Genomic DNA, 57,671 nt, shown 5'->3' with positions numbered 1-57,671 from the left:
GCCTCAAGGGCAAGCGCGTGCTCTCACTGGACATGGCCGCCTTGCTGGCGGGGGCCAAGTTCCGGGGCGAGTTTGAAGAGCGCCTGAAAAGCGTGCTGAATGAGTTGGCCAAGGACGAAGGCCAGACCATTGTCTTCATCGACGAGTTGCACACCATGGTGGGCGCTGGCAAGGGCGAAGGCGCGATGGACGCGGGCAACATGCTCAAGCCCGCGCTGGCGCGCGGTGAGCTGCACTGCGTGGGCGCGACCACGCTCGACGAGTACCGCAAGTACATCGAAAAGGACGCAGCGCTGGAGCGGCGCTTTCAGAAGATTCTGGTGGGCGAGCCCACCGTGGAGGCCACCATCGCCATCCTGCGCGGCCTGCAGGAAAAGTACGAAGTGCACCATGGCGTGGACATCACCGACCCCGCCATCGTGGCCGCCGCCGAGCTGAGCCACCGCTACATCACCGACCGCTTTTTGCCCGACAAGGCGATTGACCTCATCGATGAGGCGGCGTCCAAGATCAAGATCGAGATGGACTCCAAGCCCGAGGTGATGGACAAGCTTGACCGCCGCCTGATCCAGCTGCAGATCGAGCGCGAGGCCGTGCGCCGCGAGAAGGACGAATCCTCGCAAAAGCGCTTTGCGCTCATCGAGGAAGAGATCACCAAGCTGCAAAAGGAAATTGCCGACTACGACGAAATCTGGCAGTCCGAAAAGGCCCAGGCGCAAGGCAGCGCGCATGTGCGCGAGGCCATCGACAAGCTCAAGTTCCAGATCGAAGAATTCACCCGCAAGGGCGACTTCAACAAGGTGGCCGAGCTGCAATACGGCAAGCTGCCGGACCTGGAAAAGCAACTCAAAGAAGCCCAGGCGCAAGAGGCTGGCAAGGACGGCGCACCCGCCACACGCCGCCTGCTGCGCACGCAGGTCGGTGCGGAAGAAATCGCCGAGGTAGTGAGCCGCGCCACGGGCATCCCTGTGGCCAAGATGATGCAGGGCGAAAAGGACAAACTGCTGCAGATGGAGACCAAGTTGCACGAGCGCGTGGTGGGCCAGCAAGAGGCGATTGCTGCGGTGGCCAATGCCATCCGCCGCTCGCGCTCGGGCCTGTCAGATCCCAATCGCCCCACCGGCTCGTTCTTGTTCCTCGGCCCCACGGGCGTTGGCAAAACCGAGTTGTGCAAGGCGTTGGCAGGCTTCCTGTTCGACAGCGAAGACCACCTGATCCGCATCGACATGAGCGAGTTCATGGAGAAGCACTCGGTGGCCCGCCTGATCGGTGCGCCTCCGGGCTATGTGGGCTACGAGGAGGGCGGCTACCTGACCGAAGCCGTGCGCCGCAAGCCCTACAGCGTGCTGCTGCTCGACGAGGTGGAAAAGGCCCACCCCGACGTGTTCAACGTGCTGCTGCAGGTGCTCGACGATGGCCGCCTGACCGATGGCCAGGGTCGCACCGTGGACTTCAAGAACACGGTGATCGTGATGACCAGCAACATCGGCTCGCACCTGATCCAGGCCATGGTGGGTGAGGACTCTGACGACATCAAGGAAGCGGTGTGGGGGGAGCTCAAGAACCACTTCCGACCCGAGTTCCTGAACCGCATTGACGAGACCGTGGTGTTCCACGCGCTGGATGCGCAGCACATCGCTTCGATCGCCAAAATTCAGCTGCAGCTGTTGCAATCCCGGCTGGCCAAGATGGATTTGGAGTTGCAGGTGTCGGACGCGGCCTTGGCAGAATTGGCCAAGGTGGGGTTCGATCCGGTGTTTGGTGCGCGGCCGCTCAAGCGGGCGATCCAGCAGCGGATTGAGAACCCGCTGTCCAAGCTGCTCTTGGAAGGGCAGTTCCCGCCCAAGAGCGTGATCGCGGTGAGCGTGAACCCGGTGCTGGAGCCGGGCGTGTTCCAGTTCAGCGCCGCGCCGCAGGGTTGACCTGCAAAGCGCTGGCGGGTGTGCAGGCTTGTGCAGAGGCCGGTGCTGCCCCCGCCCATGTTGTGAATGAGAGGTGTGAGTTGAACGAAATTGTTGCGGGCCTGTTGCGCCTGGTGCTGCGTGTGGTGGTGTTGGCCATGGGCGTGGTGCTTTTCTTGAGCCTGCTGGCCGCCGTGCTGGTGCTGGCGCTGGTGTGGGCCTTGCGCGCTGGCTGGGCGCGGCTGACGGGCAAGCCTGTGACGCCCTGGGTCATGCGCATGGACCCTCGCACGGGCTTCAGCACCGCCTTTCGTTCCACGCAGCGTTGGTCTGCGGGTGGCCACCGTGGTGTGCCTGGGGCTCCTGGAGCGGGTGATGGTGTGGTGGATGAGCCCGCCGCACAGCACCGTGGCGGCATCCTGCCCGGGGCAGCCCAGGTGACAGACGTGGAAGCACGTGAAGTCCGCTGAGGCTTAGAACCTGTTCAAAGTCTTTTTGGAGATTGCATTGGAGTGCAATCGCCCGATTTCACTCCAACCCTTTGGGCAAGTGGCTTGCCGGGCGGTCAGCTTCGTTGTACGCGCCTTGCAGCCCATCCCGATCCCCAGCGCACACCTACCGCTCGACCCGTGCAAAGGGGCCTTGGCACTTGCCAGGCTGCGCTGATGGCCTTGTGCTCCCTGTGTCGGGTGCATGACGCAGGGGCGCCAAGGGCGCGGTGCCCAGCCATCGCATGTGCCCTTTCGTGACACGCCCGCTGGCGGGGTCTCCTATGATCGTTGCATGACCCCTGCCGAAATACACGCCCAGTTCCAACTCCAGCACCAGGCCAGCCGCGCGCAAGTGGATGTGCCCCTGCTGGTGCGCCGCGAGCGGTTGCTGCGCTTGCAAAAATTGCTGGACGAGCACGCCCCCGTGCTGGCCGCCGCCGTGCAGGCCGACTTCGGCATGCGCTCGCCGCGCCTGACCGAGGTGGCAGACTTGTTTGTGCTGCGCAGTTTGCTGTCGCACACCCTGCGCCACCTGGGCCGCTGGATGAAGCCCCAGCGGGTGTTCACCCCCCTGTTTTTGCAGCCTGCCAGTGCCTGGATTGCCCGCCAGCCGCTGGGGGTGGTGGGGGTGATCGCGCCGTGGAACTACCCCATCCAGCTGGCGCTGGCCCCCGCCATCACCGCACTGGCGGCGGGCAACCGCGTCATGCTCAAGCCCAGCGAGCTCACGCCGCACACCTCGGCGCAACTGGCGGCGTTGGTGGCACAGTTTTTTTCGGCCGATGAGTTTTGTGTGGTGCAGGGCGATGCCAATTTGTCGGCCTTGTTTGCCTCGCTGCCGTTTGACCACCTGGTGTTCACCGGCTCCACCGCCGTGGGGCGCAAGGTGGCGCAGGCGGCGGCGCACAACCTCACCCCGACCACGCTGGAGTTGGGAGGCAAATCGCCTTGCATCATCGACGGCCACTGCGACCTGCAGGAGGCTGCCCTCAAGATCGCCCACGGCAAGTTGTTCAATGCCGGGCAAACCTGCGTGGCGCCTGACTACGTGCTGCTGCCCCGGGGTCGCGAGGCTGAGTTTGCCCAGGCCTATGGCGCTGCCGTGCTGCGCCTGTTCCCAAGCATTGAGGGCAATGGCGACTACGCGTCCATCATCACTGCGCGCCACTACGCACGGCTGCGCACCATGCTGCAGCAGGCGCAAACCCTGGGCGCTGAGGTGCAGACGATTGACCCGTCTGTGGGCAAGCCCGCTTCCAGCAAACCCGCAGTGCCCACGGCGGGCATGCTGGGCGATGGCGTCAGCCGCCAGATGCTGCCTACGCTGGTGTTTGGCGCCACTTCGGCCATGCAGCTCATGCAGGAAGAAATTTTTGGCCCCATCCTGCCCGTCATCTCTTACGAGCGGCTGGACGATGCCATTGCGCACATCAACGCCGGGCCGCGCCCGCTGGCGCTGTACTGGTTTGGGCAAAGTGAGGCGGTGCGCGACGACGTGCTGGCCCGCACCGTCAGCGGGGGCGTGACGGTGAATGACACGCTGATGCATGTGGCCAACGACAACCTGCCGTTTGGCGGCGTGGGCGACAGCGGTTGGGGCGCCTACCATGGGGAGCAGGGCTTTCTGCGGTTTAGCCACCAGAAGTCGGTGCTGGTGCAGTCGCGCTGGTCCCTGGGCGCGTTGCTTTACCCACCCTATGGCGCACGGTTTCAGCGTTTGATGGATTTGATGCGCCGCTTGTTTTGAGCCTGCTCGGGCGCTGCGGCTGCGTGGGCTCAGGTGGGGTCGGCAGCCGCTTCTTCGGCCTGCCAGGCGGCAGGCTGGGGTTGCTGCAGCAACAGCGAAATGGCGTCGCGCAGCTGGCCGGTGGACACGGGCTTGTGCAGCAGCAGGGCTGAGGTGGACTGCGCATCGCGCAGGCGCTGGGGAGAGGTGTCGCCCGTCATGATGATGGCGGGCACCATGGCGCCCAGCTGGGAGCGCAGCGCTTGCAGCACTTGCTTGCCCGTTTCCTCATGCCGCAGGCGGAAGTCGGTGATGATCAACTCGGGGGTCATGCGCTCCAGGCTTTGCATGGCATCGGCGCCGGATTCGGCCGTCAGGCATTCGCACCCCCAGCTTTGCAGCAGCGATTGCATGCCCATGCGCACGGCCTCGTCGTCGTCGATGGCCAGCACCTTCAGGCCTGCCAGGCTTTGCGGGTCCAGCACGGGCTGGGCTTCGTCCTCCAGGGCGCCTTGCCAGTTGTCCAGCCAGAGCCGGAAGACCGAGCCCTTGCCCAGGCGCGATCTCACCTCCACGTTGGTGCACATCTCGCGGGCCAGCCGCTGCACGATGGCCAGGCCCAGTCCCAGGCCCTTGCGCCGGTCGCGTTCGGGGTTGCCCAGTTGGTGGAACTCTTTGAAGATGTCCTCCCACTGGTGCTCGGGAATGCCATGGCCCGTGTCCCACACCTCCAGCGCCAGCCGGGCACCGCGCTGGCGGCAGGCAATCAGCACACCGCCCCGGCTGGTGTAGCGCAGGGCGTTGGAGATGAAGTTGTGCATGACCAGATCGACCAGCGAGCGGTCGGCAAAGGCCGCTGCAGAGGTCTCGCGCGTGCGGTAGATGAGGCCCGCAGCATCGGCCTGCACACCGAACTCTTGCTCTAGCGAGGTCAGCAGCGATTGCACCGAGAAAGCCGCAGGGCGCACCTTGACAACCCCGGCCTCCAGGCGCGAATAGTCGAGCAAGGTGGTGAGCATCTCTGCCGCAGCGCCAGAGGCCGCGTGTGCGTGCCCCAGCACGGTTTGCTGATACGCGTTGAGTGGGCTGCGTTGCAGCGTTTCCAGGAACAGCCCCATGGCGTGCAGGGGCTGGCGCAGGTCGTGGCTGGCAGCAGCCAGAAAGCGGGACTTGTCGCGGTCGGCTTGCTCCGCGGCTTCTTGCGCGGCCAATGCGCGGCGCGACTCGGCACGCAACTCGGTCACCAGCCGCTCGTTTTCGAGCTTAAGGACGATGGAGCGCAGCGTAGCCTGCTCGCCGGTGCGTGCGTGCATGGAGGTCAGTGCGTAGTACACGCACACCATCAGCAGGGCAGGCCACATCACCACGCCGCCCGCCATGGCCAGTGCCAGCAGCACCCCGCCAATGGCAAACGTGAGGTAGATGATGTAGCCCCACAGCAGCGGTGCCCCCAGCCCCAGAGCACCCGATGACACCGTGCTGATGATGCCGATGGCGTAGATCACGCTCTCACCACTGCCCCAGTACAGCACCACGTGGGCCAGGCTGCCCCAGCTGATGCCCATGGCGCTCATGCACACCATCAGCCGCCACACGGCGCGCTTGGGGTGGGCAGTGCCCTGGCGGTCAATGCCCAGCAGCACGGCGTACACACAGCTCACCACCAGGATGTGCGAGATCAGCCAGGCCAGCATGGCCTGCGGGTCGGCCACCGGGCGCATCACCCACAGCGTGCCAAAGGCTGTGGCCAGCGAGGCCAGCAAAGTCATCGGGAAGTTGTGGCGTAGCAGCGAGACCTGCTCGCGAAGGATTTCCTCGCGCTCCCACCGTGGCCAAGCCCAGCCCAGGCGGCTCATCAAGTGGGTGGGGGTGTGCAATGCCGATGGCGCTGCGGCAGCCTCGGCTGCTGCGGGCTCTGCATGGTGGGCGTCAGAGGGTGTCATGGCTGGGTGTGGCGACCAGGCCCATGCGCTGCGCTGTGAGCAGCGCCGCACTGCGGCTGTTGACCCCCAGTTGCCCAAAGATGGCTGCCACATGCACCCGCACGGTGTTCTCGCTCAGCCCCAGGTCGCGGGCAATCACCTTGTTGGGCTTGCCCGCGCACAGCAGGGCCAGCACATCCAGCTGCCGCGCCGTGAGGGCCGATGCACCGGCCCCGCGCACAGCGGGTGGGGCTTGGCCGCTGCCTGCCGGAAAGCAGGGCAGCCCTGCCAATGCGCAGGTGATGGCGTCCAGGATGTCTTCGCCGCTGGCCGATTTGGGTAGAAAACCGTCGGCTCCGCGCATGCGGGCCTCGTTCACTGCATCTGGGGCCACGCTGGCAGACACCAGCACGATGCGCGCCTTGGGGCAAGCCTGGCGGATGAGGCGCAGGCCGTCCAGGCCACTCATGCCTGGCAGCTGGATGTCCAGCAGCACCAGGTCTGCATCGGCCAGCTGTAGTGCGCAGGCTTCAGCCACAGAGCCCGCTTCTGCGATGGAGCCTACCGATGGGTGGTCCTGAACGATCAGGCGTAAGCCTGTGCGAAACAGGGTGTGGTCATCAACAAGCAGTAGACGGGCAGACATCCACCAAGTATTGCCCACAAACCACCCGTTTGGACTAGTCCATTTTTGTTAGTCCATTTGTGCGATGGACGCGCTGCAGTCCGTTTTCTAGACTTTCTCCCATGCATTGAACGGTGCCTTGCAGTGCAAATGTCAATGCGTACCGACCTTGCTCAGAACCATCGCATCCATTGCATTCAACATCCACAGAGGGGCTCAAAATGACCGCATTTGCCAACCGTTCTCCTGCCGCGTCTTCCACTGCGCAGCGCGCCGCTGCAGAGCGCCGCTCAGGCGCCGCCGCGTCGCCTGCGGCAGGTGGGGTGGGGGGTAACAGCGTGATCCAGATCCTGCAGGACAACTGCCCTGAGCTGGCGCTGCACGCGGGCATGGTGATCGAGCAGCTGGACGCCCAGGTGGGCACCTGGCAGTTCTCTACCGATGCCGGGCAAACCTGGCGCACGGTGCGCACCGATTTGATCAACCGCGCCGGAAGCCTGGGCTTGGCCCTGGACCGCGACGCCCGCGTGCGGGTACTGCCTTTTGGGGGTAGCCGCGTGGCGAGCGCGCGGGTGGCTTTTCATGCGGTGCGCCGCAGCCATGGGCAGGGCAATGGCAGTTACCGCGCCTATGCCATTGATGACCGTGAGGACGATTCGCGCACCGTGACACTGGTACTGAGCCTGGGGGCAATCAATGGCCAGCCACCCGCCGTGCATGCGCCCCGCCCGCGCAACAAGCGCGCCCTGGTGCAGCGTGCGGCGCAGGCCATGGCCGCGGGTGCCATGGGCAACGCCATGGCCATTGCCTGAGCGGCTTTGCACGGCGTTTTCGTGGCTTTTGAAGGAGGCAAAAAGCGCCTGAAAAAGGCACTTTGAACCCGCGCTGTAACCGAGCGCAAAGGGGTGGAAAACCGTTTGCGGCGACAATGCCGATCCTTTTTGTTTTTTACACCCTGTTTTCGTTCGGTTTGTCCATGTCCAGTATCCAGGTTCGTCCCGCCACGCTTCGCGATGCAAAAGCCATTGCCCAGATCCACACTGTCTCTGCTCAAGAGGCCTACAAAGGACTGGTGCCAGACGAGCAATTGAAATCCATGTCGGTCGAAAAGCGCCAGGCCTACTGGCGCGAGGCCATTGAATATTGCGAGCCACAGGTGCAAGTGGCCGTGGACGGCGAGAAGATCGTCGGCTTCGTCGGTTACGACCGCTCGCGCGATGAAAAATCCCGTCCCACGACCGGTGAAATCTGGGCCATTTACGCCGCCCCTACGCATTGGAACCAAGGCGTGGGCCTGGCCCTGTGGGATGCCGCCCGTGATGGCCTGCAAGAAGAGGGCTGCACCAATGTCACCGCCTGGGTGCCGCTGCGCAATGAGCGCGCGCTGCGCTTTCACGAGATGGCAGGTTTCAAGCGCGAGCTGTCCACGGCCAAAACGGCTGTGATCGGCGGCGTGAAGATCGAAGAAGTGCGCCTGAAGCGCCCTATCAACGGCTGATACCTCCCATGATCGAATGGAGCAGCCAGGGCCAGTCCCACACCGCCCACTGGCGCTCTGAGAGCGGCGCCCCGGCCCCTCGCCGGGTAGTGGCCGCAGACGACACGTTGCCCGCAGACACCGCATACCGCCTCGCCTGCGAAGGCACAGGCCTGCTGTGGACGGGCGATTTTCAAAACGCACGCATGCTGCTGCAGGCGCTGATGCGCCGCACCGACCGCAAGCCCGCCAAGGCTGCAGCCAAAGCCGCCAAAAAAGCGGCCGATGCCACACCGGCCCAGGCGTTTCACCTGCACCGGCAGGCCCAGGCGCAGCGGGCGCGGGTGCTGTCGTCGATATTGATCGTGCTCGAAGGCGATTACGCCATCGGGCTGCGCCGCGCGCCCGATTTGCGCCAGGCGTGCGCCGAGGCCTGGGGCCCTGCCGGCGGCCAGCGCGTGGTGGCATCGCTGCGCGAGCTGCTGGGCCTGGTGGGCGCGCACGAGTGGCGCAAGAAGGGCGTGGAAGTGCCCGCCTTGGGGGCTGCGCCGGGCAATCGCATTCACCCGCACTACGGCGTGTTCTCGCCCGTGCGGGGCGAGTATGTGGATTTGGTGGCGCAAACGCCGCTGCCATCCAAAGCGCTGGCCTTTGATGTGGGTGTTGGCTCTGGCGTGTTGTCTGCCCTGCTGGCACGCCGAGGTGTGCAGCGCGTGGTGGCCACCGACCAGGACCCGCGTGCCATCGCCTGTGCCCGCGAGAACCTGCAACGCTTGGGCGTGGCGGGCCGTGTGGAATTGCTGCAGACCGACCTGTTTCCCGAAGGGCGCGCGCCCTTGGTGGTGTGCAACCCGCCCTGGTTGCCTGCGCGGGCCAGCTCGCCCATCGAGCGTGCGGTGTACGACGAGGGCAGTGGCATGCTGCGCGGGTTTTTGGCAGGCCTGGCTGCACATCTGGAGCCTGGTGGCGAGGGCTGGCTGATCTTGTCGGACCTGGCTGAGCACCTGGAGCTGCGCCCCCGTGCCCAGCTGCTGGAGTGGATCGCGCAGGCAGGGCTGCAGGTGCTGGGCCGCCATGACGTGAAGCCGCACCACGCCAAGGCCACCGATGCCACCGATGCCCTGCACGCTGCGCGGGCTGCCGAGGTGACATCCTTGTGGCGCCTGGGCGCTGCCCAATAAGCAACGCTGCAACCTGGCTGGCCTGGCGTGCCAGGTCTTGAGGCTCCCATACCGTGATGATCGGTGGGGGTTGAGGCTGTGCTCTCAAGCCGGTGTGGCGCTGGCTTCGCGTGGCAGCAACTGGGTCATGCGCTCGCGGATGGTCTGGGCGCGTTCCGCGCCCCCGAGTTGCGCCACTTCTTCCAGCAAGGCTTCGCCCACGTCCAGCATGCTGTCGCGGTCGCGCGCGGCACGCAGGGCGCTGTGAAAATGCTGGGCCATGGCCGGGTCGCGCCGGGCAAACAGCCGCTCGCAAATGTCGAACAGGTACATCCGGGCACCGGCCAGCGAGCGCAGGGCGTCACTGGGCTCGGTGGGTTTGTCGGTAGGTTGGCTCGCCGTTGTGGTCGCCGGTGCTGCCTTGGGGGCGCTGGCAGGGCTTGGCGGGGTGTTGGGGTGGGTTGTGGAGGCTGCTGCGGGCGCGGTGGGCGCCATTGGCGCCAGGTAGCCCTGGTTCAACAGGTGCTCCACGATCTGGGCGCCACCGCCGTTGTACATGGCTTGCAGTTCGGCCTGGGGTTTGCCTTCTGCCAACAGCAGCAGCGAGCGCTCGCGCAGGCTCAGGGTGCGCATGCCGGGTGCCAGTTCTTGTCGGGCTTTGTCGGTTTTGATAAGCAGCATGGCGGGCGTTGGCAAAGGCGGGGGCGCAGGAGGCAGTGGCCGATATTGCAACAGCGGGCCGTGACATGGTGATGACTGAGCGAACACCTGGTGTCATCTGGTGGTGTGCAGGTTTTGCTATATATTTGATAGCTTGCAGCGCTTTATATGATTGCGTTGAAGGCATTTTTTATGTTTGATTTTGCGGGTGCCGCGCGCAAACGCATGGGACTGGGTGAGTTGGCATGACGTTGTTGCTGGCCCCGATGGAGGGGCTTCTGGATTTCGTGTTGCGTGACGTGCTTACCCGGGTGGGGGGTGTGGACCGGTGCGTGTCCGAGTTCATTCGCATCACGGGCACTTTGCTGCCCGACAAAGTGTTTTTGCGCTACGTGCCTGAGCTGTTGCACGGCAGCCGCACCCTGGCGGGTGTGCCGGTGCGCGCTCAGTTGCTGGGCTCAGACCCGGTGTGCATGGCCGAGAACGCCGCGCGGCTGGCGGCCTTGCAGCCGGAAGGCATTGACCTGAACTTTGGGTGCCCGGCCAAAGTGGTCAACCGCCACGGTGGTGGCGCGGCCCTGCTGCAAGAGCCCGAGCGCATTGCAGCCGTGGTGTCGGCTGTGCGCCGCGCCGTGCCAGCGCATTTGCCGGTGTCGGCCAAGATGCGCCTGGGCTTCAACGACACGTCGTTGATGCGCGAGTGCGCGCAGGCCATGCAAGACGGTGGGGCGGTGGAGCTGGTGGTGCACGCCCGCACCAAGTCCGACGGCTACCGCCCGCCCGCGTATTGGGAGCTGATCCCCGAAGTGCGTGCGGCCGTGCGCATCCCGGTGGTGGCCAATGGCGAAATCTGGACCGTGGAGGATGCCCAGCGCTGCCGTGCCGTGTCAGGCTGCGAGGCGCTGATGCTGGGGCGCGGCGCGGTGGCCGACCCTGGGCTGGCTCGCGCCATCCGGGCGGCCGATGCCGGGCATGCGGGCACGGACACGGTGGTGTGGGCCGATCTGCTCCCCCACCTGGCCGCCTTTTGGCAACTGGTGTGCGATGGGCTGGAGCCGCGCCAGCGCGCGGGCCGTCTCAAGCAGTGGCTGAATCTGCTGCGCAGGCGCTTTCCCGAGGCAGAGCAGGCTTTTGAGCATGTGCGCACCCTGACGGACCAGCGCGCCATCACGCTGTGGATTGCGTCCCTGCAGGCGCAGGCGGGCACGCGCTAGTGTCCCGAGGTGGAAGGTCGTTGATGAAATAAAGAGGTCGAAATCGTCGTTAGGCAAGGCGCAAACCACAGCGATAGCCGAAGCTATCGCGAGGATGTGCAACGCAGCATGGCGGCGATTTCGGCGTCTTTATGAGACGAGTCTCCAACTCGGGACACTGGGTTGCGTTAGCCAGGCGGCTACAGCAGATGGTCGGGCGCCAGTGGTCCGATCAGGTGCAGCAGCCAGCGCAGCGGGGCGCTGGCGTCAGGCTCGGTGGTGGCGTCTTGCAGGCTGCTGTGGGCAGGGGCCCGCCATACCAGTTGGCCCTGCGCATCCAGCACCACGTGCCAGGCGGCATCGGTCAGTGCGGCTTCGATCTGGCGCGTGGCCTGGGCGGCCAGGGGTCGGCTTTGGATCAGCAGGGCAATTTCGGTGTTTTGCAGCTGTGAGCGCAGGTCCAGGTTCATCGACCCCACCGCCAGCAGCCGCCCGTCCATCACCAGCAGTTTGGAGTGCAGCATGGACCGTGAGTTGCCCACACCCATAGATCCGGAAGCCCCCCCCGCTGCGCCACTGCTGCCTGTGCCCAGGAACACGCTGCGCAGCCCCGACAGCTCGCTGCGCATTTCATACAGCTGCACGCCTGCTTGCAGTAAGTCAGTCCGGTGCCTTGCGTAACCAGCATGGGCCAGAGGCGCATCGTTAGACGCCAGCGAATTGGTCAGCACCCGCACCCGCACGCCCCGGGCGATAGCGCTGGCAAATGCCTGCTTCATGTCGGCCCCAGGCACGAAGTAGGGCGAGACGATGAGCAGCTCTTGGCTGGCTTGCCCCATGAGCTGGAGCAAGCCGTCCACCACCGTTTCGGCGGGGGGCTCGGGTGGGGTGACCGCGTTGCTTGCGGGGGCTGTGGTCGGAGGGGTGATCGTGCCGATCGACTCCGTCGGCTGAGCGGGTGGTTGCGAAGGAGGGGGGCTCGCCTCTGTCCCGTCAGCGGGGATTTTGGCGGGCTGGTCTACCAGCACGGCGGCGGGGGCCCAGGTCCAACGCATCTGGCGCAGGTCCAGTGGGCGCTGGTTCCAGATGCGTGCACGTTGAGCGCTGGTGGGGCTGGGGCCATCGGCGCTAGTGGGCGGGGTGCTGGGGAGGGCGCTGCCTGCTTCTCCCTCGCGCAGCCTGCGTTGTATATCGGGCGATAGGGGGCCGTTGGGCGGGCTCAGGCGCTCGCGCATCCGCAGCAACTCTGGGCGCGAGATCAGCGACTGCACGGGGTAGGCGCGTGGGTTGTTCCAGTACGCGTCAAAGCTGCGCGACAGGGCCTGCACCACCGGTCCGGTGGCCAACACGTCCAGGTCTACAAAGTTGCCGGATTCGTCGTTGCCAAAGTAGGCGTTGCCCAGGTTGCGCCCCCCCGCAATGCCCATGGCGTTGTCGGCAATGAACAGCTTGTTGTGCATGCGCTGCTGCACGCGAGAAAAGTCGCCCAGCAGGCTGAACACGCGCCCCATCTGGGAGTTGCGGGCGCCCGTCAGTGGGTTGAACATGCGCATTTCGATGTTGGGCACAAACGCCAGCCGCATCACTTGGGCATCGCGCCCGGTGCTGTGAAAGTCGTCCAGCAGCACCCGCACCCTCACGCCCCGCTGGGCCGCAGCCACCACGGCCAGCAGCAGGCGCTCGGTGCTGGCATCCGCGTGGATGGCGTAGTACTGCAAGTCCAGCGTTTGTTGTGCGGCATCCACCAGCGCCAGGCGGCTGCCGTAGGCCGCTTGGGGACCGCTCAGCAGTACAAAGCCGGATGGGTGGCGTGCCTTGTCTGCGCTGCGTTGTGTCTGCGCCCACTGCGCCAAAGGGGTTGGGCTAGGGTCTGCCAGCGCTGTAGAGACAGGGCGGTCCACCTGTTCAGGCAAACCCGTGCAGCCTGTGAGCGCGGCGCCCAGCGCCGCGACAGTCAGTATCCAACCCACCCAAGACCAACCCGCCGGGCCAGGCAATGGCCTGCGGTGCTGGGAGCGAAGGCTTGGCGGGTGAGGGTGGGCGAGGTGCATGCAGGGGTGGGGTGGGTGGCGCAGTGCTGGCTGCGTCCCAATGTATACCCACCCACACGGGGCCTGGGTGTCAGACAACGCGCCTACCCGTGGCAGCGTTGTGCTGGGCCGCTGTGCACGCCAGTGGCTTACCAGCTCACCTCGCGGTCGGGGGTGGCGCTGATCTTGTGGATGGACAGGTCGGCGCCATCAAACTCTTCTTCTTGGCTCAGTCGCAGGCCCACGGTGGCTTTGAGCACGCCGTAGACCACCACACCGCCTATCAACGCCCATGCCACGCCCATCAGCGTGCCAATGAGCTGCCCAGCAAAGCTGATGCCGCCCAGCCCGCCCAGCGCCTTGCTGCCAAAAATGCCCGCAGCCAAACCGCCCCAGGTGCCGCACAGCCCGTGCAGTGGCCAAACGCCCAGCACGTCGTCGATCTTCCATTTGTTCTGTGTGAGGGTGAACATCGCCACAAAAATCGCGCCCGCCACTGCGCCCACCACCAGGGCGCCCAGTGGGTGCATCAGGTCAGACCCTGCGCACACGGCCACCAGGCCCGCCAAAGGGCCGTTGTGTACAAAGCCAGGGTCGTTTTTGCCCATCACCAGGGCTGCGAGTGTGCCGCCCACCATCGCCATCAGCGAGTTCACCGCCACCAGGCCCGAGAGCTTGTCTACCGTCTGTGCACTCATCACATTGAAGCCGAACCAGCCCACGATCAGGATCCAGGCACCCAGGGCCAAGAACGGAATGTTCGATGGCGGGTGGGCCGAGATCGCACCATCCTTGCGGTAGCGGTTGGCCCGCGAGCCCAGCAGCACCACGGCGGGCAAGGCAATCCAGCCGCCCATGGCGTGCACCACCACCGAGCCCGCAAAGTCATGGAACTCCTCCCCCGTCAGGGACTTGATCCAGGCCTGCACGCCAAAGTGCTGGTTCCAGGCGATGCCTTCAAAGAACGGGTACACAAACCCCACGATGACCGCCGTGGCCAGCAGCTGCGGCCAAAAACGTGCTCGCTCTGCAATGCCGCCCGAAATGATGGCCGGGATGGCTGCGGCAAACGTGAGCAGAAAGAAGAACTTCACCAGCCCATAGCCACTTTGCAGCACCAGCGTCTCTGCCCCCACAAAGAAATGTGTGCCGTAGGCGACGCCGTAGCCCACCATGAAGTACACGACGGTGGACACCGAGAAGTCCACCAGAATCTTGACCAGAGCGTTCACCTGGTTCTTTTTGCGCACAGTGCCCAGCTCCAGAAAGGCAAAGCCTGCGTGCATGGCCAGCACCATGATGGCGCCCAGCAAAATGAACAGAGCGTCCGTGCCCTGTTTGAGTGCTTCCATATCGTCCTCTTGCGTTTGATTGGGTTGTTTTGGTGCACATGGGGGTGCCGTGGACCAAATTTGCACCACGATAAAGCAAGAAATGCGCCTGGAATGTGCGCCATGGCAAGGTGTGGGGTGCAATGTGGTGCGCCCCATGGCCCATGGACTACCGCGTTCAGCGCCATGCCGCATGGGGCGTGCGTTGTCGCAAGATCGTGCCGATCAGGTTCTTGCGACGGATGGGCTCAGCCTCAGTCGCCAGTGGGCCCTCTCTTGGATGCCCTTGTCGATGAGGCAGTCTGCCCTACGTTAGGCTGTGAATTGAAGGAAAAATAGCTGCTAGTGCTTATTCAGTAAGCGCTGGCAGCTATTAATTTAATAGTAAATGAATGGCGCGGTTGGCACAGTCGTCACTGCGGGAGTGCCCTTTGCAAGCCCCGGCTAAGGCGGGGCAGGGCTGAGGGATGCCGCGTTGACTCGCCTTGGTGCGCTGGTCCGCGCACTGCCGTCACTGTGCGGCGGCTGGTGCCGCCAGCATGCGCTCCACGTACCGTGCGATCAAATCAATCTCCAGGTTCACGCGCGATCCCGTCTTCAAGCTCCCCAGCGCCGTGTTTTCGACCGTGTGCGGAATCAGGTTGATGCTGGCCTCGCATCCAGCTTCGCTATCGGTGATGCGATTGACCGTCAGACTCACCCCATTGATGGTGATCGAGCCCTTGTAGGCCAGATATTTGCCCAGATCGCGCGGCGCCAAGACCCGCAGCTCCCAGCTCTCGCCCACCTGGGCAAAGTGCGTCACTTGCCCCAGCCCATCGACATGGCCCGACACCAGGTGCCCCCCCAGCCGGTCGTGGGCGCGCAGCGCCTTTTCGAGGTTGATGGGCCCGGGGGTGTCCAGCCCCGTGGTCTTGAGCAGCGATTCGGCCGAGATATCCACGGTGAACTGCAGCGCTTGGGGCTCCAGCGTGGTCACCGTCATGCAGGCGCCGTTCAGGGCAATGCTGTCGCCCAAGCCTACGTCGTCCAGATACCCCTTTGGGGCTTGAATGACCAAGCGTTTGCCGTGGGCTTCTGTGGCACCCAGGGGGGCGACTTCTGCAATGCGGCCTTGGCCGGTGATGATTCCTGTGAACATGGCTGCGGTAGTGGTTGTAATGAGTGTGTGACTGTAGGCGACAAACGGTAAGTCTGGCTGTGCCGAAGGAGCTAGGCCCAGCGCGCCTTGTCTTTAATAATTAGCCCATGGAGAAATCTAACCAAATGTTGCCAGCCCGCTCGCCGTTGCCCACGGCCGAGGCCGGGTTCACCCTGATTGAGTTGATGGTCACTTTGGCTATCGCCGCTGTCCTTGCGATGCTTGCAGCACCTTCCATCCGTGATTTCATTGTGCGCAGTCAGATGACGAACTTGGGGAACGAGTTCAATGCCAGTATTTTGAAGGCCAGAAATGAAGCTGTGAATAGAAATACTTGTGTCACGGTCTGCATGAGCAGCAGCGCTGCCAATGCCTCTCCTGCATGCACCACGTCAGGTGACGATTGGCAAGCCGGCTGGATCGTATTCCTCAACCCTAGTTGCGATACCGGGCTCAATAAGCCCAGCGAAGACATCAATATGCTGCTGGCGCGCCCTGCAGGTGACTCAATCTATTTGTTGCAGACCCAAAACAATCGTAAAAAAATAACCTTTAATTCAAGAGGAGCACCAGGTCTTGGGAGTGCAGGAGAGTTTGATTTGATTTATGAATCAGTCGGAAATGCGATGACAATAAAGTACGGTTTCAATATCTGTCTCGACAGTTTGGGGCGTACGAGAACCATACCGCATGATAAGACATGTTCCAATTATCAATAATTGAAATCTGATGATTTTTTCATTTTATTTACCTAGGCGCGAAGTTGTGGCCGCAAGGCGTGATGTTCGTGGTGTGACATTGGTTGAAATGATGGTAGCCGTTTTGGTGCTGTCTATTGGCTTGCTTGGTATTGCGGGCCTGCAAGCGGCAACATCAAAGTACAAAATAAATACATGGGCTCGATCTTCTTCTTCAGCTCTTCTGTCTGATCTCTCGGAGCGCGTGCGTATTAATCCGGGGGTGGCCGGCACCAGCTTTGCATCCGCTGGTGTAGAGAGTGTCTCCGCCTACGTGCTGAATCAAACTTGGGCCACCCAGCAATCTGATGCGTTGACCATAGCTAAGAATTGTGAAACCACGGCATGCTCAACAACGGAGCGCGCAGCCTTTGATCTACTAACTTGGCGTCAGCTTTTGCGTATCAAAATGCCACAAGGCGCGGCGCATATCGATGGCAATTCTCGCAATGGCTTTCTTGTCACTATGATGTGGTTCGATAAGGAAAATGTTGACAAGGACGGCGTTCTTCAAGCAGCTCCCGTTTGTGCGGGCAATGAATCGGGCATGGCTCAGCAAAGCTGCTGTCCTAATGTTGCTTCTGCGCCTGCTGGTGTTCGTTGTGCTCGATTCTCGTTTGTGCCATGAAAAATACCACTCAAATATCCGTTCGCCAGAAGGGTTTGACCCTGATTGAGTTAATGGTAGCTATGGCCATTAGCTTGATCATCGTGGTTGCTGCTGCGTACGTATACTTGGCTTCTCGAGAGTCTCAGCGCTCTATTGACCGCAACAGCAGCAGCCAGGAAACGGGTGCCTTTGTTCTGCAGATGTTAGGGCGTGAAATCATGAATGCTGGATTTTATCCAGCCACTGTTGCGCCTATTCCGGTTGATCCAACTCAGCAAGGGATGTATGACACTTACCCCCCCTTGCCGTCGAATCCTCGTGTTATTACAGATTGGCAAAATCCGTTGACGGGTTGGCCTCCAACAGCTTTTCGTTCTTCAATTTTTGGCTGTGCTGGGGGCAAGTTTGATGTGGCGACTAGTACGTGCCCTGCGGTGGATGCAACAAAGCCAGATACTATAGTGATTAATGCATTCACGAGTGATACGGCTGCAATGGGTGGAACGACTGGGAGAAGAATGGACTGCACAGGTGCTGATGTTGCTCCGAATGTGGCAGGTGGCGACCCAAGTAACAACGAGCGCAAGAAGAATACAGGAGGAGCACCGCCGACAACGCCACACCCTGGAGTGGATACAGCGATTCCACCTCAGTTGCCGGTATTTGTTTCCAATCGATTTGCACTTAATGATACAACTGTTTCTGTGGAGAATCGGGATATTACGACTCGCAGCTTGGCTTGTAGTGGTAATGGGCGTAGCCCGCATGGTATGGCAGATGCAACCGCTTACGAACCTATTATGCAAGGGGTGGAGGATATGAGGTTCACCTATGGGGTGTACACGGGCGATGCTACCTTGACTCCTGCGCGATTCTATACAGCTTCGGAAGTGAATGGTTTATCGAATGAAGCTATTAATGGTGTCGTTTTGACCCCATGGCAGCGTGTGACGGCAGTGCGAGTGTGCGTACTGACGCGCACATTGGGGGGTAATACACGTATTGCTGACAAATCTGGATCGTCGCGTAGTTATGTGGATTGCAGTGGAACTACTAAGAACCAACCCACTGGTGACACTATCACCCGACATGTAGAGGTTTTTGGTCTGCGAAATGCCTTGAAACAATATTACTAGGATCTAGAGAATGCAATTCGCTTGCAACTCCTCAAGGCGAAATGCCGGAGTTAAACCCATGAAATTGCGTGTGCGCCAAGTTGGGCAGCAAGGCGTCGCCTTGGTGGTGGTTCTGCTTTTTTTGGTCGCAGTGACAGGCATAAGCGTGTGGACTGCACGCCAGTCTATGTTGGCAGAGTCCATGGCCAGAAACCAGATTGATCAGGAGGCGGCGCGCCAAGCTGCTGAGTCAGCTTTGCGTGATGCTGAACGTGATATTGACAACGCTGCCTTTGGTGTGAAGCTTGCGAACGCTTCGTGTGCACGAAATAGCAGCCCTGTTGACGATGAGGGTATCAACATAGCAGAGTTCACGGTTGGGTGTACGCGTGGTCTATGTTTGAAAGATGATGCGACCTACAAAGATGCAAACTGGAGCATGGCTTCTGCCAGTAACACCGGCGTGGCTGAGCCATGGTGGCCTGCTAGCAAAGGAGGGCTTTGGAATGACAATGAAGCTACCAAGCCTGGGCGGGAACCTGTAACGGCCAACAACTGTGATTCCTTCACAGGGGGGGTACCTCTGGGGACATTTACGGGGGTGCCTCCCATACGCGGCGTAGCGAAACAGCCCGAATATTTGGTTGAAGTGTTTCTTCGCAAGCACGTGCGTATGAATATAGATGAGACTCAGGTAACCTCAACGGGTGAAAGTGCTAACCAATGGTCCACTATGTACCGAGTTACAGCCCGTGGTTTTGGATATTCAACTAGAACCCAGGTTGTTCTTCAAACAGTGTTCTTCCCGTGAAGAATGCGAAATGCATTAATTATTGGACGCAGGTTTTTACATGTCAAAATACTTAAAATCAGGTGTGTTGGCGCTGGGGGCATTAACTGGAGTGCTAGTATTGGCTACTCCGATTGATGTTTCGACGCCCAAAGAAGCTATTCCGCCTAATATTATAACGACAGCTAATAAGCCGATGATAATGTTAACGGCTTCAAAAGATCATTTGCTGTTTGGTCCCGTGTTTACGGACTTTGAAGACTTGGATGGTGATGGGGTAATTGATACCACATTCAAACCTGATTTTAAATATTATGGATATTTTGATTCGACCAAATGTTACGACTATTCTAAGGCTGCGAATCAATTTAATCCGGCCGCTAAGGCAACGGCAACTACAATCACAGTGGGATCAGTGACCAGTACAAAGTACAGTTGTTCGTCTGCTAATAGGCATTGGAGTGGAAACTTCTTAAACTGGGCGAGTATGACTCGTTTGGATACCGTGCGCAAGATGCTCTACGGTGGTTATCGCTCGACTGATACAAATGGTTCGACTGTTCTGATGGGTAGTCGGCTTGTTCTTGATGCACATTCCTTTGTCAAATATTACAAAGGTGCAGATATTCGAGATTACACGCCATTTACGCAGGCAGATTTGACGAAAACAACGGGAGCCAATGCAAATCAGTATGCTGGTTTGAGTATATGTGTAACGGGTAATTCCGAAAATTATAAAACTTCTCAGCCTGTCATGCGTTTGGTCAAGGGTAATGTGCGGTTTTGGTCGACCGTCGAAGTTCAGTTGTGTCGCTGGCGTGATACTGATAATTATGCTTTGGGTACTTTTGGTCCTAAATTGGCTCGATTTTATAAAGATGCCGATAAAGGCAATGGTGGTGTAAATCACGAAGTGAGCATTCCACGGCAGGATACGGATGGTGCTACTTATTCTGGTATTGGTCCAGATTTGAATTTGAATGTGAAGGTGTGCGATCCTAATTGGTTGGGTGAGGAGCGCTGTCAGGCTTTTCCGCCAGGTTCAACCACTAATTTGAAGCCCTATGGACTTTTGCAGGAGTTTGGATATCCGCAAAATGCAGGCGATGCAGCTCGTGTGGAGTTTGGTCTGATTACTGGTAGTTACGATCAAAAGAATACTGCGGGCGCACTGCGGAAAAATATCCGCGATTTAGAGGATGAGATAAATCGTACAACAGGTGTTTTTTGTCATAGCGCTGGTGCTGGCTGTGCAGCTACTTTGACTGACGGTCGAACAACTGGTATTGGCGCTATCAAGGCTTTCGACTCTATTGTTTTATATGGACGCTCGTCAAAGACTTACGGAGGGGGGAATACTCCCAGTGCCTCTGGTGAAACTAATTTGCCTGCTTGGGGAAATCCAATTGGGGAAATGTTGGTGCAGGCTCTGCAATATTACGCATACAACGGGTCGTCGCCTACACCGACAAATCCATCTTCAAACTCCAATGATTCTAATGCAGGATTGCCGGTTGCCAGTTGGAGTGATCCATTAGCCAACAGTACAGCACGCTCAAAATATGGAAACTCAGTGTGCAGGCCATTAAACATTCTGACATTTTCATCTAGCGCGCTGAGTTTTGATGGTCAGGCCGATGCAGCTTTTAACACATTACCAGGCGTGGCCACTGCAGGTAATTTGGATTCTTTCGTCAATAAGATTGGTGCACTTGAAGGTATTCACGGTACTTCGCGCTCAGTAGGTTCAGTCACAGGTAAGGGTTTGACAGGTGCCGATGACTCTAACTCCTGTTCGGCGAAAACTGTAGGTACTTTGGCTAATGTCAATGGTATTTGCCCAGAAGCGCCTGCTATGGGTGGAACTTATCAAGTGGCGGGAGCTGCGTATTACGGTAACACTAACAAAATACGTACCCTTGCATCTCCTCCCTCCGATTTGGCTACGGTGGAGAATGCGCTGAAGGTCAAAACAATGGCCGCGTCATTGAGCGGCGGCGCTCCTCGTATTGATGTTCCTGTTCCGGGGACCAATCCGCAAAAATATGTTTATATCACTCCAGAAAGTGTTCAAGTTAATGGCAAAGTTAGCGCGCCTTTGACGTTTGCATCCATCAGTTCAGGGCCAACCTATGGTGCATTTATCGTTACTTGGAACGATATTTTGATGGGCGGTGATTATGATATGGATATTACGGGATTTCTTCGGTATGACTTGGTTGCCAATGCTGCATCACCGTCCGGTTGGGATATAAAAATTACGACGGATATTCCAGGTGTGTGTGGCGGTGCCTCGGGTACTCATGGATTCAGTGTGATTGGAGTGCAGAAGTCAGGGACTGGTTTGAGCGGTAATGGGCGGTATCTTACTCATCAGCATATGGGTAATGGTGTTTCTGGTATATTGAGTAATATGCCTGACACGAGTGAGTATTTGTGTGGTGATAATGCTTACCGTAGCAAAAGCGCTTTTGGTAATACATATGCCAACACGGTGTGCAATGTTACTGGGAATGGTAGTACCGGTGATCCAGCAATACCAACTCTTGCAAATTATTGCTCGGTGAAAAATGCAGATTATTTGGTTTCCAATACTTTTAATGTGGTTGGTGAAACAAATGCACTCATTAAGGATCCATTGTGGTATGCTGGGAAATATGGCTATTTTAAGTCAAGTGTTAAAAATAACGATGGTACCTGGGGCACGCTGAATCAACCTTCTTCCCAAAGTGATTGGGATAACGTCAATGCAGATGGTGAGCTGGGATCCGATGGTGTGCCCGATGGCTACTTTCTGGCTCGACGCCCAGAAATTTTAGAATCACAGTTGCGTAAGGCACTGAATGCGGCTGCCAAGGCTTCTAATGCTGCGCCAGCTACTTCGTCCGCTCAATTGGTTGAGAGCGGGTTTAAGTATTTGGTCAAGTTTGACAGTGCGACGGTGCAGGGTACTGTAGAAGCCTACAAGGTTGATTCAGAGGGAGAGTTCGGTACCGCTGCGACCTGGGAGGCAGGAGCGCTGCTCTATGGTAATCATTCCGCAAATGGAGGCACCAATCGAAACATCATCACTAACAGTGGTGGGGCGGGTGTTGCTTTTCGGTGGGCTAGTTTGCCTGCAAGCTACAAAACGCAGATGACTACTGCTAGTACCAATAATCTCTCTGCCACCAATGCTGAAATAGCCTTGAATTACATTCGTGGTGATCAGAGCAAGGAAGGTGCGAATGGTTTGCGTGAGCGAGGCACAAGCTTGTTGGGGCCTGTGGTGAATGGCACACCTTGGATTCAAGGTCCTCCAAGTGCAACGTTTCCTGGCGCTTCGGGCGATGGCTATGCGGCTTTCCGTGCGACGCACAAGGACCGTAGCCGACTGTTATGGGTAGCTGCTAATGATGGGATGCTTCATGCTTTTAATCCCTCTACAGGCGCAGAAGTGTTCTCTTACATTCCCGGAGCGCTGGCGAACCGTCTGGCTGAAATTCCACTGCAACGCAGTACTAGTGCTAAAACAAAACTTGATGGTGCCGATTTTGTTACCAATGCCGAAGTGCGGCCGTCAGGTACCGTGTGGCCGTATGTGGATGGCAGTCCATTCAGTGCAGATGTGAAGGTGGGTACTAGCACAAGCGCGGCATGGCGTACCTACGTATTTGGTACGTTGGGACGTGGTGGCAAGGCTGTTTATGCTTTGGATGCCACTACGGTGAACAGCTTGGCTGAGTCTAGTGCAGCGAGTGTCTTTAAGTGGCAATTCACTTCGGATGATGATGCTGATTTGGGGTATATCGTAGGTGATATTTCCAGGCACGCTACCACAGGACAGGCTTTGCCTGTGGTAAAAATGAATGATGGAAAATTCGCACTCTTGCTGGGAAATGGTCAAAAGTCTACAAACGGAAAGACGGTTCTTTTTATTGTGTATTTGAATGGTCCGACATCTGGTGTTTGGACAGAAAATACAAATTATCGAAAGATTGTCGTGGATACGGGCGCTGGTGGCGGTCTGTCCATGCCACGTTGGGAGGATATTGATGGCAACGGCACTGCTGATATTGCCTATGCAGGCGATATGAAGGGTAATATGTGGAAGTTCAATTTGGCAGATGCTAATCCTGCTAATTGGGCTGTTGCGTATAAATCTGGTACAACGAATAAACCTTTGTATCAGGCTACGTACACAAGCGGAAGCACAGTGACTGCACTGCCAATTACCACTGCACCTCAATTGCTCTATATGGGTAAAGGAGGGTTCCTAGTGACTTTTGCAACTGGCAATGCGTTTGAAACAGGTGATTTTCCTGCAGCTGGGTTGGTGCAACGTGCTTATGGTATTTGGGATCGGGTAGGTATGGGTAGTACTCGGGCTTTGCCAACAGGGCTTACCACTCTTGCTGCTCGTACATATACCCGCAACGCTACGACTGGAGTTGTTACGGTCACTTCTAGTATTCCTTTGGATTGGACTACCCATGACGGTTGGTATATGAATCTCCCTGGTGACTCCGAGGCGGTGCTCTCCGATCCTTCCTATGACTCCGGTGTTCTCACATTTGTAGGTGTTCGGCCTAAAACTGTGACCACTGAATGTACGGCTACGCCAAATACTGCCTTGTTTACCATTGATCCCATCTCTGGTAAGGCCGAAAGAAATACTCAAGGTACGGTTACATCAGGTCCATCACAGATCGTGATTGCAGCTAAAGAAATTAACGATCAGAAGGTGCAAGTGGTTAATGATCGAACTAAGAAGCCATTTTCTACATCATGTAAATCTGGTGAAGCAGGCTGTACTTGTGTCGGGCCAACTTGTACCAAGGCGGCAACCTGTACCGCAGGGCAGCGGGCGAAGCGTGTAACCGGGCAAAATGCCGATGCTGTAATTTGCTCAAGTGCTGCGCCGCGTTTGCAATGGCGTGAAATACCTGGGTTGAGGACAAATCAATGAAGAAAAATCCAATAGATCAAGCCGGTTTCACTTTGATTGAGGTGATGATTGTTGTTGCAATTATTGGCGTTTTGGCATCCATTGCATACCCGTCTTACCGGGAGTTCGTTGCAAAGTCTCGCCGTGCAGAGGCCAAAACCACTTTAATTGGTGCCCAGCAATGGATGGAGCGGTTTTATACAGAGAATTTTCGCTATGATAAAAATAGTGTAAATATCGCTGTGACAGATCAGAGTCAGTTTCCTTCCCGGTTTAGCGTTTCTCCATTGCCTGGGCAGGGGGCGGCGATGTACGACATTACGGTAACGGTCACAGATGGTGTTCGTGACGTATTTTCTGTAAATGCAGTCCGGAAATCTGGTTCTGGCATGGCCAACGATCGTTGTGGTGATGTATCAATTGATCATCTTAATCGTCGTATAGTTAAAAATTATTCAGGTTTTGCGTCAGCAGCTGCAGCGCTTGAGTACTGTTGGCGTTAGATGCTGCCTGAGTGACTAATCATCCCAGCTACGCGTGTGGTAGCTGGGATTTTTGTTTTGGAGCTTTCTATTCGAAGGCATTTGGAGTTTATGTTGTGACAGATTTGGAGTTCTCCGATGAGGCCTATATGCGAAAGGCACTCGACTGTGCTCATGCATCACTTTTTATTACCTCGCCCAATCCAAGGGTCGGTTGTGTTTTGGTGGACGAGCATGGTGAGGTCATCGGTTCGGGGTGGACGCAGATGGCGGGCGGACCGCATGCAGAGATCATGGCGTTGCGCGACGCCGCTTGCAGGGGGCGCTCGGTGCATGGTGCCGTGGCTTATGTAACGCTGGAGCCTTGCTCTCATCATGGTCGCACGGGGCCTTGCTGTGATGCCCTGATTGAGGCGGGTGTGCGTAAGGTTGTGGCGGCAATTGCAGACCCCAATCCTCTCGTGGCTGGCTGCGGTTTTGAGCGTTTGCGTGCCGCAGGTGTCATGGTGGACGTGGGCGTTGGTGCACAAGCTGCGCGTGAGCTCAACATCGGCTTTTTCAGCCGAATGATAAGAAAGCGTCCTTGGGTCCGATTGAAGGTGGCTGTGTCGTTGGATGGGTTTACAGCCTTGCCAAGTGGAGTCAGTCAATGGATTACGTCACCTGCAGCGCGTGCTGACGGCCACGCTTGGCGCGCTCGTTCTTGCGCAGTGCTGACCGGCGTTGGAACTGTTCTGGCTGATGATCCGCGGTTGAGTGTTCGTGAAGTGCAGACGCCGCGCCAGCCTATGTTGGTCGTGGTCGATAGTCAATTGCACATATCGCCGAATGCGGCGCTATTTGATGTGGATAGGACGGTCTTAATATATACAGCCAGTACAGATGGGTGCAAGTTGCAGCAGTTGGAGGGGCTTGGCGCGGCCGTGTACTGGGCTGGCAACTCAGAGGGGCAGGTTGATTTGGGTGCCGTGTTGAATGACTTAGCAATTCGCGGCGTGAATGAGTTACACGTCGAGGCTGGCGCAACGCTCAATGGAGCGCTTTTGCGGTCTGGGTGTGTTGATGAGCTCTTGATGTACGTGGCACCTAAACTTCTGGGGGCTGGGCTCGGTATTGCTCGCATGCGTCCCATTGCCGAGCTTGACAATGCTCCAAGTTTCAGTTTTAAGTCGATCGCGAGCGTTGGTGATGATCTGCGATTGGTAGCTCGGGCTAGTGCGGCTGAAGAGTTTTGAGGGGGTGTACTTCCCATTTTTAATGTCGAGTATGAGGCTTTGGTGCTTGAGAGTGCAGATCTGAATTTGGGATTTCAATACCAGCCCCTGCTAGGAATCCTCTGCGCGAATCGAGCGGAAAGTGGGCGCTTCGGATCGGGATGGGCTGCAAGGCGCAAAACGCAGCGATAGCCGCAGCTATTGCTAGAACGTGTCATCAATCAATCCCCCTGCAGTTGAAAGTTGCAGCCCCAGCGCCAAGTGAACACGATGAGTAAAAGATATGCCCTCAGTGATGGGCCGTGGGATCGCATCAAAGACCTGCTACCGGGACAGGCAGGGCAGCCCGGAGCCACTGCAAAAGACAATCGACTGTTCGTGGACGGCGTGCTGTACCGCTACCGTGCAGGTATTCCTTGGCGGGATCTGCCTGCCCGTTTCGGCGACTTTCGCGTCGTGCACACCCGTCACTCGCGCTGGAGCCATAGCGGCGTATGGCAACGTGTGTTCGAGGCCTTGGCGCAGGATGCGGACAACGAATACGCCATGATTGATGCCACCATCGTGCGCGCCCACCAGCACAGCGCAGGTGCAAAAGGGGGGATCCAGACAAACAGGCCCTCGGACGCAGCAGAGGCGGCCTGAGCACCAAGATCCATGCCGCGGTCGATGCGTTGGGCAACCCGACAGGCTTTCTTCTCACACCAGGGCAGGCCCATGATCTCAAGGGAGCCGATGTTCTGCTAAAGGACACCCCGCGCAGACCGTCATTGCCGACAAAGCCTACGATGCCCAGGCCCGGCTGATCGAACCACTCCTGGACAAGGGCAAGGCAGTGGTCATTCCTTCCCGGGTGACGAACAAACAGCCGCGCGAATATGACCGTGATCTCTACAAGGCTCGGCATCTGATCGAGAACTTCTTCGCACGCTTGAAGCAGTACCGGGCCATTGCTACGCGCTACGACAAAACCGCTCGCAACTTCCTGGGGGCCATCCATCTGGTGGCATCCATGGTGTGGTTGGCCTGAGCGGTAGCAACCCCATCACACCATCGGATTTGATTGATGACACGCCCTAGGGACTGTTGAGAATCAAGCACAACGGCTCGGAGGGCTGTGATGCAATAGGCGCATGAGCATTCGATGGGTACTGACAGACGAGCAATGGGCCAAAATGGAGCATCAATGCCTTGGCAAGCCAAGTGATCCTGGACGCAGCGGCACAGACAACCGCCGCTTCGTTGAGGCAGTGCTGTGGATTGCCCGCACAGGCAGCCCCTGGCGAGACCTGCCGCCAGAGTTCGGCAAGTGGAACACGGTGTTCAAACGCTTTAGAGACTGGGTTAAGGCCGATGTGTTCCAACGTCTGTTCGATGCAGTGAGCGAGCAGCCGGACATGGAATATGCGATGGTGGATGCCACGATTGTGAAAGTGCATCGGCACGGCCAGGGGGCAAAAGGGGGACTTCGGGCCAGGCCATAGGCCACTCGAGGGGCGGCATGACCACGAAGATACTGGCGCTGACGGATGCATTGGGCAATCTGGTGAAGTTCGTCTTGATGCCAGGGCAGCGCCACGACACCAAAGGGGTCAGAGAGCTGATTGCCGATGTGCGCTTTGATGCCTTGCTTGCCGACAAGGCCTTCGATGTGAATTGGCTGATCCAGCAGTTGGACAAGCGCGGCGCACAGGTGGTGATCTCACAGATGCCACGTCGGAGATCACCGCTGGAGATTGACCGGGAGGTCTACAAATGGCGTCACTTGATCGAGAACTTCTTTTGCAAGCTCAAGGAGTTCAAACGTATCGCAATGCGCAGCGACAAGACGGATAGCAGCTTCGCAGCGATGATCTATCTCGCAGCTGGGGTTATCAACTCCCGTTGATTCTCAACACGCCCTAGTCCAGAGTCGGCATCCACGCCAATGTGCGCCTTCATGTAATAGCGCCACTGGTTGCCCATCTTGGTCTGGTGCATCTCAGGGTTTCGCTCACCTTCTTTGTTCTTGGTCGAGCTGGGCGCGGCAATGATGGTGGCATCCACGATGGTGCCGGTCTTGAGCATCATGCCCCGCCTGGCCAGTCCAGCATTGATGGTGGCTAGCACCTGGGGGGGCAGTTGGTGCTTCTCCAGCAGATGATGTAAACGCATGATAGTGGTCTCGTCGGGCATGCGTGCTACTGTGGTGACCTGACTTAAACCAATCGACCTCCTCGAAACTCGGGGCCATTCAGCTTCTCGGCTGTGATCCTTCTGGCTGCAGCGGTTATCAACTCTCGGTGATTCTCAACAGACCCTAGTTTTGTGGGCGAATTGATATATGGTGTCAGCGCTGTGCATACCCTAGGCATGCTCCAGCATTCGGGCGTCCCTTGCATTCTCGGCTGAGGCGCCGATCACGCTGTGCGGTAGTCTCCTCAGACGTGCTGCGCACGGGTTGGTGTTTGACGGTCGTGCCCCTTTTGCTTTGGCTGGTCTTTGCTTTGGTCGTCGCATCAGCTTCTGCAGCTCTTGCAGGAATGCTTCCAAACAGTGCAGATGCAAGGAAAAGCGAAAGCCAGATGTATTTTTTCTCTGCAGACATCTGCTTGGAGTGTCTGCTTTGCATTGAAATTTCCATGGTGTGCAGCTCCTTGGTGCTCTTGGGTTGTGGTCAAAGAGTTGGTCACTCGGTCTGAGTGGGGCGCTCTGTATAATACCGATTGTTCTGCATTGTGCGGGGCGCACGCTCACGGCTTTTCCGGCTGTTTGCGCAAGTCAAAATCAAGCCCATCAAGATGGGCATATCAAAGGAAAAAACATGATTGCATCCTCCATCAAGGCCGAAGTCGTCAAGGCGAACGCCCGTGCTGCCAATGACACTGGTAGCCCAGAAGTGCAAGTGGCCCTGCTGACGGCCCGCATCAACGAACTGACTCCTCACTTCAAGACACACGCCAAGGACCACCATGGTCGCCGTGGCCTGCTGCGCATGGTGAGCCGTCGTCGCAAGCTGCTGGACTATCTGAAGGCCAAGGACGCTGACCGTTACACCGCGCTGATCGCCAAGTTGGGTCTGCGCAAGTAATTTTCATTGCATGCGAAAACGCCTGGGTTAGTCCGCTAGCTCAGGCGTTTTTTACTTCGGAGTCGCAAAACGGAGCGAAGCTGTGTCATTCCAATGAAGTTGCCGCCATGGATTGGTGTGCAGGTTCCCTGGAATGGCATCGTGTTCTGAATTGCCCTCCAAGACAATCTGGTAGAGCGCTACCAGCTATCAAAATAGGAGCTGAACATGAGCATTTTCAACAAAATCACCAAGACCTTCCAATGGGGCGACAAGACCGTCATCATGGAAACTGGCGAAATCGCCCGCCAGGCCTCGGGTGCCGTGCTAGTGAATATTGATGACACCGTGGTGCTGGCCACCGTGGTGGCTTCCAAGGGGGCCAAGCCCGGCCAGGACTTCTTCCCCCTGACGGTGGACTACATCGAGAAAACGTACGCCGCAGGCAAGATCCCCGGCAGCTTCTTTAAGCGCGAAGCCAAGCCCAGCGAGCACGAAACCCTGACCAGCCGCCTGATCGACCGCCCGATCCGCCCGCTGTTTCCAGAAGGCTTCTTCAACGAAGTGCATGTGGTGATCCACACTGTTTCGCTGAATCCTGAGGTGGATGCCGACATCGCAGCCCTGATCGCTACCAGCGCCGCCCTGGCCATCTCGGGCATTCCGTTCAACGGCCCCATCGGTGCCGCACGCGTGGGTTATATCAACGGCGAATACGTGCTCAACCCCGGCCAGACTGCGCGCAAGAACTCGCAGATGGATCTGGTGGTGGCGGGCACCGAAGCCGCAGTGCTGATGGTGGAATCTGAAGCACAGCAACTGTCCGAAGAAATCATGCTCGGCGCCGTGGTGTTTGGCCATGAGCAAGGCAATGTGGCCATCAACGCCATTCACGAACTGGTGCGTGATGCGGGCAAGCCTGTGTGGCAGTGGGAAGCCCCTGCCAAGGACGAAGCCCTGATTGCCAAGGTGGTTGCACTGGCTGACGACAAGCTGCGCGCTGCCTACCAGATCCGCAACAAGCAAGCCCGCACCCAAGCGTGCCGCGAAGCCTATGCCGCCGTGATGGCTGCGTTGAAGGCCGATGGCGTTGAATTCGACGCGGTCAAGGTCGAAGGCATGCTGTTTGATATTGAAGCCGGTATCGTGCGCAGCCAGATTCTGGCGGGCGAACCCCGTATCGATGGCCGTGATACGCGCACCGTGCGCCCCATCGAAATCCGCGGCAGTGTGCTGCCTCGCGCCCATGGCTCGTCGCTGTTCACGCGTGGCGAAACCCAGGCGCTGGTTGTGACTACGCTGGGCACCGAGCGTGATGCACAGCGCATCGATGCGCTGGCTGGCGAGTACGAAGACCGTTTCATGATGCACTACAACATGCCTCCCTTTGCCACTGGCGAAGTGGGTCGCATGGGCTCGACCAAGCGCCGCGAAATCGGCCACGGCCGTCTGGCCAAGCGTGCTCTGGTGGCTGTGCTGCCTACCAAGGAAGAGTTTCCCTACACCATGCGTGTGGTGTCGGAAATCACCGAATCCAATGGCTCTTCGTCGATGGCTTCGGTTTGCGGTGGCTGCCTGTCGCTGATGGATGCTGGCGTGCCCATGAAAGCGCACGTGGCGGGTATCGCCATGGGCTTGATCAAGGATGCCAACCGCTTTGCCGTACTGACCGATATCCTGGGCGATGAAGATCACCTGGGCGACATGGACTTCAAGGTGGCGGGCACCACAGCCGGTATCACCGCACTGCAGATGGACATCAAGATCCAAGGCATCACCAAGGAAATTATGCAAGTTGCCCTGGCCCAGGCCAAGGAAGCGCGCATTCACATCCTGGGCAAGATGCAGGAAGCCATGGGTGAAGCCAAGACCGAAGTGTCGAACTTTGCGCCCAAGCTTTACACGATGAAGATCAACCCCGAGAAGATCCGTGACGTGATCGGCAAGGGTGGCTCGGTGATCCGTGCGCTGACCGAAGAAACTGGCTGCCAGATCAACATCGACGAAGACGGCACCATCACCATTGCCGCCACGGATGCCGCCAAGGCGGACGAGGCCAAGAAGCGCATTGAGCAGATCACGGCCGAAGTTGAGATCGGCAAGATCTACGAAGGCCCAGTGACCAAGATCTTGGACTTCGGTGCGTTGATCAATCTGCTGCCTGGCAAGGACGGTCTGCTGCACATCAGCCAAATCGCCCACGAGCGCGTTGAGCGCGTGGGTGACTACCTGACCGAAGGCCAGATCGTCAAGGTCAAGGTCATGGAGACCGATGAGAAGGGTCGCATCAAGCTGTCGATGAAGGTGTTGGCGGACCGCCCTGCTGGTGGCAGTGACCGCCCTGCGCCCGCTGAGCGCGGTGACCGTGAGCCACGCCGTGACCACGGTCGTGATGGCGGTCGCCAGCCCTCCGAGCAACAACAACAGCAAGAGCAGCAACAGCAGTGATTTATCGGACCTCCGGGTCCGTAAATTGAAGTGGTTTGCTATTGAATTTATAGCTTCTTCCGCTTATTTGATAGGCGTTAGAGGCTTAAATTATCTACAACGTACCGACTTATGACTGAGCGCCTCATGCGTGCTGTAGAGATATCCTCGTTCGGAGCACCTGGTGTGCTACGCCTAGGGGATCGCCCTGTGCCGGTGCCTGGTGTGGGTGAGGTGCTGATACGGGTGAGTGCCAGCGGCATCAATCGTCCTGATGTCTTGCAGCGGGCTGGGCACTACGCGCCACCGCCCGGTGCTTCTGATCTTCCGGGGTTGGAGGTCGCGGGTGTCATTGAGTCTGGCGATGTGCAGGCTTTGGCTTTGGCGGGCTTGCAGCTCGGGGATCGGGTCTGTGCTTTGGTGGCGGGTGGTGGCTATGCCCAGTGGTGCGTAGTGCCTGTGGGGCAGTGCCTGCCTGTGCCTGAGGGGCTTACGGACATCGAAGCGGCATCCTTGCCTGAGACCTTCTTCACTGTGTGGAGCAATGTGTTCGACCGGGGGCGTTTGCAACCGGGCGAGTGGCTTCTGGTGCAGGGCGGCACAAGTGGTATTGGCGTCACGGCCATCCAGTTGGCCAAGGCCTGGGGTGCTCAGGTGATGGCCACAGCAGGCAGTGATGAGAAATGTGCCGCTTGCGTGGCGCTGGGCGCTTCCCATGCGATCAACTACCGCACCCAGGATTTTGTGGAAGAGGTGCGTCGCATCACTGGGCAGCGCGGCGTTGACGTTGTGCTGGACATGGTTGCCGGTGATTACGTGGCCCGCGAGGTGGAGTGCCTGGCGGAAGATGGCCGACTGGTCATCATTGCTGTGCAAGGCGGCACCAAAAGTGCCTTCAATGCAGGGCTGGTGCTGCGCCGCAGGCTGACTGTCACGGGCTCTACCTTGCGGCCCCGATCGGTAGAGTTCAAAGCAGCCATTGCCCAAGCCTTGCGCCAGCATGTGTGGCCTCTGATCGCGTTGGGGCAGGTGCGTCCGGTGATCTATCGCACGTTTGATGCAAGTGAGGCGGCCGATGCCCATGCGCTCATGGAGTCCAATCAGCACACGGGCAAGATTGTTTTGACCTGGTAATCATGAAAAAGAAACTCATTGCAGGCAACTGGAAGATGAATGGCGGCTTGGCGGCCAACGAGGGGCTCGTCCGGGGCCTTCTTGCGGGGCTGGCTTCGGCGCCGTCTTGTTGTGATATTGCGGTGGCCGTGCCCGCTCCCTATCTGGCGCAGGTGCAGGCTTTGACTGCGGGCTCTCCCATTGCCGTGGCCTCGCAGGATGTGTCTGCGCATGCATCGGGTGCGTACACCGGTGAGTCGGCTGCGGGCATGCTCAAGGAGTTCGATGTGCGCTATGCGCTCGTGGGCCATTCCGAGCGCCGTCAATACTATGGTGAATCAGATGCCGTAGTGGCTGAAAAAGCCCGTCAAGCCCTGGCTGTGGGCATTGTCCCGATTGTTTGCGTTGGGGAGACTCTGCAAGAGCGCGAATCGGGTCAGACGGAGGCTGTGGTCAAGCGCCAGTTGGCCGCCGTCATCCATGTCAATGGGCATTGCATCAGTGAAATCGTGGTTGCCTACGAGCCTGTGTGGGCGATTGGTACGGGGCGCACGGCATCTCCTGAGCAGGCGCAGCAAGTGCATGCTGTGCTGCGTGCGCAATTGGCGGCTGCCAGTGCGCATGCAGACCGGGTTCGTCTTCTTTATGGTGGCAGCATGAATGCCGCGAATGCCGCAGAGTTGCTGGCACAGCCAGACATTGATGGCGGGTTGGTGGGGGGCGCCTCGCTCAAGTCGGAAGATTTTTTAAAGATCATCGCTGCGGCCCAATGAGCTGTGCGCTATAAGCTATTCAATTAGGAGTGAAAATGAGTGTTTTGGTGAATGTGATTTTGGCCGTGCAGATGCTGGCGGCATTGGGAATGATTGGATTGATCCTGGTTCAGCACGGCAAGGGTGCTGACATGGGGGCTGCATTTGGTAGTGGATCTTCCGGCAGTCTGTTTGGTGCCAGTGGCAGCGCCAACTTTTTGTCGCGCAGCACGGCAGTCTTGGCGGCTGTGTTCTTTGTCTCCACGTTGGCGTTGGCCTATTTTGGCAATGCCCGCCCAGCCAGTTCTGGTAGCGTGCTGGAGACGCCTGCTGTGGTTGCGCCTGCTTCGGGTGGCGTGGATGTTGTGCCTGCGCCCCCTGTCGTGCCAGCATCTGGTGCGGCCCAGATTCCGACAAAATAATCCGCACTAAATTGACGCCCTGTTCTTTGTGCAGGGTTTTTCCGGAGTAGAATTCCGGATTGTCTGGAAAGCCAAAACCTTCATGGTTCCTCATGCCATTCAGACATGCAACAACAGCCGTCGTGGTGAAATTGGTAGACACGCTATCTTGAGGGGGTAGTGGCGAAAGCTGTGCGAGTTCGAGTCTCGCCGACGGCACCAAAACAAAAGCCTGTCCGCAAAATTTGTAAAATTTTGACGGATCGGGCTACAGCGGTGAGCATCCTCAAGATGAACCTCGATCAGTACCTCCCCGTCCTTTTGTTCATCTTGGTTGGCATCGCCGTAGGCGTTGTCCCCTTGATTCTTGGTTATGTGCTGGGCCCCAATCGTCCAGATGCGGCCAAAAACTCCCCTTACGAATGCGGCTTTGAGGCCTTCGAAGATGCGCGCATGAAGTTTGATGTGCGCTACTACCTCGTGGCCATTTTGTTCATCCTGTTCGATCTTGAAATTGCGTTTCTCTTTCCTTGGGCGGTGACGCTGCATGAGGTGGGGATGACTGGCTTCGTGGCGGTGTCGATCTTCTTGGCCATTCTGGTTGTGGGTTTTGCCTACGAGTGGAAAAAAGGCGCGTTGGATTGGGAATGATCGAGCTTCAATAAGAGGACGAATGCGATGATTGAAGGCGTGATGAAGGAAGGCTTCATCACCACCAGCTATGACTCGGTGGTGAATTGGGCTAAAACCGGTTCTTTGTGGCCCATGACCTTCGGTCTGGCGTGCTGCGCGGTAGAGATGATGCATGCGGCGGCGGCCCGCTATGACATTGGTCGTTTTGGTGCGGAGGTGTTTCGCGCCAGTCCGCGTCAATCCGATTTGATGATCGTGGCTGGCACACTGTGCAACAAGATGGCACCAGCCTTGCGCAAGGTGTACGACCAGATGTCAGAGCCACGTTGGGTGCTGTCGATGGGCTCGTGTGCCAATGGCGGCGGTTATTACCACTACAGCTACTCTGTGGTGCGCGGTTGTGACCGCATCGTTCCTGTGGATGTGTATGTGCCTGGTTGCCCCCCAACGGCTGAAGCGTTGATTTACGGCATCATCCAGCTGCAACAAAAAATCCGCCGCACCAATACCATTGCTCGCGTCTGAAGGGTTGATGATGACTGCTGTTGCCATTCGGCCCGAGAAACTCAAAGACAACATCGCTGCAGCCTTGGGAGCCAAGGTTCGCGAGATCACTGTGGCTTTGGGTGAAGTGACTGTCGTCGTTGCCGCGGCAGACTATCTGGATGCTATGCGCACACTCCGTGATGCCCAAGCCTGTCGCTTTGAGCAATTGGTGGACTTGTGCGGTGTTGACTATTCTGCGTATGCCGATGTGGTTAACGAAGGTGCGCGTTATTGCGTCGTTTCCCATCTGTTGTCTGTCAGCCTGAACCAGCGCGTGCGCGTGAAGGTGTTTTGCCAGGACGACGACTTTCCCGTGGTCGCCTCTGTGGCAGAGCTCTGGAATTCAGCCAACTGGTATGAGCGCGAAGCCTTTGATTTGTTTGGCATCGTGTTTGACGGTCACAACGATTTGCGGCGCATTCTGACGGACTACGGTTTTATCGGCCATCCGTTCCGTAAAGACTTCCCTCTGTCCGGCCATGTGGAAATGCGCTACGACGCTGAGCAGCGTCGCGTGGTGTACGAGCCTGTGTCTATTGAGCCCCGTGAAATCACGCCTCGCATCATTCGCGAAGACAAGTACGGAGGTTTGCACTGAGTCGCTTTGCGCTCATGTGATCCATCATGGCAGAAATCAAAAATTACTCTCTGAACTTTGGTCCGCAACATCCGGCCGCGCACGGTGTGTTGCGTCTTGTGCTGGAGTTGGATGGCGAAGTGGTGCAACGTGCGGATCCGCACATTGGTCTGCTGCACCGTGCCACCGAAAAGCTGGCCGAGCACAAAACCTACATCCAGTCCTTGCCTTACATGGACCGGCTCGACTATGTGTCGATGATGTGCAACGAGCACGCTTACTGCCTGGCCATTGAGAAGTTGCTCGGCCTTGAGGTGCCTTTGCGTGCGCAGTACATCCGGGTCATGTTCTCGGAAATCACGCGCCTGCTGAACCACTTGATGTGGCTTGGGTCGCACGGCAACGACTGCGGTAGTTCCACCATCCTGATCTATGCTTTCCGTGAGCGGGAAGACCTGTTTGATATGTACGAGGCAGTCTCCGGCGCCCGTATGCATGCAGCGTACTTCCGCCCCGGCGGTGTTTACCGTGATCTGCCTGACAGCATGCCCCAGTACAAGGTCAGCAAGATCAAGAACGCCAAGGCGCTGGAGGCAATGAATCAGAACCGTAAGGGTTCTTTGTTGGATTTCATCGACGATTTCACGCAGCGCTTCCCGGCTTGTGTGGATGAGTACGAAACGCTTTTGACCGACAACCGGATTTGGAAGCAGCGGACTGTGGGGATTGGTGTCGTGACGCCAGAGCGTGCCTTGAATCTGGGCATGACTGGTCCGATGTTGCGCGGCTCTGGTATAGCTTGGGATTTGCGCAAGAGCCAACCCTACGATGCCTATGACCGGGTGGATTTCGATATTCCGCTGGGTAAGACGGGCGATTGCTACGACCGTTATTTGGTTCGTATGCAGGAGATGCGTGAATCCAATCGCATCATCAAGCAGTGCGTGGATTGGCTCAAAGCCAATCCAGGGCCAGTGATTACTGACAATCACAAGGTTGCTGCGCCTGCGCGTGAATCCATGAAGTCGAACATGGAGGAGCTGATCCACCATTTCAAGCTGTTCACTGAAGGATTTCACGTTCCTGAAGGTGAAGCTTACGCAGCGGTGGAGCACCCCAAGGGGGAATTCGGCATTTACTTGGTAAGTGATGGTGCCAACAAGCCTTACCGCTTGAAAATTCGCGCTCCTGGGTTTGCGCACTTGGCGACCTTGGATGAGATGGCACGCGGACACATGATTGCTGACGCCGTGGCCATCATTGGCACCATGGATATCGTGTTCGGAGAGATTGACCGATGATTACCGAAGCGACGCTGGCGCGGTTTGCGCGTGAAGTGGCTAAGTATCCTGCAGACCAAAAGCAGTCTGCCGTGATGGCTTGTTTGTCCATCGTGCAGCAAGAGCAGGGCTTTGTCAGTCCTGACACTGAGGCTGTGATCGCCGAGTATCTGGGCATGGCTCAGATCGCCGTGCATGAAGTCACCACCTTCTACAACATGTACAACCAGCAGCCCGTGGGCAAGTACAAGCTGAATGTTTGTACCAACCTGCCTTGCCAGTTGCGTGACGGTCAGAAGGCATTGCACCATCTGGAAAAAAAGCTGGGTGTTTCCATGGGCGAGACAACTGCTGATGGATTGTTCACCCTGCAGCAATGTGAATGTCTGGGGGCATGCGCTGACTCGCCAGTCATGCTGGTCAATGACCGGACGATGTGCAGCTTCATGGACAACGACAAGCTCGACCAACTGGTCGATAGCCTTCGTGCTGCGGAGGGCAAGTGATGACGACAGCTGCACAAATTCTTTCCCAGTTTCAATCTACGGGTGTCCAGACGTGTTTCCATGATCGCCATATCAATCCGCAGATTTATGCGGACTTGGATGGTAAGAACTGGAGCATCAAGGACTACGAGGCGCGTGGTGGCTACCAGGCACTCCGCCGCATCCTGGGCAAGGATGGCTCTGAAGGCTTGAGCCAGGACCAAGTGATTGCGACGGTCAAGGAATCCGGTTTGCGTGGTCGCGGCGGTGCGGGCTTTCCTACGGGGCTCAAGTGGAGCTTCATGCCCCGCTCGTTCCCCGGCCAGAAGTACCTAGTGTGCAACTCCGACGAAGGCGAGCCGGGCACCTGCAAGGATCGCGACATCCTGCAGTTCAACCCGCACATCGTCATCGAAGGCATGATCATCGCGGCCTACGCGATGGGCATCTCCGTAGGCTACAACTACATCCACGGCGAAATCTTCCAGACCTACGACCGCTTTGAAGAAGCGCTCGAAGAAGCACGCGCAGCGGGCTACCTGGGCGACAAGATCCTGGGCAGCAACTTCAGCTTCCAGCTGCATGCAGCGCACGGTTTCGGCGCCTACATCTGCGGCGAAGAGACCGCGCTGCTCGAATCGCTGGAAGGCAAGAAGGGCCAGCCGCGCTTCAAGCCGCCGTTCCCGGCCAGCTTCGGTTTGTACGGCAAGCCCACCACCATCAACAATACCGAGACCTTCGCGGCCGTGCCGTGGATCATCCGCAACGGCGGAGCTGCATATCTCGAATGCGGTAAGCCCAACAACGGTGGTACCAAGATCTTCTCGGTCTCTGGCGACGTGGAAAAACCTGGGAACTATGAAGTGCCCATGGGTACACCGTTCTCCAAGCTGTTGGAGTTGGCCGGTGGCGTGCGCAAGGGGCGTCAGCTCAAGGCTGTGATTCCAGGAGGGTCGTCGTCCCCGGTTCTGCCTGCATCCATCATCATGGAATGCACGATGGACTATGACTCCATCGCCAAGGCGGGCTCCATGCTGGGCTCTGGCGCCGTGATTGTGATGGACGACTCCCGAAGCATGGTTGAAAGCCTGTTGCGTTTGTCCTATTTCTATTCGCACGAGTCTTGTGGCCAATGCACGCCATGCCGCGAAGGCACGGGCTGGATGTGGCGCGTTATTGATCGCATTCAGCACGGTCAGGGGCGAGAAGGTGATCTGAACCTGCTCAATTCTGTGGCTGACAACATCCAGGGCCGCACGATTTGCGCTTTGGGTGATGCTGCCGCCATGCCGGTGCGCGCCATGATCAAACACTTCCGTCCCGAGTTTGAGGCACTGATCCGGAACAACGCCCCACAGGCTGCGACGTCCGTCTGATCGCGAGAGAACATATGGTTGAAATTGAACTGGACGGTCAGAAAGTAGAAGTCGCCGAAGGTTGCATGGTGATGCATGCAGCCGAGAAAGCGGGTACCTACATTCCCCATTTCTGCTACCACAAGAAGCTATCCATCGCCGCCAACTGCCGTATGTGCTTGGTGGACGTGGAAAAAGCGCCCAAGCCCATGCCTGCCTGTGCCACACCGGTGACTCAGGGCATGATCGTGCGCACCAAGAGCGACAAGGCCATCAAGGCCCAGCAGTCGGTCATGGAGTTTTTGCTGATCAATCACCCCCTGGATTGCCCTATCTGTGACCAAGGCGGTGAATGCCAGTTGCAGGATTTGGCTGTGGGTTACGGTGGCTCTTCTTCGCGCTATGAGGAAGAAAAGCGCGTGGTACCGGTCAAGGACGTTGGCCCGCTGATTTCCATGCAGGAAATGAGCCGCTGTATCCATTGCACCCGCTGCGTGCGCTTTGGCCAGGAAGTGGCCGGCGTGATGGAGCTGGGCATGATCCACCGCGGTGAGCATTCCGAGATCACCACGGTCACGGGTGATACGGTGGACTCCGAGTTGTCGGGCAACATGATCGACATCTGCCCTGTCGGCGCTTTGACCAGCAAGCCTTTCCGTTACAGTGCCCGTACATGGGAGCTGTCGCGTCGCCGCTCGGTGAGCCCGCACGACTCGACCGGTTCCAACCTGATTGTCCAGGTCAAGAACCATAAGGTCATGCGTGTTGTGCCTCTGGAGAACGAGGCCGTTAACGAGTGCTGGATTGCCGACCGTGACCGTTTCTCCTATGAAGCGCTGAATGGCGAAGATCGTTTGACCCAGCCCATGCTCAAGCAGGGCGGGGTGTGGAAAGAAGTCGACTGGCAAACCGCGCTGGAGTACGTTGCCAACGGTCTCAAGAACATCAAGAACGATCACGGCGCCAAGAGCATTGGTGCCTTGGTCAGCCCGCATAGCACGCTGGAAGAGTTGTACTTGACTGGTGCTCTGGTGCGTGGTTTGGGCAGTGACAACATCGATTACCGTCTGCGCAACGCTGAATTTGCTGCACCCGAAGGCATTCGTTGGCTGGGTGCTTCGATTGCCTCGTTGTCTGCACTGCAACGCGTGTTGGTGGTGGGCTCGAACCTGCGCAAGGACCACCCTCTGTTTGCCCAGCGTATTCGCCAGGCTGCACGCCATGGGTGTCAAGTTAGCGCCATCGGCTCTACGGTCCAGGATTGGGCAATGCCTGTGCAGCCATTCGTTGCACAAAGTGCTTCTGAGTGGATGACCACGCTGGGTGGTATCGCTTCTGCCGTAGCCCAAGAGAAAGGCGTTGCCCCCCCTCAAGGCGCCGCTGCCGCCAGCGAAGCCGCGCAAGCCATCGCCCGTTCCCTGCTGGGCGGTGAACGCAAGGCGGTGCTGCTGGGCAACGGCGCTGCGCACCATGCGCAAGCCACGCAATTGTTGGCACTCGCCAACTGGATTGCCGAGAACACCGGCGCGACGGTGGGTTACCTGACCGAAGCGGCCAACACTGTGGGCGCACAGTTTGCGGGGGCTCACCCTGTCAATGGTGGTCTGAATGCAGCCCAAATGCTCTCCGGTGGTTTGAAGGCTGCAGTGTTGCTTAACACCGAGCCGGTCTATGACTCCGCTGCGGGTGCACAAGCTGCAACCGCTCTGACTGGTGCTGAGATGGTGGTCACGTTGAGCCCTTTCAAGGCCAACATGGAATTCAGTGACGTCCTGTTGCCAATTGCGCCTTTCACGGAAACATCGGGCAGCTTTGTCAACGCCGAAGGCCGTTTGCAAAGCTTCCATGCTGTGGTGCGTCCATTGGCAGACACCCGTCCGGCCTGGAAGGTTTTGCGTGTCCTGGCCAACCTGCTGGGGGTGCCAGGCTTCGATTTTGAAACCTCCCAGGATGTGTTGGCCCGAGCTACGAATGCTGCTGCGGGTACGGTCACGCAACTGCCCGCTGCGCAGTTGTCGAATGCCGTGAAAACAGTGCCCGCTGCCACCTCTACCGCTGCAGAACCTGTAGTTGCTTCTATCTATCAACTGGACGGCTTGGTGCGCCGTTCTACGTCGCTGCAGCTCACTGCCGACGCACGCATGGCTCGTGAAGGAGTGGCCGCATGATCGACGCGATCTACAACGCGGGCCTGAACCTGCTTTCCTTTGGCTGGTGGACTGGCATGGTCTGGCCGGTACTCTGGATTCTGATCAAGATCGTTTGCATCTTGGCCCCATTGATGGGCGCTGTGGCGTACCTGACTTTGTGGGAGCGTAAGCTGCTGGGCTTTATGCAGGTGCGTCATGGCCCCAATCGCGTGGGCCCTTTGGGATTGCTGCAGCCTATTGCAGACGCCTTGAAGTTGCTCACCAAAGAAATCATCCAGCCCACCGCCGCAAGCAAGGGGCTGTTTGTGCTCGGGCCGATCATGGCGATCATGCCCGCTCTGGCTGCATGGGTCGCGATCCCCTTCGGTCCGGATGTTGCCCTGGCTAATGTCAATGCAGGCTTGCTGTTGGTGATGGCCATTACCTCCATCGAGGTGTATGGCGTGATCATTGCCGGCTGGGCATCGAACTCCAAGTATGCCTTCCTGGGAGCTCTTCGCGCCTCGGCCCAAATGGTGAGTTATGAAATCGCGATGGGGTTCTGTTTCCTCGTGGTCATCATGGTGTCCGGGAGCATGAACCTGACTGAGATCGTCATGTCGCAAGCCAAGGGCATGGCTGCAGACAAGGGCCTGACCTTCTTGTCATGGAACTGGTTGCCCCTGTTGCCAATTTTCTTGGTGTACTTGATCTCTGGCGTTGCTGAAACCAACCGTCACCCTTTTGACGTGGTGGAAGGCGAAGCCGAAATCGTGGCCGGTCACATGGTTGAGTATTCGGGCATGGGCTTCGCGATCTTCTTCCTGGCTGAGTACGCCAGCATGTGGTTGGTGTCGATCCTTGCTGTACTGATGTTCCTGGGGGGCTGGTTGCCGCCTCTGGATATCTTGTCCTTCGTTCCCGGTTGGATCTGGTTGGCTGCCAAGACATTCTTGGTGGTGTCCATGTTCATTTGGATTCGTGCCACGTTCCCGCGCTTTCGCTATGACCAGATCATGCGTTTGGGTTGGAAGATTTTTATCCCAGTCACGTTGGTGTGTTTGGTGATCGTCGGCGGGTGGTTGCTCTCGCCTTGGAATATCTGGAAATAAGCGGGGACACGAATGACTGCTGTTGCTGCTGCTGCGCCTTTTTCGTTCAAAGACTTTTTCAAGAGCTTCATGCTGGTGGAGCTGCTCAAGGGTATGGCCCTGACTGGGCGCTATGCCTTTCGCCGCAAGGTGACCGTGCAGTTCCCAGAAGAGAAAACTCCGCTGTCTCCCCGCTTCCGGGGCTTGCATGCCCTGCGCCGTTATGACAATGGCGAGGAGCGTTGCATTGCCTGCAAGCTTTGTGAGGCCGTGTGCCCTGCGATGGCGATCACCATCGAATCTGATGTGCGTGACGACGGCTCGCGTCGCACCACCCGTTACGACATCGATTTGACCAAGTGCATCTTCTGCGGCTTTTGCGAAGAGAGCTGCCCGGTCGATTCGATTGTGGAAACACATATCTTTGAATACCACGGTGAGAAGCGTGGTGACCTGTATTTCACGAAGGACATGCTCCTGGCTGTGGGCGACCGGTACGAAGGCGAAATCGCTGCGGCCAAGGCAGCAGATGCCAAATACCGTTGATCGGTGTTGAACTCAGCCTGTTTGCCTGACTTTCTATAAAGACCCGATCCATGGACGCCAAGACTGGTTTCTTCTACTTTTTCTCGGTTGTGCTGCTTTTCGCGGCCTTCCGGGTGATTACCGCGCGCAACCCTGTGCACGCGGTGCTCTATCTCATCCTGGCATTCTCCCAAGCTGCTGCAGTTTGGTTGCTGCTCAAGGCGGAGTTTTTGGCCATTGCCCTGGTGCTGGTCTATCTCGGCGCTGTGATGGTGCTGTTCTTGTTCGTCGTGATGATGTTGGACATCCACATCGACACCGTGCGAAAAGGTTTTTGGAAACACTTCCCTTTGGCTGCCACGGTCGGCGCTTTGATCGCACTGGAAATGGCTGCGGTGTTGATGGGTGGGTTCCGGGGGCTGGATGAGCCCAAGGGGGCGGCTCCCTTGCTGGATGCCGCAGGCCAGGTGGTTCAGTATTCCAATACCAAGACATTGGGTAAGTTGCTCTACACCGAGTACCTGTACCCCGTCGAAATTGCGGCCGTGATTTTGCTGGTGGCCATGATTGCCGCCATTGCATTGACGCTGCGTCAGCGCAAGGACAGCAAGGCGATCAACCCTTCCGTTCAGGTGCGTGTCCGTGCCCGTGATCGGCTTGAGGTGGTGAAGGTTGCCGCCACACAGAAGCCTGCAGAACCTTCGCAGGAAGAAGCCCAGGCTCAGGAGAAAAAAGCATGACATTGACATTGGGGCACTTCCTATCGCTCGGGGCGATGCTTTTCGCGCTGGCCGTCATTGGTATCTTTTTGAACCGCAAGAATTTGATCGTTTTGTTGATGGCCATTGAGTTGATGCTGTTGGCGGTCAACATGAATTTCGTAGCGTTTTCCCACTATTTGGACGACATGCACGGGCAAGTGTTCGTGTTTTTTATTCTGACAGTGGCAGCTGCTGAATCCGCCATTGGGCTGGCCATTCTGGTGCTGCTGTTCCGCAACAAGTCCAGCATCAACGCAGAAGACCTCAACACCCTCAAGGGTTGATGAGTTACCCGTATTCCCAAGGTTCTCAATAATGAGTCAAACCCTCTCTGCTTCAACGCTCCTGGCCGTCCCGCTGGCCCCGCTGGCGGGTGCTTTGCTGGCAGGCGTTTTCGGCACCACCTTTGGTGGTAACTGGATTGGCCGTCGCCTTAGCCACACCTTGACGATTCTGGGTGTGCTGGTGGCTTTTGTTCTGTCCGCCATGACGCTCAAGAGCGTTGCTCTGGACGGTGCCCGCTTCAATGAAACCCTCTACACCTGGATGGTGGTCGGTGGCTTGAAGATGGAGGTAGGCTTCCTCATTGACAGCCTCACTGCCATGATGATGGTGGTGGTGACGTTTGTTTCGCTCATGGTGCACATCTACACCATCGGCTATATGGAAGAAGACGAAGGCTACAACCGCTTCTTCTCCTACATTTCGCTTTTCACTTTCTCGATGCTCATGCTGGTCATGAGCAACAACCTGCTGCAGCTGTTCTTTGGTTGGGAAGCAGTGGGTTTGGTCTCTTATCTGCTGATCGGTTTCTGGTTCAACAAGCCTACGGCCATCTTCGCCAACATGAAGGCCTTCTTGGTCAATCGCGTGGGTGACTTTGGCTTCATTCTCGGTATTGGCCTGATTGCAGCCTACACCGGCACACTGAATTACGGTGAGATCTTCGCCAAATCGGGTGAACTGGGGGGCTTGGCCTTCCCTGGCACCGACTGGATGCTGATCACCGTGATTTGCATCTGCCTTTTCATCGGCGCGATGGGCAAGTCCGCACAGTTTCCGCTGCACGTCTGGCTGCCTGACTCGATGGAGGGCCCGACCCCCATCTCGGCGCTGATCCACGCAGCCACCATGGTGACCGCAGGCATCTTCATGGTGTCGCGCATGTCGCCGCTGTTCGAGCTGTCGGACACGGCACTCAACTTCATTCTGATCATCGGCTCCATCACCGCCCTGTTCATGGGCTTCCTGGGCATCATCCAGAACGATATCAAGCGCGTGGTGGCGTATTCCACGCTGTCGCAGCTGGGCTACATGACGGTGGCTCTGGGTGCCTCGGCCTATTCGGTGGCCGTGTTTCACCTGATGACCCATGCGTTCTTCAAGGCGCTGCTGTTCCTTGGCGCTGGCTCGGTCATCATGGGCATGCACCACAACCAAGACATCCGCTGGATGGGTGGCGTGCGTAAGTACATGCCCATTACTTGGATTACTTCGTTGCTGGGTTCGTTGGCGTTGATCGGTACCCCTCTGTTCGCGGGTTTTTACTCCAAGGACAGCATCATTGAGGCAGTGCATTTCAGCCATCTGCCAGCCGCACACTTTGCGCACTTTGCCGTGCTGGCCGGTGTGTTTGTGACGGCGTTCTATTCGTTCCGTATGTACTTCCTGGTCTTCCATGGCAAGGAACGTTTTGACCAGAACCCCGATGCGCACCACGGCGATCACCATGGGCATGGGCACGACGACCACCATGAACCACACGAATCGCCTTGGGTAGTGACAGTGCCTTTGGTGTTGTTGGCTATCCCGTCGGTCATTGTCGGTTTCCTGTTCATTCAGCCGATGCTGTTTGGCGACTTCTTCAAGAACGTGATTTTTGTGGACGCTGCAAAGCATCCTGCGATGGCCAAGCTGGGTGAGATATTCCACGGGCCCGTGGCCATGGCTGTGCACGGTCTGCAAACGGCGCCTTTCTGGCTGGCATTCGCGGGCGTCGCCTTGTCTTACTACATGTATATGGTCAATCCAGCGCTTCCCGCGGGCATCAAGGCACGTGTTCAGCCGCTGTACCGTTTGCTGGAAAACAAGTACTACCTGGACTGGATCAATGAAAACATCCTGGCCCGTGGCGCCCGTGCGTTGGGCACAGGGCTCTGGAAGGTGGGCGACCAGGCCATCATCGACGGCGGTGTGGTCAACGGCTCCTGGAAACTCGTCGGTGCTGTGTCCGGCGTGGTTCGCTGGATGCAATCTGGTTTCATCTTCCATTACGCCTTGGTGATGATTTTGGGTGTCTTCGCGCTGATGACCTGGTTTGTCTGGGGCGACTTCTTCATGCAGCTCATCAAGTAAGGAAAAAAACAAAATGAGTTCGTTGTTGAGTCTCGCAATCTGGACCCCTGTTGTCTTTGGGGCAGTGTTGCTCGCTTTGGGGCGAGATGAGCATGCCCGCGCGGTGCGCTGGATTGCACTGGTGGGTGCCGTGGTTGGCTTTTTGGTCACGCTGCCTCTGTATGGTGGATTTGAGACAGGCACTGCAGCCATGCAGTTCGTCGAGAAGGCTGCTTGGATTGAGCGTTTCAATATCCACTACCACCTGGGTGTGGACGGCATCTCTTTTTGGTTTGTTCCGCTGACGGCTTTCATCACGGTGATCGTGGTTCTGGCTTCGTGGGAGTCCATCACAGAGCGCGTGAACCAGTACATGGGCGCCTTCCTGATTTTGTCGGGCCTGATGATTGGCGTGTTCACGGCACTCGATGGCATGCTGTTCTACGTGTTCTTCGAGGCCACGCTGATCCCCATGTACCTGATCATCGGTATCTGGGGCGGCCCCAACAAGATCTACGCAGCGTTCAAGTTTTTCCTTTACACGCTGATGGGCTCTTTGCTCATGTTGATTGCGCTGATCTACCTGTACAACCAGTCGGGTGGCAGCTTTGACATCGCTTCGTGGCACAAGCTGCCTTTGGGCAGCACCGCGCAGACCTTGCTTTTCTTTGCCTTCTTCGCGGCATTTGCCGTGAAGGTGCCCATGTGGCCTGTGCACACTTGGCTGCCTGATGTTCACGTGGAAGCGCCAACGGGCGGCTCTGCTGTGCTGGCTGCCATCATGCTCAAGCTAGGTGCCTACGGTTTCTTGCGTTTTTCTCTGCCTATCGCCCCTGATGCCTCGCGCGAATGGGCTTGGCTGATGATCGGTTTGTCTCTGGTGGCCGTGATCTACGTGGGTCTGGTGGCCATGGTGCAAAAGGACATGAAGAAGCTGGTGGCTTACTCGTCCGTTGCCCACATGGGGTTTGTCACACTCGGCTTCTTCATCTTCAATGACCTGGGCGTGTCCGGCGGTTTGGTGCAGATGATTGCCCACGGGTTTGTGTCGGGCGCGATGTTCCTGTCGATCGGCGTGTTGTACGACCGCGTGCATTCCCGTGAGATCGCTGCCTACGGCGGTGTGGTCAACACCATGCCCAACTTCACTGCATTTGCACTGCTGTTTGCGATGGCCAATTGCGGCCTGCCAGGAACCGCTGGTTTTGTGGGCGAATGGATGGTCATCCTGGGCGCCGTGAAGGCCAACTTCTGGGTGGGTCTGGCCGCTGCCACGGCGTTGATCTTTGGTGCTGCCTACACACTGTGGATGTTCAAGCGCGTCTACTTGGGTCCTGTGGGCAACAGCCATGTGAAGGAGTTGACGGACATTGGTAGCCGTGAGTTCTTGGTGCTTGCGCTTCTTGCCATTGCCGTGCTGGCGATGGGCCTGTACCCCCGTCCGTTCACGGATGTGATGGACGCTTCGGTGGCTGAACTGCTCAAGCACGTGGCCTTGCAAAAGCTGAACTGACCGACAGAACTGAGAGATTTGAGATGATTGACAACATCAGCTGGCTTGCGGTCTACCCCGAGATCGTGCTTCTTGTGATGGCCTGCGTGATTGCGCTGGTCGATCTGGGGGTGAACAGCCCACGGCGCACTGCAACCTACGTGCTGACCATGCTCACTTTGGCCGTGGTGGCCGCCCTGGAAGGTGTTTACGCCAGCAGTGGCAATACCTTCTACGGCTTTGGCAACATGGTGGTCAGTGATGCCATGGGCAATTGGCTCAAGTGTTTTGCCACCATTGCTGTCATGGTGACGCTGGTGTATGGCCGCCCTTACGCTGCCGACCGCGACATGCTGCGTGGTGGTGAGATGTTCACGCTCTCCATGTTTGCCTTGCTGGGCATGTTCATCATGATCTCCGGCAACAACTTCCTGGTGATCTATCTGGGTCTGGAATTGTTGACGCTGTCCAGCTACGCCCTGGTGGCTTTGCGTCGCGATAACGCGACGGCCACTGAAGCGGCGATGAAGTACTTCGTTTTGGGTGCGATGGCCAGTGGCTTCTTGCTGTACGGCCTGTCCATGCTTTACGGCGCTACCGGCTCTTTGGACATCGGCCAAGTGTTCAAGGCGGTGCTTTCGGGTCAAATCAAGCACCAGGTGCTGGTCTTCGGTCTGGTGTTCGTGGTGGCTGGCCTTGCTTTCAAGCTGGGTGTGGTGCCTTTCCACATGTGGATCCCCGACGTTTACCAAGGTGCTCCTACCGCCGTTACTCTCATGATTGGTGGCGCGCCCAAGTTGGCTGCTTTCGCCATCACCATGCGTCTGTTGGTGGATGGCCTGTTGCCCCTGGCAATCGATTGGCAGCAAATGCTCGCTGTGTTGGCGATTGGCTCCTTGCTGGTCGGTAACCTCGCGGCGATTGCGCAAACCAACCTCAAGCGCATGTTGGCTTACTCCACCATTTCACAAATGGGCTTTGTGCTGCTGGGTCTGTTGTCGGGCGTGATCAATGGCCAAGTGAACTCGGCAGTGGCAGAGAACGCTTACAGCGCCTCGATGTTCTACGTCATCACCTATGTGCTGACCACCCTGGCCACCTTCGGTGTCATCCTGCTCTTGGCCCGCGAAGGCTTTGAAAGCGAAGAGATTGCCGATCTGGCCGGATTGAACCAACGCAGCCCTTTGTATGCCGGCGTGATGGCCGTGTGCCTGTTCTCCATGGCGGGTATCCCGCCCATGGTGGGCTTCTACGCCAAGCTCTCTGTGCTGCAATCCCTGCTGGCATCGGGTCAGAATCTGTACATCGCCTTGGCCGTGTTTGCCGTGATGATGTCGCTGATTGGTGCCTTCTATTACCTGCGCGTAGTGAAGGTGATGTACTTTGACGCACCACTCACCGCTACCCACGTGTCCGCTCCATTGGACGTCCGTGTGGTGCTGACGATCAACGGCGCCTTGGTGCTGGTGCTGGGTCTGTTGCCTGGCGGGCTGATGACGCTGTGTGCCAACGCCATCGTGCGTGCACTCGCGACTTGATCCAGAATTTTTGAGCCGTGTCTCAAACAGGCGCCATCTGGTTGGTGATTTTCGCGGCGTTGGTTGCGGCCAACCTGCCGTTTCTGAGCCAGCGGCTGGCGCTGGTGGGGCCCGTGGCAAGGCCTCACAAAACCCTGTTCATTCGACTGCTGGAGCTGGTGGCGCTGTATTTCATCGTAGGTGGCTGCGCCATGCTGCTGGAGCGCCGCGCGGGCCAGAATGCGCCGCAGGGTTGGGAGTTCTACGCCATCACGGGTACGTTGTTCGTCACGTTGGCATTCCCTGGGTTCATCTACCGCTACCTTGTGCGCCGTCGCGGTTGATTGCCTGACCCTCGCGTAAGCTCGTCGCCATGAAGGTGCTTGATCTGCAGTGCCGTAGCGAACATGTCTTTGAAGGCTGGTTTGCATCGGAAGAAGACTTTCAGTCTCAGCTCCAAAGGGGGTTGGTGCAATGCCCTTTGTGCGGTGATGAGCAGGTGCACAAGCGCCTCAGCGCCCCGCGCTTGAACTTGGGGGCCACGCCGCCCGAGCCCCTTGCTCAGTCTCCCTCTGTGCGCCAGCCGGAATCTCCCGCCCCCAATCCGCAGCAACTCGCCGCTTGGTTACACCAGGCCCGTCGCATGGTGGCCGAGTCTGAAGATGTGGGCTCTCGCTTCGCCGAAGAGGCTCGCAAAATCCATGCGGGTGATGCCGATGAGCGTGCCATTCGCGGGCAAGCCACGCTGCAGGAAACCGTGCAATTGCTGGACGAAGGCATTGCCGTGCTTCCCCTTCCATCCGTCTTGAAAGAGCCCTTGCAGTAGTTGCCTCTTTCGGGGCGGGGGCATCAGCCATGGCTGGCAGGGGCCAAGGTGCTGGTCATTTCGCAGTGCTGAATTGCACCGATCCATGCCAGATAAATCGATGCTGTTGCGGCCAGCCTTGGTCGGTAACGACTCTGGCTGCTTTATCCACCACGCCCCAGTTGGCCCACGTTTCTCCCTCGCCTTTCCATCCCCAATACCTCAAAGCAAAAGAGGGCTATGCAGTGCATTGCATAGGAAAAACCGCGCTGACTAGGCCTGCAATCTCCAGGTACTTGCCTTTTTTTACGGGCCAGTGATTTCCCGTAGCTAGTGCATACTTTGTTGCTAACTAGCTACCATGTGGGCCGTTGCCGAAAATTTGCGCCACCTGTGAAACGGCTGGCAGATAATTTTCAAACACTTACATTCAAGGCGCTCCACATGTTTCAAACACTGCGTGCACGGCTGATTGCCATTTGCGTTGCGATCACGGTGTTTTCACTTCTAACGCTGGCGCTGGCTACTTTTGTGGTGGTTCGCAAAGACACTTTGAATGGCATTGACGACCGCGTGGGTCAGCTCACCCGATCCCACGCCAACGAACTGGCGGAGTGGGTGCGAGAGAAGCAGCGCATCACCAGCTCATTGAAACTGGCCGTGGGCCAGGCAGAGCCAGTGCCCTTTTTGCTGGCCGCCAAACAGGCTGGTGCGTTTGACGACACGTATTTTGTCTACGCCGACAAACGCAACATCTTTGCCCACCCCATGCCCGATGGCTACGACGGAACGGCCCGCCCTTGGTACAAGCAGGCCGTGCAAACCGGGGGGCCAGCCTTGACCCCGGCTTACGTGGATGCGAGCACGGGCAAGCTCACTATCAGCTTTGTCGAGCCCGTTGGCCCCAAAGGGCAGCCCACTGCCGTGGTCGGTTCCGACATGCACCTGGACACTGTGACCAAGAAGGTCGCCGCGATCCGCCCTATCTCCAAAAGCTTTGCGTTCCTGATTGACGGCGAAGGCAAGCTGCTGGCGCACCCCAAGGCCGACCTCTCGCTCAAGCCCGCATCCGACATTGCCAAAGGCGTAGACGCCGCTTTGTTGACCAAATTGGCCGCTGACAGCGCCCGCGCCGATGTGCTGATCGATGGCGCCGACCAGATGCTGTATGCCGCCAAGGTCGACGGCACGCCCTGGACGCTGGCGATTGCCATTGACCGCGCAGAAGCTACGCAGGCAGTGACCGCCATGCTGCAGATTGCTGCCACCATCACCGTACTGAGCGTGCTGGTGGCCGTGGCCCTGCTGACGGTGGCGGTCAGCCGCCAGCTGCGCCGCCTGGGGCTGGTAAGCGACGCCTTGCGCGACATTGCCTCGGGCGAGGGTGACCTGACCCGCCGCCTTGCCACCGAGGGCAATGACGAGCTGGCCACCATCGCTGCCTCGTTCAACCAGTTTGTGGACAAGATCGCCAAGGTGCTGGTGAGCATCCGCGAATCGTCCGAGTCCGTGCGACTGGCCTCCACTGAGATTGCCAGCGGCAACCACGACCTGTCAGCGCGCACCGAACAACAGGCGGGCTCCCTCGAAGAAACCGCCGCTGCCATGGAGCAGCTGACCGCCACCGTGCAGCAAAACGCGGCCAACGCCCGCCAGGCCAACGACCTGGCCACCGGCGCATCGCAGGTCGCGTCGCACGCCAGCACCGTGGTGGGGCAGGTGGTGCAGACCATGGGCGGCATCGATGCCTCGGCCCGCAAGATCGTGGACATCATTGGCGTCATTGACGGCATTGCCTTCCAGACCAACATCCTGGCCCTGAACGCCGCCGTCGAGGCCGCCCGCGCTGGTGAGCAAGGGCGCGGCTTTGCGGTGGTGGCCTCTGAAGTGCGTACGCTGGCCCAGCGCAGCGCCACGGCCGCCAAAGAGATCAAGGAGCTGATCAGCGAATCGGCCTCGCAAGTGGATGCGGGCAGCAAGCTGGTGCAAGAGGCCGGCGCCACCATGGACAAGGTGGTGGAAAGCGTGCGCAAGGTCACCACCATCGTGGCTGACATCAGCCTGGCCAGCCAGGAGCAAAGCACTGGCATTGCCGAGATCGGCAGCGCCGTCACGCTGATGGACCAGTCCACCCAGCAGAACGCCGCTTTGGTCGAAGAAGCCACGGCCGCCGCCCAGTCGCTGCAGCACCAAGCGGTGGCGCTGGCCGATGCGGTGGCAGGCTTCAAGCTCGACCACGGTGGCGCGGCCGCATGGGGTGGCAGCGCATCGCCCCAGCGGGGTCAGGCTTTGGCGCTGTCCAGGGACTGAATCGCAGCCTGATTCATCCGGCTGAACGCCCGTCCAAAGAGCCTGCGGCCACGCGTTGCATGCTCTTTTTTATTGAAATCGATCCGTAGTGATTCTGTGGAGGCGGGGCTATGGGAGCCAACCGCAACCCACCGCACCCCAGCCCTGCGCTCAAAGCCGCATGGCCCGGGTGTACCCCGTCATCTCCAGATACCCACGCCCCGCCACGTTGCCATTGGCGTGCAGCAGGTCTGACAAACCCTCCCAATACACCGCCCCGGTCGACGCACTGCTGTCCAGCTCCTGCGCATCCAGCACCGCCGCCACGGTGTAGGTGCCCACGGGGGTTTGCACCTCCCACTGCACCGCGTAGCGGGCGCCGCTCTCGGGGCTGGTCCACCAGCGCAGTGGGCGCCAGGCCACCTCGGTGGCGGTGAACACGCGGGTGGCTTGGCCCACCGCCCTGAACGACCCGCCCGCCCACAGCGCCGTGCCATCGGCCCGCCGCAGCCTGAAGGCCGTGAGCGCGCTGCCGTCCAGCAGGTTCATGCCGATCCAGTCCCAGCCCACCGCATCGTCGGCCAGCAGGGCCTCGCTCCACTCATGGTCCATCCAGGCGCGGGCGGACTGGGTGGTGTCAATGGTCAGGGTGCGCCCATCCAGCACGATGCGGCCGCTTACCGCCAGTTGGGGCTGGCTGTAGTAGTAGCTGGCCTGCGCTGCCTGCGGCCCTTTGCGCGACAGCCCTTGCTGGCCCTGCAACAGCAGGGGCTGGGTGGCGTCAAACTGCAGCTGTAGACCAAAGTGCTCGCCCACCACCTGGGTGGTGTAGCGGCTGGTGGCTGTGTCGGGCTTCCCCCGCGCCGTGTCCTGCCGCTGCAGGCTCCAGTCCCGTAGCCGCACTGCGGTATCGGCCTCGCTGGCCTGCGCCACGCCAAACCCGGCCCGTGCCATGCGCTGGTCGTGTAGCAAGCGGCGGCCCTGCACATCGGTCACGGCAGCGTGCGCAAACACCAGCTGCTTGGCCGCAAAGGCCGACTGCATGGCCTGCGTGGCATCCATACGCGATCGGAAAAACGTCACCTGAAACCCAAACGGCCGCCCCCCGGCCGTGGCATAGCCGGTGATGTACCACCACTCGGTGCGCAGCTCGGAGTGGCTGCCATGGTCACGCGGAAACTGCAGCGCCCGAGCGGGCAGTGCCTGGGCGATGGGGCCAGCCCCCGCACCCATCGCACCCAGCGCCCAGGCCAGCCACCTGCGGCGCGAGAGGGCCCGCACCATTGCGGGCGCAGCCGCACCAGTGGGCATAGGTGTTAGTGCACGCATCGGCATCAGATTCGTCCGCCGTTGTGCCGATCAATCCAGCAGCGCCGCAATGCGCGCCTGCGCCTCGGTGCAGTCACCCATGGTGGCAGACACCCAGTCGCCGTTGTAGTACGTGGGCAAATACCGCTCCCCCGCATCGCACAGCAACGACAAGATCGAGCCGCTCTCGCCCCGCTCACGCATCTCATGCGCCAGCGTCAGCATCGCCACAAAGTTGGTGCCGGTGGATGGCCCCACGCGCCGCCCCAGCAGTTGCGACAGCACTCGCATCGCTGCCACCGAATCCACATCCGCCACATCCACCATGCGGTCTACCAGCGTGCGGATAAAGCTGGGCTCCACCCGGGGGCGGCCAATGCCCTCGATGCGCGAGCCCGGGGCCGTCAGGCTGGCATCGCCCGTGCGGTGGTAGGCGCTGAACACCGAGCCCGCCGGGTCGGCCACGCACACCTGCGTGGCGTGCCGCTGGTAGCGCACATAACGGCCAATGGTGGCGCTGGTGCCGCCCGTGCCTGCGCCCACCACAATCCAGCGCGGCACCGGGTGCCGCTCGCGCGCCATCTGGGTGAACATGCTCTCGGCAATGTTGTTGTTGCCCCGCCAGTCGGTGGCCCGCTCGGCATAGGTGAACTGGTCCATGTAATGCCCGCCCGTCTCCGCCGCAATGGCGCGGGCCTCCTCATACACCTGGCCCGCACTGCCCACCAGATGGCAGCGCCCACCGTGGAACTCGATCTGCGCAATCTTCTCGGGCGAGGTGCTGCGCGGCATCACCGCCACAAACGGCAAGCCCAGCAGCCGCGCAAAGTAGGCCTCGCTCACTGCCGTGGAGCCGCTCGACGCCTCCACCACCGTCGAGCCCTCATGCAGCCAGCCATTGCACAGCGCATACAAAAACAGCGACCGCGCCAGCCGATGCTTCAGGCTGCCCGTCGGGTGCGTGGATTCGTCCTTGAGGTACAGGTCAATGCCGTGCGCAGCAAAGGCAGGCAGGCGCAGCGGGATCAGGTGGGTATCGGCGCTGCGCTGGTAGTCGGCTTCGATGCGGGCGATGGCTTCGTGGAGCCAGGGGGAGGGGGATTCCATATGACAACTTATCGAGAGAATGGGGCCGAACTGCTGTAGTGCCTAGGCCCGTCTTTAACAGAATTCAGGGGCTTTGCTGCGCAAATGAAATTCCTTGCTGAACAGTGCTGCATATGCACAGATTCTTGCTTCACATTGGATGGAAGAATCTTTCGCCAAAGACGTCAAGCTGGAAAAGGATTGCATTGTGCAGCAAAACCGAATTTAGGTAGTCAATAGCCTTTCAGTAAATATTGCATTAACTTTTCAGAGGGATCACTGTCATAAATAATAAAAAAGCTAATGTTTAGCCGACAGAGTTTAGCTTAGGCAACTTCCAGGTTCCAATTCGCGCCATGCGTAGTGCGAGGTTTCTTTTTAACTTTTCCAAGAATGGCTTCGCTCGTAATTCATTCCGTGTTGAAGAGTCGGCCTCGTCTGTGGTCACTATGTTGACAGCGATTTCTGAGTACAGCTCCATAGCTCTTTTTGCGTACTTTTTGAGCGCAGCATTGAAATCAGGTGAGATCATTCTCTTTAATGTTAGCTTGCTCATGTCAGAGCCTGATTTCTCGATTAGTGTATTTGCAACGTATATTCCCCAGGGCGTTCCATGAATTCCGAGAATAGCTTTCATTATTGGATCGGAATCTCCCTCTTGTGCATTAAGCAGTTGTGCTCTTTCATTTTCTATTTCTTGGGCTAGGAGCCATGCAAGCATTACGCGTTCAGGTTTTAATCCGCGAGGAAATATGTTTTTATACGAGCGATCAAAAAGCTCGGCTTTCTTCGCTACTGACTCTAAAACCGTGTCTTCTGACATGGCAGCTAGATATTGTGTGATGCGATCAAGCTCTATTCGTTTGGCGCTTTTTGCAGTTTTTGCACCTTCCTGTTTAGGTGCATAAACGTATTCGATGGTAGAAAAGGCGCTTCGCAGACTCTCCTGAATGGGGTCTAGTAAGCGGACTGCTGCTAGCTTTACTGGATTCTGAGTATTGTTGTAACGGACGATGTCGGTTAATAAAGCTTTTTTGGCGCCCACTATTCTTGCGAGAACTTGTGCTTTGCCCGCATCTGGAGATTTTTCAATTGCTCGTGTCAAGCTAACCGTTGTCTGGCACCCGTTTACAACCGAAAATCGTCGTATTAGATACTTGTTGCCACCAACATTTTCGAAACTGTCGGCAACTATGGTAATTCCATTGTTTAGTGCCCAGAAGTCACCAGGTCGATTATTTGCCGTTTCGACAATTTTCTCATTAATTCCGCCTTTTCGTTCGCCGATAAAGAGGCGCACATTTCCTTCAAATAACTGATTGTTGTATTTTTCATGTAGCCTGGCTAGTTCAGATGCCGCTACGGAACCAACAATGGCTTGTCCGAAGTCACCCTTGATATCTGCGACTGGGCCGGAGAATGTAATTGCGTCTTCTGTGACATTACGGTCCGCCGCTCGAGCTATCACAAACTTGTCATAAATCGACTCTTGATATTCATAAAAAAAGGTTGCCTCTGGCCCATAGGTCCTTGCGCGCACTGTTGCTTCACGTTGTCTAGCAATTTGATCAGATTTTGCTGCTAGGGTTACAAGGCCAAAAACTCGAGAATAATGCGAGATGTCTACTTCTGTGAGAAGGTCAAATATATCTCGGCGTCCGCCATGCTGGAAAGAGATTGGATCATTAATGTTGGTAACTGCCGCAACCAGCGCATTCCACTTCTTGATTCCTGCGCTTCGATCCGCTCGGTCGGAAACGTAGCCTTGGAGAACATATACAACTTCTTGGTCATTATCGATATAGATAAAGTCGCAGCCGTTGTCCTCCGAGCCATCGACAGAGGCTGCGTCAATTGCCTCGTCTTCGTCAATCCCTAGCAACGTCGACGCGTACCACGCAGTGATGGCTTTATCTCTCGAGATACCGCCACGTTTTGCCACGCCATCGATAGCTGTCAGCATTTCCTTTCTGGGATCCACGTTGCTAGCCTTGGATGCCGTCGAGCCTTGACTGATACTTGCCAAAATTTTCTCCTCTGGTGGTTATTGCGCACAGTTTATGTAAATGCTCGTCAATACCAAAGCAAAAAGAGCTTGAGGCTTGACTTGAATTCAGAGTGTCACTGCATAGATTACAAAAAATTGACCCCAACTTTTTTCGACATGGTTGTGGGGGCGTTATAGGAAGGTTCGTATGAAACCGGAAGGGAAAAGCGTGTGCTACCAATCCTCCTTCACCGCCATCACCGCATCCCTCCCCGCCGCCGCTCGCCCAGCCAGCCACGCAGTCACCGTCCCCGACACCACCACCGCCGCACACAGCGCCCACAAGCGCGGGGCGGGGATGTTCATCTCCATCGTCCAGTGAAAACTCTGCGGGTTGACCACGTGCACCAGCACTACGGAAACGGCCAGGCCCAGCAGCACGCCAGCGATGGCGCCAATGCCCGTCCACGCCGCGCCTTCGCCTGCCACCACGGCCAGGATTTGGCGGCGGGTGAGGCCCAGGTGGGCGAGCAGGCCGAACTCTTTGCGGCGGGCCAGCACCTGGGCACTGAAGCTGGCGGCCACGCCGAACAGGCCGATGCCAATGGCCACGGCCTGCAGCCAGTAGGTGACGGCGAAGCTGCGGTCAAAAATTTGCAGCGAGCGTTCGCGGATGGATTGGGCGGAGACAAATTCGACCAGGGGCGGGTTGCCATCCACGTTGCTGTTGGCGGCACCTGAGTCGCTGGAGCCCGCTGGTGCTGCCGCGCTGGCCTGCTGCGCCGCGTTGCGGATGTGGCCTTGCAGTGCAGCCATGTCCACCCCCTCGGCAGGCCACAGGGCCAGATCGCTGATGCGGGTGTCGCCCGTCAGGTGCTGGTAGGCGGCGCTGTCGAGGGTAATGGCCCCGGTCTGGCGCACATAGTCGCGCCACACGCCTGCTATAAAAAACGTAGCTGCCTGCGCTTGATGATCGGGCGCTACAGGCATAAAAGCCTTGGAAAGTTCGGGCCACGCCTGGCCGGGGCGCACGCCGTACAGGTCCACCACCGCCTCGCTCACATACACGCCGATTTGCCCGGTGGGCACGGGCAAAGCGGGGCCGGTGAGGGGCAGCACCTGGGCGGGGTCGGTGCCAAGGGGGCGGCTGAGCACGGTGAGGGCGGGGCGGGCGGCGCTCAGTTGCAGGGGGCTGGTGCGCAGGGGCGATACCTTGTCCACACCCGGCAGGCGGGCCACCGCTTCGGCAAAGCCGGGGGGCAGCAGCGCAGCGTCGCCGCCAGCGGCTTGCAGTGCCGAGCGCACGTACAGCGGCGATGGCAGCACCGCGTCCAGCCACTGGATGACCGAGCCGCGAAAGCTGGCCACCATCACCGTCAGCGCCACGGCCAGGCTCAGGCTGGCCACCACGCCGCCCACGGCAATGGCGGCGGTGCCGCGCATGCGGCGCGCACGCTCCAGCGCCAGCAGGGTCAGCGGGTGGCGCACGGCCAGGGGCTGCAGCCGCTGCAGCAGCCAGGCCACGCCCCAGGGCAGCAGGGCAATGCCGCCCACCAGCAGCAGGCCAATCGCTACATAGGCCGCCAGTGGAATGCCAAAAATGGGCGGAAGCGCCGCCAATAAAGCGCTGGCAGCTATCAAAACCATACCCACCCAGCCCCGCCCGGCGCGCCCGCTGGCGCTGCCCATGCCTTTGAGGGTTTGCGCAGGCGGCAGGGCTTGCGCGGCGCGGGCGGGCCACCAGCCGCCCACCACGGCGGCGGTCACGCCCAGGCTGCCGTACAGCAGGGCGGCGCTCAAGCTCCACTGCAAGCGGGGCTGCACCCCGGCAAAGTAGCCACCGCCCAGGTCGCCACCCAGCAACTGCAGCGCTGCGCTGGCCAGGGCCGTGCCCAGTGCCAGCCCGGCCAGGCTGCCCACCAGGCCCAGCAGGGCCGATTCGGCCAGCACCAGCGCCAGTCGCTGGCGCGGGGTGGCGCCCAGCACGGCCAGCAGCGCAAACTGCGGCCCGCGCTGCGCCACGCTCAGGGCCAGCACCGAGAACACCAAAAACGCCCCGGTGAACAGCGCCACCAGCGCCAGCACCGTCAGGTTCACACGGTAGGCGCGCGAGAGGTTGCTCACCCGCTGCGCCGCATCGCCCGGCTCGGCCAGCGTGGCCTGCGCGGGCCAGCCGGGCAGGGCTTGCAGCGATTGT

At 58.5% G+C, this 57,671-nt stretch carries 48 protein-coding genes, 1 tRNA gene and 2 pseudogenes (2 of these 51 running past the window's edge); 39 read left to right on the top strand and 12 right to left on the bottom strand.

All coding sequences use genetic code 11. The features are described 5' to 3' along the window. The 3 genes from clpB to C8C98_RS02930 form a co-directional block, all read left to right on the top strand. A protein-coding gene (gene clpB, locus C8C98_RS02940; RefSeq protein WP_121453060.1) for an ATP-dependent chaperone ClpB crosses the window boundary here: on the top strand, window positions 1-1,922 show its 3' portion. 685 nt of this gene lie to the left of the window's left edge; 1,922 of the gene's 2,607 nt are visible here — the last part of the coding sequence; its start codon lies beyond the left edge, outside the window; the stop codon is at window positions 1,920-1,922. A gap of 80 nt (window positions 1,923-2,002) precedes the next feature. After that, complete coding sequence (locus tag C8C98_RS02935) at window positions 2,003-2,371, top strand: hypothetical protein (RefSeq protein ID WP_121455985.1); 369 nt, start codon at window positions 2,003-2,005, stop codon at window positions 2,369-2,371. A gap of 313 nt (window positions 2,372-2,684) precedes the next feature. Further along, window positions 2,685-4,139: a coniferyl aldehyde dehydrogenase gene (locus C8C98_RS02930; RefSeq protein ID WP_121455984.1), complete on the top strand. Its 1,455-nt coding sequence runs from the start codon at window positions 2,685-2,687 to the stop codon at window positions 4,137-4,139. A gap of 29 nt (window positions 4,140-4,168) precedes the next feature. Here C8C98_RS02930 and C8C98_RS02925 read toward each other — a convergent pair whose 3' ends face one another. Together C8C98_RS02925 and C8C98_RS02920 are read right to left on the bottom strand one after the other, a co-directional pair. Next, window positions 4,169-6,061, bottom strand: a complete 1,893-nt coding sequence (locus C8C98_RS02925; RefSeq protein WP_121453059.1) for a hybrid sensor histidine kinase/response regulator — start codon at window positions 6,059-6,061, stop codon at window positions 4,169-4,171. Beyond that, entirely contained in the window at window positions 6,048-6,686 is a 639-nt protein-coding gene (locus tag C8C98_RS02920; protein WP_121453058.1) for a response regulator transcription factor, read from the bottom strand. The genes C8C98_RS02925 and C8C98_RS02920 overlap by 14 nt, the downstream gene beginning before the upstream one ends. Window positions 6,687-6,886: 200 nt before the next feature. Between C8C98_RS02920 and C8C98_RS02915 the strand changes: the two genes are divergently transcribed. The 3 genes from C8C98_RS02915 to C8C98_RS02905 all read left to right on the top strand — a co-directional run bounded on the left by C8C98_RS02915 (window position 6,887) and on the right by C8C98_RS02905 (window position 9,323). Further along, window positions 6,887-7,477, top strand: coding sequence for a hypothetical protein (locus C8C98_RS02915; RefSeq protein WP_121453057.1), 591 nt, complete (start codon window positions 6,887-6,889; stop codon window positions 7,475-7,477). 164 nt (window positions 7,478-7,641) lie between these two features. Next, complete coding sequence (locus tag C8C98_RS02910) at window positions 7,642-8,163, top strand: GNAT family N-acetyltransferase (protein WP_099658765.1); 522 nt, start codon at window positions 7,642-7,644, stop codon at window positions 8,161-8,163. Between the two features lie 8 nt (window positions 8,164-8,171). Beyond that, window positions 8,172-9,323 (top strand): class I SAM-dependent methyltransferase, encoded by a 1,152-nt coding sequence (locus tag C8C98_RS02905; RefSeq protein ID WP_121453056.1) that lies wholly within the window; start codon window positions 8,172-8,174, stop codon window positions 9,321-9,323. Between the two features lie 84 nt (window positions 9,324-9,407). Here C8C98_RS02905 and C8C98_RS02900 read toward each other — a convergent pair whose 3' ends face one another. Continuing rightward, window positions 9,408-9,983: a hypothetical protein gene (locus C8C98_RS02900; protein WP_121453055.1), complete on the bottom strand. Its 576-nt coding sequence runs from the start codon at window positions 9,981-9,983 to the stop codon at window positions 9,408-9,410. 224 nt (window positions 9,984-10,207) lie between these two features. On the opposite strand from C8C98_RS02900, the gene C8C98_RS02895 reads away from it, so the two are divergent. Beyond that, complete coding sequence (locus tag C8C98_RS02895) at window positions 10,208-11,176, top strand: tRNA-dihydrouridine synthase (RefSeq protein WP_121453054.1); 969 nt, start codon at window positions 10,208-10,210, stop codon at window positions 11,174-11,176. A 179-nt stretch (window positions 11,177-11,355) separates the two neighbouring features. Here the strand turns inward: C8C98_RS02895 and C8C98_RS02890 are convergent, their stop codons facing one another. From C8C98_RS02890 to C8C98_RS02880, 3 genes are all read right to left on the bottom strand, one after another. Then, window positions 11,356-13,206 (bottom strand): phospholipase D family protein, encoded by a 1,851-nt coding sequence (locus C8C98_RS02890; RefSeq protein ID WP_121453053.1) that lies wholly within the window; start codon window positions 13,204-13,206, stop codon window positions 11,356-11,358. 128 nt (window positions 13,207-13,334) lie between these two features. Next, on the bottom strand, window positions 13,335-14,537 hold the full coding sequence (locus tag C8C98_RS02885; protein WP_121453052.1) for an ammonium transporter: 1,203 nt from the start codon (window positions 14,535-14,537) through the stop codon (window positions 13,335-13,337). 490 nt (window positions 14,538-15,027) lie between these two features. Next, on the bottom strand, window positions 15,028-15,657 hold the full coding sequence (locus C8C98_RS02880; protein WP_121453051.1) for a riboflavin synthase: 630 nt from the start codon (window positions 15,655-15,657) through the stop codon (window positions 15,028-15,030). A 107-nt stretch (window positions 15,658-15,764) separates the two neighbouring features. Here C8C98_RS02880 and C8C98_RS02875 point away from each other — a divergent pair, with 107 nt between their 5' ends. The 9 genes and pseudogenes from C8C98_RS02875 (at window position 15,765) to C8C98_RS02835 (ending at window position 27,420) form a co-directional block, all read left to right on the top strand. Beyond that, window positions 15,765-16,376, top strand: coding sequence for a GspH/FimT family pseudopilin (locus C8C98_RS02875; RefSeq protein ID WP_199726537.1), 612 nt, complete (start codon window positions 15,765-15,767; stop codon window positions 16,374-16,376). 10 nt (window positions 16,377-16,386) lie between these two features. Next, window positions 16,387-17,022: a type IV pilus modification protein PilV gene (gene pilV / locus C8C98_RS02870; RefSeq protein WP_121453050.1), complete on the top strand. Its 636-nt coding sequence runs from the start codon at window positions 16,387-16,389 to the stop codon at window positions 17,020-17,022. Next, window positions 17,019-18,140, top strand: coding sequence for a PilW family protein (locus tag C8C98_RS02865; protein WP_121453049.1), 1,122 nt, complete (start codon window positions 17,019-17,021; stop codon window positions 18,138-18,140). The genes pilV and C8C98_RS02865 overlap by 4 nt, the downstream gene beginning before the upstream one ends. A gap of 58 nt (window positions 18,141-18,198) precedes the next feature. Continuing rightward, a complete protein-coding gene (locus C8C98_RS02860; protein ID WP_121453048.1) occupies window positions 18,199-18,930 on the top strand; it encodes a PilX N-terminal domain-containing pilus assembly protein in 732 nt (243 codons plus the stop codon). A gap of 40 nt (window positions 18,931-18,970) precedes the next feature. After that, window positions 18,971-23,857 carry a pilus assembly protein gene (locus C8C98_RS02855; protein WP_121455982.1) on the top strand — a complete coding sequence of 1,629 codons (4,887 nt, stop codon included), beginning with the start codon at window positions 18,971-18,973 and terminating at the stop codon, window positions 23,855-23,857. Next, window positions 23,854-24,339: a type IV pilin protein gene (locus tag C8C98_RS02850; RefSeq protein WP_121453047.1), complete on the top strand. Its 486-nt coding sequence runs from the start codon at window positions 23,854-23,856 to the stop codon at window positions 24,337-24,339. Before C8C98_RS02855 ends, C8C98_RS02850 begins: the two co-directional genes overlap by 4 nt. 104 nt (window positions 24,340-24,443) lie before the next feature. Further along, on the top strand, window positions 24,444-25,553 hold the full coding sequence (gene ribD / locus C8C98_RS02845; RefSeq protein WP_255423192.1) for a bifunctional diaminohydroxyphosphoribosylaminopyrimidine deaminase/5-amino-6-(5-phosphoribosylamino)uracil reductase RibD: 1,110 nt from the start codon (window positions 24,444-24,446) through the stop codon (window positions 25,551-25,553). A gap of 249 nt (window positions 25,554-25,802) precedes the next feature. Beyond that, window positions 25,803-26,562 (top strand): annotated as a pseudogene (locus C8C98_RS02840) (IS5 family transposase). A gap of 103 nt (window positions 26,563-26,665) precedes the next feature. Beyond that, window positions 26,666-27,420 (top strand): IS5 family transposase gene (locus C8C98_RS02835; protein ID WP_121453046.1). Its coding sequence is split into 2 segments (ribosomal slippage): window positions 26,666-26,999 and window positions 26,999-27,420, totalling 756 coding nucleotides; the frame shifts between segments, so codons are not numbered across the junction. 14 nt (window positions 27,421-27,434) lie between these two features. Here C8C98_RS02835 and C8C98_RS02830 read toward each other — a convergent pair. Both C8C98_RS02830 and C8C98_RS02825 read right to left on the bottom strand, forming a co-directional pair. Next, window positions 27,435-27,710: pseudogene (locus C8C98_RS02830) on the bottom strand (transposase); the annotation flags it as partial. A gap of 151 nt (window positions 27,711-27,861) precedes the next feature. After that, window positions 27,862-28,155 (bottom strand): hypothetical protein, encoded by a 294-nt coding sequence (locus C8C98_RS02825; RefSeq protein ID WP_233574432.1) that lies wholly within the window; start codon window positions 28,153-28,155, stop codon window positions 27,862-27,864. Window positions 28,156-28,335: 180 nt separating this feature from the next. Here C8C98_RS02825 and rpsO point away from each other — a divergent pair, with 180 nt between their 5' ends. The 23 genes from rpsO to C8C98_RS02710 all read left to right on the top strand — a co-directional run bounded on the left by rpsO (window position 28,336) and on the right by C8C98_RS02710 (window position 51,114). After that, entirely contained in the window at window positions 28,336-28,602 is a 267-nt protein-coding gene (rpsO, locus tag C8C98_RS02820; RefSeq protein WP_005793232.1) for a 30S ribosomal protein S15, read from the top strand. Between the two features lie 207 nt (window positions 28,603-28,809). After that, complete coding sequence (pnp, locus tag C8C98_RS02815; RefSeq protein WP_099656385.1) at window positions 28,810-31,029, top strand: polyribonucleotide nucleotidyltransferase; 2,220 nt, start codon at window positions 28,810-28,812, stop codon at window positions 31,027-31,029. A gap of 126 nt (window positions 31,030-31,155) precedes the next feature. Continuing rightward, complete coding sequence (locus tag C8C98_RS02810; RefSeq protein ID WP_121455979.1) at window positions 31,156-32,142, top strand: NAD(P)H-quinone oxidoreductase; 987 nt, start codon at window positions 31,156-31,158, stop codon at window positions 32,140-32,142. A 2-nt stretch (window positions 32,143-32,144) separates the two neighbouring features. After that, on the top strand, window positions 32,145-32,894 hold the full coding sequence (tpiA, locus tag C8C98_RS02805; protein ID WP_121453045.1) for a triose-phosphate isomerase: 750 nt from the start codon (window positions 32,145-32,147) through the stop codon (window positions 32,892-32,894). Window positions 32,895-32,929: 35 nt separating this feature from the next. Next, complete coding sequence (secG, locus tag C8C98_RS02800; RefSeq protein ID WP_121453044.1) at window positions 32,930-33,295, top strand: preprotein translocase subunit SecG; 366 nt, start codon at window positions 32,930-32,932, stop codon at window positions 33,293-33,295. Window positions 33,296-33,411: 116 nt separating this feature from the next. Continuing rightward, window positions 33,412-33,496: transfer RNA gene (locus tag C8C98_RS02795), tRNA-Leu, on the top strand. 69 nt (window positions 33,497-33,565) lie between these two features. Next, window positions 33,566-33,925: an NADH-quinone oxidoreductase subunit A gene (locus C8C98_RS02790; RefSeq protein ID WP_121453043.1), complete on the top strand. Its 360-nt coding sequence runs from the start codon at window positions 33,566-33,568 to the stop codon at window positions 33,923-33,925. Window positions 33,926-33,952: 27 nt separating this feature from the next. Then, complete coding sequence (locus C8C98_RS02785; RefSeq protein WP_007849129.1) at window positions 33,953-34,432, top strand: NADH-quinone oxidoreductase subunit B family protein; 480 nt, start codon at window positions 33,953-33,955, stop codon at window positions 34,430-34,432. A 10-nt stretch (window positions 34,433-34,442) separates the two neighbouring features. Next, window positions 34,443-35,051, top strand: a complete 609-nt coding sequence (locus tag C8C98_RS02780) for an NADH-quinone oxidoreductase subunit C (protein ID WP_121455978.1) — start codon at window positions 34,443-34,445, stop codon at window positions 35,049-35,051. A gap of 26 nt (window positions 35,052-35,077) precedes the next feature. Next, window positions 35,078-36,331 carry an NADH-quinone oxidoreductase subunit D gene (locus tag C8C98_RS02775; protein ID WP_099656381.1) on the top strand — a complete coding sequence of 418 codons (1,254 nt, stop codon included), beginning with the start codon at window positions 35,078-35,080 and terminating at the stop codon, window positions 36,329-36,331. After that, window positions 36,328-36,816, top strand: a complete 489-nt coding sequence (nuoE, locus tag C8C98_RS02770) for an NADH-quinone oxidoreductase subunit NuoE (protein WP_121453042.1) — start codon at window positions 36,328-36,330, stop codon at window positions 36,814-36,816. The genes C8C98_RS02775 and nuoE overlap by 4 nt, the downstream gene beginning before the upstream one ends. Next, the gene (gene nuoF, locus C8C98_RS02765; protein WP_121453041.1) at window positions 36,816-38,171 is read left to right on the top strand and encodes an NADH-quinone oxidoreductase subunit NuoF; all 1,356 of its coding nucleotides are present in this window, start codon (window positions 36,816-36,818) and stop codon (window positions 38,169-38,171) included. Before nuoE ends, nuoF begins: the two co-directional genes overlap by 1 nt. Before the next feature lie 14 nt (window positions 38,172-38,185). Then, on the top strand, window positions 38,186-40,318 hold the full coding sequence (nuoG, locus tag C8C98_RS02760) for an NADH-quinone oxidoreductase subunit NuoG (RefSeq protein ID WP_121453040.1): 2,133 nt from the start codon (window positions 38,186-38,188) through the stop codon (window positions 40,316-40,318). Then, window positions 40,315-41,391 (top strand): NADH-quinone oxidoreductase subunit NuoH, encoded by a 1,077-nt coding sequence (gene nuoH, locus C8C98_RS02755; protein ID WP_121453039.1) that lies wholly within the window; start codon window positions 40,315-40,317, stop codon window positions 41,389-41,391. Before nuoG ends, nuoH begins: the two co-directional genes overlap by 4 nt. A gap of 12 nt (window positions 41,392-41,403) precedes the next feature. Next, a complete protein-coding gene (nuoI, locus tag C8C98_RS02750; protein WP_121453038.1) occupies window positions 41,404-41,916 on the top strand; it encodes an NADH-quinone oxidoreductase subunit NuoI in 513 nt (170 codons plus the stop codon). Window positions 41,917-41,966: 50 nt separating this feature from the next. Then, complete coding sequence (locus C8C98_RS02745; RefSeq protein WP_121453037.1) at window positions 41,967-42,635, top strand: NADH-quinone oxidoreductase subunit J; 669 nt, start codon at window positions 41,967-41,969, stop codon at window positions 42,633-42,635. Next, complete coding sequence (gene nuoK, locus C8C98_RS02740; RefSeq protein ID WP_099656374.1) at window positions 42,632-42,940, top strand: NADH-quinone oxidoreductase subunit NuoK; 309 nt, start codon at window positions 42,632-42,634, stop codon at window positions 42,938-42,940. The genes C8C98_RS02745 and nuoK overlap by 4 nt, the downstream gene beginning before the upstream one ends. Before the next feature lie 31 nt (window positions 42,941-42,971). Continuing rightward, complete coding sequence (gene nuoL, locus C8C98_RS02735) at window positions 42,972-45,011, top strand: NADH-quinone oxidoreductase subunit L (RefSeq protein ID WP_121453036.1); 2,040 nt, start codon at window positions 42,972-42,974, stop codon at window positions 45,009-45,011. A gap of 13 nt (window positions 45,012-45,024) precedes the next feature. Further along, entirely contained in the window at window positions 45,025-46,503 is a 1,479-nt protein-coding gene (locus tag C8C98_RS02730; RefSeq protein ID WP_121453035.1) for an NADH-quinone oxidoreductase subunit M, read from the top strand. A 23-nt stretch (window positions 46,504-46,526) separates the two neighbouring features. Further along, on the top strand, window positions 46,527-48,020 hold the full coding sequence (gene nuoN, locus C8C98_RS02725) for an NADH-quinone oxidoreductase subunit NuoN (RefSeq protein WP_121453034.1): 1,494 nt from the start codon (window positions 46,527-46,529) through the stop codon (window positions 48,018-48,020). 17 nt (window positions 48,021-48,037) lie between these two features. Continuing rightward, window positions 48,038-48,343, top strand: a complete 306-nt coding sequence (locus C8C98_RS02720) for a DUF2818 family protein (RefSeq protein ID WP_121453033.1) — start codon at window positions 48,038-48,040, stop codon at window positions 48,341-48,343. Window positions 48,344-48,372: 29 nt separating this feature from the next. Next, entirely contained in the window at window positions 48,373-48,825 is a 453-nt protein-coding gene (locus tag C8C98_RS02715) for a DUF1178 family protein (protein WP_121453032.1), read from the top strand. 423 nt (window positions 48,826-49,248) lie between these two features. Beyond that, the gene (locus tag C8C98_RS02710; RefSeq protein WP_121453031.1) at window positions 49,249-51,114 is read left to right on the top strand and encodes a methyl-accepting chemotaxis protein; all 1,866 of its coding nucleotides are present in this window, start codon (window positions 49,249-49,251) and stop codon (window positions 51,112-51,114) included. 150 nt (window positions 51,115-51,264) lie between these two features. On the opposite strand, the gene C8C98_RS02705 is transcribed toward C8C98_RS02710, so the two are convergent. From C8C98_RS02705 to C8C98_RS02690, 4 genes are all read right to left on the bottom strand, one after another. After that, entirely contained in the window at window positions 51,265-52,422 is a 1,158-nt protein-coding gene (locus tag C8C98_RS02705; RefSeq protein ID WP_233574431.1) for a carotenoid 1,2-hydratase, read from the bottom strand. A 30-nt stretch (window positions 52,423-52,452) separates the two neighbouring features. Next, complete coding sequence (locus tag C8C98_RS02700) at window positions 52,453-53,508, bottom strand: PLP-dependent cysteine synthase family protein (protein WP_121453029.1); 1,056 nt, start codon at window positions 53,506-53,508, stop codon at window positions 52,453-52,455. A 286-nt stretch (window positions 53,509-53,794) separates the two neighbouring features. After that, window positions 53,795-55,513 carry an AIPR family protein gene (locus C8C98_RS02695; protein WP_199726536.1) on the bottom strand — a complete coding sequence of 573 codons (1,719 nt, stop codon included), beginning with the start codon at window positions 55,511-55,513 and terminating at the stop codon, window positions 53,795-53,797. Between the two features lie 195 nt (window positions 55,514-55,708). After that, on the bottom strand, window positions 55,709-57,671 hold the 3' portion of the coding sequence (locus tag C8C98_RS02690; protein WP_121455977.1) for an FtsX-like permease family protein. Its footprint extends 716 nt past the window's final position; the window shows 1,963 of its 2,679 coding nt (coding positions 717-2,679); its start codon lies off the right edge, out of view; its stop codon occupies window positions 55,709-55,711.

The organism is Acidovorax sp. 106 (genome assembly GCF_003663825.1).
Lineage (GTDB): Bacteria > Pseudomonadota > Gammaproteobacteria > Burkholderiales > Burkholderiaceae_C > Acidovorax.
The sequence above is the reverse complement of the archived record's forward strand: the minus strand, read 5'-3'. Positions and strand labels throughout refer to the sequence as shown.

What these genes read in the sequence shown, in the direction of transcription:
- nuoK (WP_099656374.1), top strand. Translation starts at nt 42,632, where the DNA reads ATGACATTGACATTGGGGCACTTCCTATCGCTCGGGGCGATGCTTTTC.
- rpsO (WP_005793232.1), top strand. Translation starts at nt 28,336, where the DNA reads ATGATTGCATCCTCCATCAAGGCCGAAGTCGTCAAGGCGAACGCCCGT.
- C8C98_RS02880 (WP_121453051.1), bottom strand. Translation starts at nt 15,657, where the DNA reads ATGTTCACAGGAATCATCACCGGCCAAGGCCGCATTGCAGAAGTCGCC.
- C8C98_RS02860 (WP_121453048.1), top strand. Translation starts at nt 18,199, where the DNA reads ATGAAATTGCGTGTGCGCCAAGTTGGGCAGCAAGGCGTCGCCTTGGTG.
- C8C98_RS02785 (WP_007849129.1), top strand. Translation starts at nt 33,953, where the DNA reads ATGATTGAAGGCGTGATGAAGGAAGGCTTCATCACCACCAGCTATGAC.
- C8C98_RS02890 (WP_121453053.1), bottom strand. Translation starts at nt 13,206, where the DNA reads ATGCACCTCGCCCACCCTCACCCGCCAAGCCTTCGCTCCCAGCACCGC.
- C8C98_RS02810 (WP_121455979.1), top strand. Translation starts at nt 31,156, where the DNA reads ATGCGTGCTGTAGAGATATCCTCGTTCGGAGCACCTGGTGTGCTACGC.
- secG (WP_121453044.1), top strand. Translation starts at nt 32,930, where the DNA reads ATGAGTGTTTTGGTGAATGTGATTTTGGCCGTGCAGATGCTGGCGGCA.
- C8C98_RS02790 (WP_121453043.1), top strand. Translation starts at nt 33,566, where the DNA reads ATGAACCTCGATCAGTACCTCCCCGTCCTTTTGTTCATCTTGGTTGGC.
- nuoF (WP_121453041.1), top strand. Translation starts at nt 36,816, where the DNA reads ATGACGACAGCTGCACAAATTCTTTCCCAGTTTCAATCTACGGGTGTC.
- C8C98_RS02875 (WP_199726537.1), top strand. Translation starts at nt 15,765, where the DNA reads ATGGAGAAATCTAACCAAATGTTGCCAGCCCGCTCGCCGTTGCCCACG.
- C8C98_RS02920 (WP_121453058.1), bottom strand. Translation starts at nt 6,686, where the DNA reads ATGTCTGCCCGTCTACTGCTTGTTGATGACCACACCCTGTTTCGCACA.
- C8C98_RS02925 (WP_121453059.1), bottom strand. Translation starts at nt 6,061, where the DNA reads ATGACACCCTCTGACGCCCACCATGCAGAGCCCGCAGCAGCCGAGGCT.
- C8C98_RS02885 (WP_121453052.1), bottom strand. Translation starts at nt 14,537, where the DNA reads ATGGAAGCACTCAAACAGGGCACGGACGCTCTGTTCATTTTGCTGGGC.
- tpiA (WP_121453045.1), top strand. Translation starts at nt 32,145, where the DNA reads ATGAAAAAGAAACTCATTGCAGGCAACTGGAAGATGAATGGCGGCTTG.
- C8C98_RS02705 (WP_233574431.1), bottom strand. Translation starts at nt 52,422, where the DNA reads ATGCGTGCACTAACACCTATGCCCACTGGTGCGGCTGCGCCCGCAATG.
- C8C98_RS02775 (WP_099656381.1), top strand. Translation starts at nt 35,078, where the DNA reads ATGGCAGAAATCAAAAATTACTCTCTGAACTTTGGTCCGCAACATCCG.
- C8C98_RS02730 (WP_121453035.1), top strand. Translation starts at nt 45,025, where the DNA reads ATGAGTTCGTTGTTGAGTCTCGCAATCTGGACCCCTGTTGTCTTTGGG.
- nuoL (WP_121453036.1), top strand. Translation starts at nt 42,972, where the DNA reads ATGAGTCAAACCCTCTCTGCTTCAACGCTCCTGGCCGTCCCGCTGGCC.
- C8C98_RS02900 (WP_121453055.1), bottom strand. Translation starts at nt 9,983, where the DNA reads ATGCTGCTTATCAAAACCGACAAAGCCCGACAAGAACTGGCACCCGGC.
- C8C98_RS02855 (WP_121455982.1), top strand. Translation starts at nt 18,971, where the DNA reads ATGTCAAAATACTTAAAATCAGGTGTGTTGGCGCTGGGGGCATTAACT.
- C8C98_RS02825 (WP_233574432.1), bottom strand. Translation starts at nt 28,155, where the DNA reads ATGGAAATTTCAATGCAAAGCAGACACTCCAAGCAGATGTCTGCAGAG.
- nuoE (WP_121453042.1), top strand. Translation starts at nt 36,328, where the DNA reads ATGATTACCGAAGCGACGCTGGCGCGGTTTGCGCGTGAAGTGGCTAAG.
- C8C98_RS02895 (WP_121453054.1), top strand. Translation starts at nt 10,208, where the DNA reads ATGACGTTGTTGCTGGCCCCGATGGAGGGGCTTCTGGATTTCGTGTTG.
- C8C98_RS02745 (WP_121453037.1), top strand. Translation starts at nt 41,967, where the DNA reads ATGGACGCCAAGACTGGTTTCTTCTACTTTTTCTCGGTTGTGCTGCTT.
- nuoI (WP_121453038.1), top strand. Translation starts at nt 41,404, where the DNA reads ATGACTGCTGTTGCTGCTGCTGCGCCTTTTTCGTTCAAAGACTTTTTC.
- nuoN (WP_121453034.1), top strand. Translation starts at nt 46,527, where the DNA reads ATGATTGACAACATCAGCTGGCTTGCGGTCTACCCCGAGATCGTGCTT.
- C8C98_RS02700 (WP_121453029.1), bottom strand. Translation starts at nt 53,508, where the DNA reads ATGGAATCCCCCTCCCCCTGGCTCCACGAAGCCATCGCCCGCATCGAA.
- C8C98_RS02780 (WP_121455978.1), top strand. Translation starts at nt 34,443, where the DNA reads ATGACTGCTGTTGCCATTCGGCCCGAGAAACTCAAAGACAACATCGCT.
- C8C98_RS02710 (WP_121453031.1), top strand. Translation starts at nt 49,249, where the DNA reads ATGTTTCAAACACTGCGTGCACGGCTGATTGCCATTTGCGTTGCGATC.
- pilV (WP_121453050.1), top strand. Translation starts at nt 16,387, where the DNA reads ATGATTTTTTCATTTTATTTACCTAGGCGCGAAGTTGTGGCCGCAAGG.
- C8C98_RS02910 (WP_099658765.1), top strand. Translation starts at nt 7,642, where the DNA reads ATGTCCAGTATCCAGGTTCGTCCCGCCACGCTTCGCGATGCAAAAGCC.
- C8C98_RS02930 (WP_121455984.1), top strand. Translation starts at nt 2,685, where the DNA reads ATGACCCCTGCCGAAATACACGCCCAGTTCCAACTCCAGCACCAGGCC.
- C8C98_RS02715 (WP_121453032.1), top strand. Translation starts at nt 48,373, where the DNA reads ATGAAGGTGCTTGATCTGCAGTGCCGTAGCGAACATGTCTTTGAAGGC.
- pnp (WP_099656385.1), top strand. Translation starts at nt 28,810, where the DNA reads ATGAGCATTTTCAACAAAATCACCAAGACCTTCCAATGGGGCGACAAG.
- nuoH (WP_121453039.1), top strand. Translation starts at nt 40,315, where the DNA reads ATGATCGACGCGATCTACAACGCGGGCCTGAACCTGCTTTCCTTTGGC.
- nuoG (WP_121453040.1), top strand. Translation starts at nt 38,186, where the DNA reads ATGGTTGAAATTGAACTGGACGGTCAGAAAGTAGAAGTCGCCGAAGGT.
- C8C98_RS02850 (WP_121453047.1), top strand. Translation starts at nt 23,854, where the DNA reads ATGAAGAAAAATCCAATAGATCAAGCCGGTTTCACTTTGATTGAGGTG.
- C8C98_RS02905 (WP_121453056.1), top strand. Translation starts at nt 8,172, where the DNA reads ATGATCGAATGGAGCAGCCAGGGCCAGTCCCACACCGCCCACTGGCGC.
- C8C98_RS02865 (WP_121453049.1), top strand. Translation starts at nt 17,019, where the DNA reads ATGAAAAATACCACTCAAATATCCGTTCGCCAGAAGGGTTTGACCCTG.
- C8C98_RS02915 (WP_121453057.1), top strand. Translation starts at nt 6,887, where the DNA reads ATGACCGCATTTGCCAACCGTTCTCCTGCCGCGTCTTCCACTGCGCAG.